The organism is Bacillus nitroreducens, assembly GCF_964021195.1.
The window spans coordinates 2,326,692-2,384,362 of the sequence record NZ_CAXHYI020000003.1 but is presented as its reverse complement, the minus strand read 5'-3'; the positions used below and the strand labels follow the sequence as shown (position 1 = coordinate 2,384,362).

At 37.6% G+C, this 57,671-nt stretch carries 54 protein-coding genes, 1 other RNA gene, 1 pseudogene and 3 other annotated features (2 of these 59 cut by a window edge); of the genes and pseudogenes, 5 read left to right on the top strand and 51 right to left on the bottom strand.

Going from position 1 to position 57,671, the window contains the following annotated elements:
- The 15 genes and pseudogenes from mltG to ACWPVE_RS15305 form a co-directional block, all read right to left on the bottom strand.
- Nucleotides 1-1,045: pseudogene (gene mltG, locus ACWPVE_RS15375) on the bottom strand (endolytic transglycosylase MltG); it reaches 88 nt to the left of the window's first position.
- 369 nt (nucleotides 1,046-1,414) lie between these two features.
- Nucleotides 1,415-1,702, bottom strand: coding sequence for a DUF1292 domain-containing protein (locus ACWPVE_RS15370; RefSeq protein ID WP_453994788.1), 288 nt, complete (start codon nucleotides 1,700-1,702; stop codon nucleotides 1,415-1,417).
- Between the two features lie 15 nt (nucleotides 1,703-1,717).
- Nucleotides 1,718-2,134, bottom strand: coding sequence for a Holliday junction resolvase RuvX (ruvX, locus tag ACWPVE_RS15365; RefSeq protein WP_453994786.1), 417 nt, complete (start codon nucleotides 2,132-2,134; stop codon nucleotides 1,718-1,720).
- A gap of 5 nt (nucleotides 2,135-2,139) precedes the next feature.
- Nucleotides 2,140-2,406, bottom strand: coding sequence for an IreB family regulatory phosphoprotein (locus ACWPVE_RS15360; RefSeq protein ID WP_453994784.1), 267 nt, complete (start codon nucleotides 2,404-2,406; stop codon nucleotides 2,140-2,142).
- A 145-nt stretch (nucleotides 2,407-2,551) separates the two neighbouring features.
- Nucleotides 2,552-5,185 (bottom strand): alanine--tRNA ligase, encoded by a 2,634-nt coding sequence (gene alaS / locus ACWPVE_RS15355; RefSeq protein WP_453994781.1) that lies wholly within the window; start codon nucleotides 5,183-5,185, stop codon nucleotides 2,552-2,554.
- Nucleotides 5,186-5,238: 53 nt separating this feature from the next.
- Nucleotides 5,239-5,545, bottom strand: a binding site (T-box leader).
- Between the two features lie 94 nt (nucleotides 5,546-5,639).
- Nucleotides 5,640-6,713 carry an AI-2E family transporter gene (locus tag ACWPVE_RS15350; protein WP_453994779.1) on the bottom strand — a complete coding sequence of 358 codons (1,074 nt, stop codon included), beginning with the start codon at nucleotides 6,711-6,713 and terminating at the stop codon, nucleotides 5,640-5,642.
- Nucleotides 6,714-7,003: 290 nt separating this feature from the next.
- The gene (locus ACWPVE_RS15345; RefSeq protein ID WP_453994777.1) at nucleotides 7,004-7,135 is read right to left on the bottom strand and encodes a YrzQ family protein; all 132 of its coding nucleotides are present in this window, start codon (nucleotides 7,133-7,135) and stop codon (nucleotides 7,004-7,006) included.
- 26 nt (nucleotides 7,136-7,161) lie between these two features.
- On the bottom strand, nucleotides 7,162-7,350 hold the full coding sequence (locus tag ACWPVE_RS15340) for a hypothetical protein (RefSeq protein ID WP_453994775.1): 189 nt from the start codon (nucleotides 7,348-7,350) through the stop codon (nucleotides 7,162-7,164).
- 26 nt (nucleotides 7,351-7,376) lie between these two features.
- Nucleotides 7,377-7,856: a PRC-barrel domain-containing protein gene (locus tag ACWPVE_RS15335; RefSeq protein WP_453994773.1), complete on the bottom strand. Its 480-nt coding sequence runs from the start codon at nucleotides 7,854-7,856 to the stop codon at nucleotides 7,377-7,379.
- 104 nt (nucleotides 7,857-7,960) lie between these two features.
- Nucleotides 7,961-10,363 carry an SF1B family DNA helicase RecD2 gene (recD2, locus tag ACWPVE_RS15330; RefSeq protein WP_453994771.1) on the bottom strand — a complete coding sequence of 801 codons (2,403 nt, stop codon included), beginning with the start codon at nucleotides 10,361-10,363 and terminating at the stop codon, nucleotides 7,961-7,963.
- Between the two features lie 20 nt (nucleotides 10,364-10,383).
- Nucleotides 10,384-11,046 carry a tetratricopeptide repeat protein gene (locus ACWPVE_RS15325; RefSeq protein ID WP_453994769.1) on the bottom strand — a complete coding sequence of 221 codons (663 nt, stop codon included), beginning with the start codon at nucleotides 11,044-11,046 and terminating at the stop codon, nucleotides 10,384-10,386.
- 131 nt (nucleotides 11,047-11,177) lie between these two features.
- A complete protein-coding gene (mnmA, locus tag ACWPVE_RS15320; protein ID WP_453994767.1) occupies nucleotides 11,178-12,290 on the bottom strand; it encodes a tRNA 2-thiouridine(34) synthase MnmA in 1,113 nt (370 codons plus the stop codon).
- Between the two features lie 11 nt (nucleotides 12,291-12,301).
- Nucleotides 12,302-13,447 (bottom strand): cysteine desulfurase family protein, encoded by a 1,146-nt coding sequence (locus ACWPVE_RS15315; protein WP_453994765.1) that lies wholly within the window; start codon nucleotides 13,445-13,447, stop codon nucleotides 12,302-12,304.
- Nucleotides 13,448-13,497: 50 nt separating this feature from the next.
- Nucleotides 13,498-13,911, bottom strand: coding sequence for a cysteine metabolism transcriptional regulator CymR (gene cymR, locus ACWPVE_RS15310; RefSeq protein ID WP_453994763.1), 414 nt, complete (start codon nucleotides 13,909-13,911; stop codon nucleotides 13,498-13,500).
- Nucleotides 13,912-13,922: 11 nt separating this feature from the next.
- On the bottom strand, nucleotides 13,923-14,594 hold the full coding sequence (locus tag ACWPVE_RS15305; RefSeq protein WP_453994761.1) for a YczE/YyaS/YitT family protein: 672 nt from the start codon (nucleotides 14,592-14,594) through the stop codon (nucleotides 13,923-13,925).
- Between the two features lie 183 nt (nucleotides 14,595-14,777).
- Here ACWPVE_RS15305 and ACWPVE_RS15300 point away from each other — a divergent pair, with 183 nt between their 5' ends.
- Nucleotides 14,778-16,079 carry a replication-associated recombination protein A gene (locus tag ACWPVE_RS15300; RefSeq protein WP_453994759.1) on the top strand — a complete coding sequence of 434 codons (1,302 nt, stop codon included), beginning with the start codon at nucleotides 14,778-14,780 and terminating at the stop codon, nucleotides 16,077-16,079.
- A gap of 89 nt (nucleotides 16,080-16,168) precedes the next feature.
- Here ACWPVE_RS15300 and ACWPVE_RS15295 read toward each other — a convergent pair whose 3' ends face one another.
- Nucleotides 16,169-17,119 (bottom strand): ABC transporter permease, encoded by a 951-nt coding sequence (locus ACWPVE_RS15295; RefSeq protein ID WP_453994757.1) that lies wholly within the window; start codon nucleotides 17,117-17,119, stop codon nucleotides 16,169-16,171.
- Entirely contained in the window at nucleotides 17,112-18,032 is a 921-nt protein-coding gene (locus tag ACWPVE_RS15290; RefSeq protein ID WP_453994755.1) for an ABC transporter ATP-binding protein, read from the bottom strand. The genes ACWPVE_RS15295 and ACWPVE_RS15290 overlap by 8 nt, the downstream gene beginning before the upstream one ends.
- Nucleotides 18,033-18,322: 290 nt before the next feature.
- Here ACWPVE_RS15290 and ACWPVE_RS15285 point away from each other — a divergent pair, with 290 nt between their 5' ends.
- Nucleotides 18,323-19,003, top strand: coding sequence for an RsfA family transcriptional regulator (locus ACWPVE_RS15285; protein WP_453994753.1), 681 nt, complete (start codon nucleotides 18,323-18,325; stop codon nucleotides 19,001-19,003).
- A 160-nt stretch (nucleotides 19,004-19,163) separates the two neighbouring features.
- Here the strand turns inward: ACWPVE_RS15285 and ACWPVE_RS15280 are convergent, their stop codons facing one another.
- The 5 genes from ACWPVE_RS15280 to ACWPVE_RS15260 form a co-directional block, all read right to left on the bottom strand.
- The gene (locus ACWPVE_RS15280; protein ID WP_453997570.1) at nucleotides 19,164-19,928 is read right to left on the bottom strand and encodes a tRNA threonylcarbamoyladenosine dehydratase; all 765 of its coding nucleotides are present in this window, start codon (nucleotides 19,926-19,928) and stop codon (nucleotides 19,164-19,166) included.
- 156 nt (nucleotides 19,929-20,084) lie between these two features.
- A non-coding RNA gene (gene ssrS, locus ACWPVE_RS15275) (6S RNA) lies at nucleotides 20,085-20,277 on the bottom strand.
- A gap of 69 nt (nucleotides 20,278-20,346) precedes the next feature.
- Complete coding sequence (gene aspS / locus ACWPVE_RS15270) at nucleotides 20,347-22,116, bottom strand: aspartate--tRNA ligase (RefSeq protein ID WP_453994751.1); 1,770 nt, start codon at nucleotides 22,114-22,116, stop codon at nucleotides 20,347-20,349.
- A gap of 11 nt (nucleotides 22,117-22,127) precedes the next feature.
- Nucleotides 22,128-23,396 carry a histidine--tRNA ligase gene (gene hisS, locus ACWPVE_RS15265; protein ID WP_453994749.1) on the bottom strand — a complete coding sequence of 423 codons (1,269 nt, stop codon included), beginning with the start codon at nucleotides 23,394-23,396 and terminating at the stop codon, nucleotides 22,128-22,130.
- Between the two features lie 63 nt (nucleotides 23,397-23,459).
- Nucleotides 23,460-23,816, bottom strand: a binding site (T-box leader).
- A gap of 407 nt (nucleotides 23,817-24,223) precedes the next feature.
- A complete protein-coding gene (locus ACWPVE_RS15260; protein WP_453994747.1) occupies nucleotides 24,224-24,400 on the bottom strand; it encodes a hypothetical protein in 177 nt (58 codons plus the stop codon).
- A gap of 282 nt (nucleotides 24,401-24,682) precedes the next feature.
- Here ACWPVE_RS15260 and ACWPVE_RS15255 point away from each other — a divergent pair, with 282 nt between their 5' ends.
- Nucleotides 24,683-26,464 carry an SH3 domain-containing protein gene (locus ACWPVE_RS15255; RefSeq protein ID WP_453994745.1) on the top strand — a complete coding sequence of 594 codons (1,782 nt, stop codon included), beginning with the start codon at nucleotides 24,683-24,685 and terminating at the stop codon, nucleotides 26,462-26,464.
- A 74-nt stretch (nucleotides 26,465-26,538) separates the two neighbouring features.
- On the opposite strand, the gene dtd is transcribed toward ACWPVE_RS15255, so the two are convergent.
- From dtd to ACWPVE_RS15220, 7 genes are all read right to left on the bottom strand, one after another.
- Complete coding sequence (gene dtd / locus ACWPVE_RS15250) at nucleotides 26,539-26,988, bottom strand: D-aminoacyl-tRNA deacylase (RefSeq protein WP_453994743.1); 450 nt, start codon at nucleotides 26,986-26,988, stop codon at nucleotides 26,539-26,541.
- Nucleotides 26,989-27,002: 14 nt separating this feature from the next.
- Nucleotides 27,003-29,192 (bottom strand): RelA/SpoT family protein, encoded by a 2,190-nt coding sequence (locus ACWPVE_RS15245; protein ID WP_453994741.1) that lies wholly within the window; start codon nucleotides 29,190-29,192, stop codon nucleotides 27,003-27,005.
- 342 nt (nucleotides 29,193-29,534) lie between these two features.
- The gene (locus tag ACWPVE_RS15240; RefSeq protein WP_453994739.1) at nucleotides 29,535-30,047 is read right to left on the bottom strand and encodes an adenine phosphoribosyltransferase; all 513 of its coding nucleotides are present in this window, start codon (nucleotides 30,045-30,047) and stop codon (nucleotides 29,535-29,537) included.
- Nucleotides 30,047-32,401 (bottom strand): single-stranded-DNA-specific exonuclease RecJ, encoded by a 2,355-nt coding sequence (recJ, locus tag ACWPVE_RS15235; RefSeq protein ID WP_453994737.1) that lies wholly within the window; start codon nucleotides 32,399-32,401, stop codon nucleotides 30,047-30,049. Before recJ ends, ACWPVE_RS15240 begins: the two co-directional genes overlap by 1 nt.
- A gap of 88 nt (nucleotides 32,402-32,489) precedes the next feature.
- The gene (locus ACWPVE_RS15230) at nucleotides 32,490-33,386 is read right to left on the bottom strand and encodes a cation diffusion facilitator family transporter (protein WP_453994735.1); all 897 of its coding nucleotides are present in this window, start codon (nucleotides 33,384-33,386) and stop codon (nucleotides 32,490-32,492) included.
- A 129-nt stretch (nucleotides 33,387-33,515) separates the two neighbouring features.
- Nucleotides 33,516-35,762 carry a protein translocase subunit SecDF gene (gene secDF / locus ACWPVE_RS15225; RefSeq protein ID WP_453994733.1) on the bottom strand — a complete coding sequence of 749 codons (2,247 nt, stop codon included), beginning with the start codon at nucleotides 35,760-35,762 and terminating at the stop codon, nucleotides 33,516-33,518.
- 180 nt (nucleotides 35,763-35,942) lie between these two features.
- On the bottom strand, nucleotides 35,943-36,245 hold the full coding sequence (locus ACWPVE_RS15220; protein WP_453994731.1) for a post-transcriptional regulator: 303 nt from the start codon (nucleotides 36,243-36,245) through the stop codon (nucleotides 35,943-35,945).
- Between the two features lie 119 nt (nucleotides 36,246-36,364).
- Between ACWPVE_RS15220 and spoVB the strand changes: the two genes are divergently transcribed.
- Nucleotides 36,365-37,927 carry a stage V sporulation protein B gene (spoVB, locus tag ACWPVE_RS15215; RefSeq protein WP_453994729.1) on the top strand — a complete coding sequence of 521 codons (1,563 nt, stop codon included), beginning with the start codon at nucleotides 36,365-36,367 and terminating at the stop codon, nucleotides 37,925-37,927.
- Between the two features lie 34 nt (nucleotides 37,928-37,961).
- On the opposite strand, the gene ACWPVE_RS15210 is transcribed toward spoVB, so the two are convergent.
- Nucleotides 37,962-38,630: a DUF421 domain-containing protein gene (locus tag ACWPVE_RS15210; RefSeq protein ID WP_453994727.1), complete on the bottom strand. Its 669-nt coding sequence runs from the start codon at nucleotides 38,628-38,630 to the stop codon at nucleotides 37,962-37,964.
- A gap of 210 nt (nucleotides 38,631-38,840) precedes the next feature.
- Here ACWPVE_RS15210 and ACWPVE_RS15205 point away from each other — a divergent pair, with 210 nt between their 5' ends.
- Entirely contained in the window at nucleotides 38,841-39,224 is a 384-nt protein-coding gene (locus ACWPVE_RS15205; protein ID WP_453994725.1) for a TIGR04086 family membrane protein, read from the top strand.
- Between the two features lie 93 nt (nucleotides 39,225-39,317).
- Here ACWPVE_RS15205 and yajC read toward each other — a convergent pair whose 3' ends face one another.
- The 21 genes from yajC to minD form a co-directional block, all read right to left on the bottom strand.
- Nucleotides 39,318-39,578: a preprotein translocase subunit YajC gene (yajC, locus tag ACWPVE_RS15200; protein ID WP_453994723.1), complete on the bottom strand. Its 261-nt coding sequence runs from the start codon at nucleotides 39,576-39,578 to the stop codon at nucleotides 39,318-39,320.
- Nucleotides 39,579-39,619: 41 nt separating this feature from the next.
- Complete coding sequence (gene tgt / locus ACWPVE_RS15195; protein ID WP_453994721.1) at nucleotides 39,620-40,759, bottom strand: tRNA guanosine(34) transglycosylase Tgt; 1,140 nt, start codon at nucleotides 40,757-40,759, stop codon at nucleotides 39,620-39,622.
- A gap of 59 nt (nucleotides 40,760-40,818) precedes the next feature.
- Nucleotides 40,819-41,847 carry a tRNA preQ1(34) S-adenosylmethionine ribosyltransferase-isomerase QueA gene (gene queA / locus ACWPVE_RS15190; RefSeq protein WP_453994719.1) on the bottom strand — a complete coding sequence of 343 codons (1,029 nt, stop codon included), beginning with the start codon at nucleotides 41,845-41,847 and terminating at the stop codon, nucleotides 40,819-40,821.
- 153 nt (nucleotides 41,848-42,000) lie between these two features.
- Nucleotides 42,001-42,183: a DUF2905 domain-containing protein gene (locus tag ACWPVE_RS15185; protein ID WP_453997568.1), complete on the bottom strand. Its 183-nt coding sequence runs from the start codon at nucleotides 42,181-42,183 to the stop codon at nucleotides 42,001-42,003.
- Nucleotides 42,184-42,202: 19 nt separating this feature from the next.
- The gene (gene ruvB, locus ACWPVE_RS15180; RefSeq protein WP_453994717.1) at nucleotides 42,203-43,204 is read right to left on the bottom strand and encodes a Holliday junction branch migration DNA helicase RuvB; all 1,002 of its coding nucleotides are present in this window, start codon (nucleotides 43,202-43,204) and stop codon (nucleotides 42,203-42,205) included.
- A 14-nt stretch (nucleotides 43,205-43,218) separates the two neighbouring features.
- On the bottom strand, nucleotides 43,219-43,821 hold the full coding sequence (gene ruvA / locus ACWPVE_RS15175) for a Holliday junction branch migration protein RuvA (RefSeq protein WP_453994715.1): 603 nt from the start codon (nucleotides 43,819-43,821) through the stop codon (nucleotides 43,219-43,221).
- Nucleotides 43,822-43,932: 111 nt separating this feature from the next.
- Nucleotides 43,933-44,460, bottom strand: a complete 528-nt coding sequence (locus ACWPVE_RS15170; protein ID WP_453994713.1) for a BofC C-terminal domain-containing protein — start codon at nucleotides 44,458-44,460, stop codon at nucleotides 43,933-43,935.
- Nucleotides 44,461-44,662: 202 nt separating this feature from the next.
- Nucleotides 44,663-45,538: a YhcN/YlaJ family sporulation lipoprotein gene (locus ACWPVE_RS15165; protein ID WP_453994711.1), complete on the bottom strand. Its 876-nt coding sequence runs from the start codon at nucleotides 45,536-45,538 to the stop codon at nucleotides 44,663-44,665.
- Between the two features lie 187 nt (nucleotides 45,539-45,725).
- On the bottom strand, nucleotides 45,726-47,093 hold the full coding sequence (safA, locus tag ACWPVE_RS15160) for a SafA/ExsA family spore coat assembly protein (RefSeq protein ID WP_453994709.1): 1,368 nt from the start codon (nucleotides 47,091-47,093) through the stop codon (nucleotides 45,726-45,728).
- Between the two features lie 377 nt (nucleotides 47,094-47,470).
- Nucleotides 47,471-48,316, bottom strand: a complete 846-nt coding sequence (pheA, locus tag ACWPVE_RS15155) for a prephenate dehydratase (RefSeq protein ID WP_453997566.1) — start codon at nucleotides 48,314-48,316, stop codon at nucleotides 47,471-47,473.
- 21 nt (nucleotides 48,317-48,337) lie between these two features.
- Complete coding sequence (locus tag ACWPVE_RS15150; protein WP_453994707.1) at nucleotides 48,338-48,778, bottom strand: ACT domain-containing protein; 441 nt, start codon at nucleotides 48,776-48,778, stop codon at nucleotides 48,338-48,340.
- Between the two features lie 230 nt (nucleotides 48,779-49,008).
- Nucleotides 49,009-50,295 (bottom strand): GTPase ObgE, encoded by a 1,287-nt coding sequence (gene obgE, locus ACWPVE_RS15145; RefSeq protein WP_453994705.1) that lies wholly within the window; start codon nucleotides 50,293-50,295, stop codon nucleotides 49,009-49,011.
- A 31-nt stretch (nucleotides 50,296-50,326) separates the two neighbouring features.
- Nucleotides 50,327-50,866, bottom strand: a complete 540-nt coding sequence (locus ACWPVE_RS15140) for a Spo0B C-terminal domain-containing protein (RefSeq protein ID WP_453994703.1) — start codon at nucleotides 50,864-50,866, stop codon at nucleotides 50,327-50,329.
- Nucleotides 50,867-51,339: 473 nt separating this feature from the next.
- Nucleotides 51,340-52,560 (bottom strand): ISL3 family transposase, encoded by a 1,221-nt coding sequence (locus ACWPVE_RS15135; RefSeq protein ID WP_453991135.1) that lies wholly within the window; start codon nucleotides 52,558-52,560, stop codon nucleotides 51,340-51,342.
- Nucleotides 52,561-52,718: 158 nt separating this feature from the next.
- On the bottom strand, nucleotides 52,719-53,012 hold the full coding sequence (gene rpmA / locus ACWPVE_RS15130) for a 50S ribosomal protein L27 (RefSeq protein WP_010678277.1): 294 nt from the start codon (nucleotides 53,010-53,012) through the stop codon (nucleotides 52,719-52,721).
- Between the two features lie 28 nt (nucleotides 53,013-53,040).
- Nucleotides 53,041-53,367, bottom strand: coding sequence for a ribosomal-processing cysteine protease Prp (locus tag ACWPVE_RS15125; protein ID WP_453994701.1), 327 nt, complete (start codon nucleotides 53,365-53,367; stop codon nucleotides 53,041-53,043).
- Between the two features lie 11 nt (nucleotides 53,368-53,378).
- Nucleotides 53,379-53,687: a 50S ribosomal protein L21 gene (gene rplU / locus ACWPVE_RS15120; protein ID WP_453994699.1), complete on the bottom strand. Its 309-nt coding sequence runs from the start codon at nucleotides 53,685-53,687 to the stop codon at nucleotides 53,379-53,381.
- 17 nt (nucleotides 53,688-53,704) lie between these two features.
- Nucleotides 53,705-53,784 (bottom strand) — a sequence feature (ribosomal protein L21 leader region).
- 73 nt (nucleotides 53,785-53,857) lie between these two features.
- Nucleotides 53,858-55,327, bottom strand: a complete 1,470-nt coding sequence (locus tag ACWPVE_RS15115) for an Rne/Rng family ribonuclease (protein ID WP_453994697.1) — start codon at nucleotides 55,325-55,327, stop codon at nucleotides 53,858-53,860.
- Between the two features lie 55 nt (nucleotides 55,328-55,382).
- Nucleotides 55,383-56,249, bottom strand: a complete 867-nt coding sequence (locus tag ACWPVE_RS15110; RefSeq protein ID WP_453994695.1) for a M50 family metallopeptidase — start codon at nucleotides 56,247-56,249, stop codon at nucleotides 55,383-55,385.
- On the bottom strand, nucleotides 56,242-57,021 hold the full coding sequence (locus ACWPVE_RS15105; RefSeq protein WP_453994693.1) for a peptidoglycan DD-metalloendopeptidase family protein: 780 nt from the start codon (nucleotides 57,019-57,021) through the stop codon (nucleotides 56,242-56,244). Before ACWPVE_RS15105 ends, ACWPVE_RS15110 begins: the two co-directional genes overlap by 8 nt.
- Before the next feature lie 115 nt (nucleotides 57,022-57,136).
- Nucleotides 57,137-57,671 carry the 3' portion of a septum site-determining protein MinD gene (minD, locus tag ACWPVE_RS15100; protein WP_453994691.1) on the bottom strand. It continues 266 nt past the right edge of the window, so the window shows 535 of its 801 coding nt (coding positions 267-801); the start codon falls outside the window, past its right edge — the gene reads right to left on this strand; the stop codon is at nucleotides 57,137-57,139.

The window sequence follows — 57,671 nt, the reverse complement described above, 5'->3', positions numbered from 1 at the left end:
AAGTATAAATAATCCGTTTCATCTGGATTTAATGCAGCTTCTAATGAAGACTCTCCCGCATTCGCTATTGGACCAGGTGTTAAGCCCTTCACTTGATATGTGTTATATGGTGAATTCACTTCTAGGTGCTCATAAAGAACACGGTCTTTATGTTCACCTAATGCATATAGAACCGTTGGGTCTGTTTGAAGCGGCATTCCCTCGTCTAGTCGATTATAAAACACACTTGATATTTGTTCACGGTCCGTTTGTGCGGTAGCCTCTTCTTCTATTAATGATGCCATTGTCAATAGTTTATGAGTAGAATCTAGATACTGATTTCCTTCCAATTCTCCTACATACTTCGCTAATACCTTATCCGTTTGCTCTAACATTGTTTCAACTATTGATTCAATGGAAGGCTTTTCTTCGTAAAAAGGATAAGTTGCAGGGAATAAATATCCCTCTAGCGGATGTTTGATATCCTTATCCAAAATTTCCTCTGTTAAGATATTAGGATATCTCTTTATTAAATCCCGAACATATGAAGGATCATCTAACTTATTCATGACTTCTTCTTTTGTATATCCAGTTTGTTCTGCAATAATCTTTGCAATCTCCTGAAGCTGTTTTCCCTCGGGAATAACAAGTTTAAAAGCAGGATCTCCCATTAAGATTCCAGATTTGAGACTCGCAATGATTTCATCAAAAGTCATTGCTTGATGTAATTTATATTCACCAGCTTTAAAACCAGATTCATTTCTAAACTTTGTGTAATAACGAAACACCTTTGCATTTTTGATAATATCATGTTCCTCTAAGATTTTTGCGATAGCTGTAGGTGAGGATCCAATTGGTATAGTTACTTCAATTGGTTCCTTATTCGTTGGATCGACTGGCTCAAGCGCAGATTTAATATATAAATAGCCTCCACCGATTATTCCAGATGTACTAATATAATGACTATTGATATGATAAAAACAATTTTTCGGATCGTTTTGGCTTCATTATGCCGTTCTATTAAATTCTTTTTATATTGATTTTTTTTCGATTCATTGTCTGCCATATATCGAAAATCCTCCCCTCACTCGAATTATTATACTACATTTTTTTATCTAATTCGTCAATTTCAGGAAGAATTAACTAGAATATTGTAGTTTTTCAAAATAATTTGGCCGTTAATGTGTTATTTAAAGAAATGTTGGACAAATAAAAAAACAGCTCAAGGCTGTATCTGACTGTTAACAAACGCTCGCATACTTCGTTGCTAACCTCACTCGTCCGCTCATGAAGGCAACTTTTATTTGCTTCTTCAATCGGCTGCGCGCCTTGACAGTCTGGGAAAGTGAATCTTACTAGTGTTTCCTATAAAAATGAGTGTAGACAAAGTCGAGTTTGACTTTGTCTACACTATGAAACAGCTCAGGACTGTTTATTATTCTTCTCCCTCTTCATCAAGGAATGTATTTAACATTTCTTCAACAAGGTCCCACTCTTCTTCTGTTTCAATTGGTTTTAGTTCACCATCTTCACCGTTCTCAGAAGGACTGAAGCTAGATGCGTGAATTTCAATATCTTCTTCATCCTCATTATCATCACTTACTGGATAATAAAGGACATACGATTTTCCAAATTCTTCTGACTCAAATGTAAATAATACTTCACAAAGAATTTCATTACCTTGTTCATCTACAACTGTTATTTGCTTTTCACCATGTTCCATGCAAATCCACCTCTTTTAATTTTTACTGTCAAGATATCCTTGAAGAATCATAACTGCAGCCATCTTGTCGATTACCTGCTTTCGCTTTTTTCGACTTACATCAGCCGACAAAAGGACCCGTTCGGCTGCCACCGTTGAGAGGCGCTCGTCCCATAAAACAACGGGCAACCCGAATCGCTTCTTGACTAAATCAGCAAAATGTTGACTAGCCTCGCCTCGAGGGCCAATCGTACCATTCATATTTTTAGGTAAACCTATAACGACAGATTCTACCTCGTATTGCTTGATGATTTCACCAAGACGCTCCAAGCCAAACTGCTGTCTTTCCTCATTAATCTTGATCGTCTCAATGCCTTGAGCAGTCCAGCCCATTTCATCACTAACGGCAACACCGACTGTTTTCGAGCCGACGTCTAAACCGAGAATCCTCATTCAATTTACCCCTCACGATGAAACTTTAAATAAGATTTTACTAACTCCTCAATTATTTCATCTCGTTCAAGTTTTCGGATTATATTCCTTGCATCATTATGACGCGGGATATATGCAGGATCTCCTGATAATAGGTACCCTACAATCTGGTTGATTGGATTATATCCTTTTTCTTGAAGAGCGTCATAGACATTAAATAATACTTCATTCACATTTGTTTCAACTGGTTCCTCTGGAAAGTTGAATTTCATAGTTTTATCAAATGAGCTCAAGTTTTGCACCTCACTCTTTAGGTTCTGGTGTTTGAATCCGTACATGTAAATCTTACCATTCATTGTACACTAATCACAACTAAATAGAAACAAGAAGTGACAATTTGTATCATTCCTTGACTAGAATGACACAAATTCACCCTTTTTAGACGTTTTTCACCCATTCTTCTACAAATTGTAATGCAGATTCGAGTTGGTCTGGATTTTTCCCACCCGCTTGTGCCATATCTGGTCGGCCACCACCACCACCACCGCAGCGAGTTGCCACTTCCTTGATAAGCTTTCCAGCGTGGAAACCTTTTTCAATTAAATCTTTTGTTACACCTGCTGTGAGGTTTACCTTACCTTCGTTCACAGAACCTAGAACAATTACTGCTGATCCAAGTTTTTGCTTCAAATCATCCACCATTGTACGCAGGTTATTCATATCTTGGGCATTTACCTTACTATATAAAACAGTCGTACCATTTATTTCTTTTGCTTTATCAACAAGGCTACCAGCTTCTATATTTCCAAGTTTTGCTGACAATGATTCATTTTCACGATGTAATTGACGAATTTCTTGTTGCATCGCTTCAATACGGCTAGGAACTTCTGTTGGCTTTGTTTTTAACATATTTGCCACTTCTTGAAGCATTTTCACTTGATCATTGATAACGTGGTATGCTGCTTCACCAGTGACTGCTTCAATACGGCGTGTACCCGCTCCAATCCCAGACTCGGAAACAATCTTGAATAATCCAATTGTCGATGTGTTCGGTACATGACACCCACCGCAAAGCTCTAGGCTATAGTCACCAACTTGGACAACACGGACAATTTCACCATATTTTTCACCGAATAAGGCCATTGCTCCCATCGCTTTCGCTTCGGAAAGAGATTTATAATCGATTTGGACAGGTATACTACTCCAGATTTTTTCATTTACAATCGATTCAATCTGTTCAAGTTCCTCTGGCTTAATTTGACCAAAATGTGAAAAGTCAAAACGTAATCGATTTGATGTTACGAGAGATCCTGCTTGGTTTACGTGTTCCCCTAGTACATCTTTTAAAGCTTGGTGTAAAAGATGGGTAGCTGTATGGTTTTTAATAACACCACTACGATTTTCTTGATCTACTCTCGCATGTAGCTTGTCCCCTGTAGCTATGCTTCCTTTTTCTACTAAAATCCGATGTAAATTTTGACCATTTGGTGCTTTTTGAACATCTATTACAATTACTTTTGTAGTTGAATTTTCGAGTGTACCTTCATCGGCAATTTGTCCACCACTCTCAGCATAGAAAGGTGTAGCATCTAGTACAAGTTGGATTTCTTCTCCTTCACTCGCTTTTTCAACGATTTCTCCGTCTTTTATGATTGTTAAAACCGTTGAATGCACCTCTAACTCATCATAACCAACAAATTTACTCTCAACCTTTATTTCACCTAATACACTACTTTGAACCTGCATCGAATCAACATCTTGGCGAGCAGATCTTGCTCTTTCACGCTGATTTTCCATTTCACGCTCAAAGCCATCGTGATCGACTTTCATCCCTTCTTCTTCTGCGTATTCCTCAGTAAGTTCAATAGGGAATCCATACGTATCATACAAACGGAAGACATCTTCACCAGAAATTGTGTCACTACCTTTTGCTTTCTCTTTTTTAATTACAGTTGATAGTATCGCTAGACCATCATGTAACGTTTCGTGGAAGCGTTCTTCCTCAGTCTTCACTACTTTTTGAATAAACTCTGTTTTATCCTTTACTTCTGGGTAAAAATCAACCATGATCTCGCCTACTACAGGAACTAGCTCATACATAAACGGGCGATTGATTGAAATTTGTTTTGCGTAACGTACAGCACGTCTTAATAATCTTCGAAGGACATAACCTCTCCCCTCATTTGACGGTAATGCTCCATCTCCAACTGCAAATGTAACTGTACGAATATGATCAGCGATTACCTTAAATGCAACATCCTTTTCTATTTCTTGCCCATATTTTTCACCAGAAATTTTTTCTGTTGCTTGTATGATTGGCATGAAAAGGTCTGTGTCAAAGTTTGTAGGTACATTCTGAATCACAGAACACATTCTTTCAAGACCCATTCCTGTATCAATATTCTTTTTAGGTAGTGGAGTATAAGACCCATCAGGATTATGGTTAAATTGTGAGAACACGAGGTTCCAAATTTCTAAATAACGCTCATTTTCCCCGCCTGGATATAGTTCAGGGTCTTCTGGGTCGTTTCCAAACTCTTCACCTCGGTCATAGAAAATTTCTGTATTTGGACCACTTGGACCTTCACCAATATCCCAGAAGTTTCCTTCAAGTCGTATGATGCGTTCTTCAGGAATTCCAATCTTGTCCTTCCAAATTTCAAATGCTTCATCATCTTCAGGATGAATCGTCACTGATAGTTTTTCTGGTTCAAATCCAATCCAGTCTTTACTTGTTAAGAATTCCCATGCCCACACAATTGCTTCTTCTTTGAAATAATCACCAATTGAGAAATTCCCGAGCATTTCAAAGAAAGTATGGTGGCGAGCTGTTTTTCCAACATTCTCAATATCATTTGTCCGAATGGACTTTTGAGCATTACAAATTCTTGGGTTTTGTGGAATAACCCGGCCATCGAAGTATTTTTTTAAGGTAGCCACACCACTATTGATCCATAGTAAGGATGGATCCTCATGGGGTACCAATGAAGCACTTGGTTCAATCGCATGCCCCTTTGATTCAAAGAAATCTAAAAACATTTGTCGCACTTGAGCTGATGTTAACTGTTTCATATCATAACCTCCACCTTCATTTTAGACATAAAAAAATACTCTAATCCCTAAAAAACAGGGACGAGAGTATGCTCGCGGTACCACCCTGATTATGAACGACTATCTAATCCTTATCTGATTTATGCCACAGATTTAAATCTGTGGCATTCACCAGGGGATTTTTAACATGAGTGAATCGTCTTTAATCGAATCACAAAGTGTCGTTCATCACCTTCGTATATTGATAACGGTATTCACCGGTAGGTTTTCCTACACTCAGGAGTAGCGTTCTGTTACCCTTCATCTGGAATTTCTCTCAGCCATGAAAATTCCTCTCTGATAGATGGTACTGCAACATACTGATTCCTTCATAGTTTTCATCTTTTATGTATTTATTTGTTTCTTTATGTATTTTCTTATTTCTTGTCAATTATATTCAAGCCAAAAAATTTTGTCAATGTTGGGTTTTAACATGTTATTTTTCACTTCGAACAACTGTAAAATGTTGTTTTGCATGAACGATAAATACTTTTAAAATAGCGACAACTGGTACAGCCGTAATAAGACCAACAATACCACCTATTTCCCCACCGACTAAGAGTGCAGCTATAATCACAATTGGATGCAATCTCAAGCTTTTTCCCACAATAATCGGTGACAATAAGTTACCTTCAATAAACTGAAGACCAAAAACAACTACAACCACGATAATCAGCATTTTCATGGAAATCGTTGCTGCAATGATGGCTGCAGGTATAGCACCAATAATCGGTCCAAAATACGGGATAATGTTTGTAACCCCGACAATGCTTCCAAACAATAATGGATACTTCATGCCTGAAATCAAAAATGCAAGGGATGCGGTTGTTCCAACAAGCAAACATACAATAAGCTGACCTCTTATATAGTTCCCCAATGATACATCCACATCTCTGAAAAATAACTGACCTGACTTTCTTAGTTTTCGTGGAGTGATGTACCAGAGTGCCTTCATCATTTGGTCATGATCCTTTAACATATAAAATACAATAAATGGTATAATAGCAATCAGAAAGATTGAGTTAAAAACTCTCTTAAAAGATTCAAGAGTCCTCGAAAGCAAATAGTCTATATACCCTTCTACCGAATATAGTAATTCATCAAGTTGACCGTGAATAAAAGGAGGAAGCTTGGAGGTTCCTGTTTCAATCTCTTTCAGCCAGACTCGGTACGTTTTACTGAATTCTGGGAAGCTTTCGGCAAGATCCTTGAGTTGTGCTAGGATTGCTGGTATACCTTTGTAAAGCCCATAACCTAACCCACCAAAAAAAAGCAGATAAATGAGAAGGATCGCAATAGTTCTTGGTACTCCCCGATTACTTATTTTTTCAATTAATGGGTGAAGTAGATATGTAATAAAAACAGAAATAACAAAAGGTATTAAAAACGTTTTTACAATAGATAAGATCGGGAACCAAATGGGGGACAATTTTAAAAACACAAAAATTGTCAAGAAGGCTAATAATAAAAATGATAACCTGTAAATCCATTTAACCCTACTTTCACTCATCATGTTCACTCCCCTCACTAGTAGTTTTTGGAATCTTAGTAGTTTTATACGGGAAGAGTGTTTGACTATCGTTACAAAGCTAAGTTGTATTTCGATTACTTCGTTTGCAATATACCGTTCATTGTATAGGCTCTTTTCTAAAATTTTGTTCATTAACTTCGATTTACAAAAACTAAAGGCTTAAAGAGCAACAATCGATGCGAAAACAGCCTTGTTTTAAAAACGTGGGATACCGCAAGCTAGTTTTGTAATCCAAAAATTAAAAAACCCCACAACCGTGGGGTTTTACATTAAAACATTTTCGTTATACGTTTACGCATCTTTTTCATGTTACGGGCCGACATTACGTTTTTTCTTTGCATAATGCCATATGCGGCAGCACCTAGACCTATAGTGATTAGAGAAGTCATTGCTCGATTCATAACCTCTTCACTCCTTGTGTTTAGGATTACATACTGATCCTTCTATCGTCTTCAGCGAACAGATCATCTAACGAACTGAGTGTGCCATCTTCCTCTACCTGATGTGTAAATATTTGTCCTTTGTTTACAGTTAGTTCAATAAAACATCCCCAGCAATAATATTGGTTCACACCAATTTTGCCGATATCTTTGCTCTTACAATTTGGGCACTTCACAGGGTACACCTCACATCATGGAATTCCTAATTTAGAGATACGACGATTGCCTTTTCACCAATTTTTAAAGGTTTCTTGGTTTTAATAACCTTTTTTCCTTCTGTTATATCGGCAAAAAAGCCATCCGTTACTTCATACCCTATAATCGTGCCCACTTCCTCTGTAAAATATACATCTTCCAATAAGCCTAATTTTTGCCCTTCAGATGACAAAAGAGGTTTTCGGAATAATCCATGATGATTGTGAAGAAAATAAGTTGGTGTATCGGCTTCATTATCAAGTCGCTCTATCAGCGATTTGTTCGAAACCATGATACCATCGTCTCCAATTGAGGAGATACTTTGGATCGGGACTACTCGATCTCGTTCAAATAGTCCTTTTCCTTTCATTATCAAGGCATTAACCTTCCCATCTGATGTGATGCAGAGATCGGAAACTCGACCAAGTTCCTCTGCAGTATTTTCATCAATGACAGGTAAATCCTTGAGTAGTGAGAATGTCCGCAAAGATAATCGCCACCTTTCCGAACATTACTTATCATGTACTTTTGGCTGCCCAGTCATACTGCACAAGGTTTTCCAAAAGATAAAAAACTCCGAATCCCAGCCATTTACTCGATCTCCATGAAATCATAAGGAGTAACCCCATCCATCCCAATGTTCGGATCTGTTTGAAAAATCTTATCATAATAGGACATCGCTTCTTCCGAAACCTCCATATTTGACTCTTCCAAGATACCAAAAGTGGATTTAAGTTTTTCACATAATGTGGTTTGGCGATTTGTATCATTTGCACGTTGTACACCTTGCCTTAATGCATCTTCTTCCCCACATAAAATTAGGAAGTTTTTTGCTCTAGTAATGGCTGTGTAAATTAAATTACGACGTAACATGCGATAATATCCTTTGACGATTGGCAAAATGACAATTGGGAATTCACTACCTTGTGACTTGTGAATGGAACAACAATAGGCATGTGTGATTTGGTTTAAATCCTGCTTTGTATACGTGACTTCATTTCCTTCAAAATTCACCACAACCATGTCCTGTTTTTCAGTGTTTTCTTTTGCGTAAAAAATCGATTCAATTTCACCTATATCCCCATTAAATACATTGTTTTCAGGCTGATTCACCAATTGAAGAACTTTATCGCCACGTCGATAAATGATGTCACCGTATTTTAATTCCCGTTTTCCGTGAACAGGTGGATTAAATAGTTCTTGGAGCATGACATTTAAACTGTCAATCCCAGCAGGTCCACGATACATAGGGGCTAAGACCTGAATATCTTTAACCGAATAGCCTTTCTTTTTTGCGTTATCCGATACCTGTCTAACAACCTCAAGCACTTGGTTTTGATAACATTTTAAAAAAGAGCGATCCTTTTTAGGTGCTGATATATCGGATGGCAAATTACCTTTTTTTATTTCATGTGCTAGCTCAATAATGGATGAGCCTTCTGATTGACGATAGATGTCAGTGAGGCGGACTGTTGGTAAGACTTCAGATGCCAATAAGTCCTTTAATACCTGCCCTGGTCCTACTGAAGGCAACTGGTCTTCATCCCCAACCAGAACAACTTGAATGTGCTTAGGTAAGGATTTGAAAAGTTGATTTGCTAACCAAATATCAACCATAGATACTTCATCGACAATCAGTAACTTTCCATTGATTGGGTTCTCTTCATTATGACTAAACCCCTCGACGCCGTTCCATCCTAAAAGTCTGTGAATGGTGACAGCTGGAAGGCCCGTCGATTCGCTCATTCGCTTTGCTGCACGACCAGTTGGAGCAACTAAAAGAACTGGAAATGGATTTTCAGAATTGTAATCTTTAGGGTCCAAGGAGCAACCATGCAATTCTCCATAAAGTTCCACAATTCCTTTAATAACCGTTGTTTTACCCGTACCAGGACCACCTGTTAACAGAAGCATTGGAGACATTAACGCCTTTTGAATCGCATCTTTTTGTGAGGGGGCATATTGCACTTTGATTCTTTCCTCAAGCGCTCCAAGTGCTAATAAAAATTCCGACTCTGGAAAAAGATTCTCATACTCGGTTTGCTCCATGACTCGTTTAATGTTTTTGATTAATCCTTTTTCTGAAAAGTAAAGAGAAGGAAGATAAACCTTGTTGTCTTCTATCACAAGCTTACTTTCCTCAGTTAAACTTATCATTTCCTTCGATATATCGGTCGCAATGATTTCATCTTGACTATTTTGTTCTAATAATTGTTGGACACGCGTAATCAAATCTTCCGCTGGTAGATAGACATGTCCATCCTGGACAGAGTCTTGTTCAAGTATGTATAAACAACCTGCTTTGATTCGGTCTGGATGATTTCCCGAGATTCCCAATTGACGACCTAATTCATCAGCTCTTCCAAAACCAATCCCTTCAATATCTTCAACTAATTTGTATGGACTGTGTTGAAGGATTTCAAGTGTTTGCTCTTTGTATGTTTGATAAATTCTCATTGAAAGCTGAGGTCCAAATCCATACTGAGAAAGACCAATCATAATTTGTTCGAGCCCTTGGTGCTGGCCGAGGGTTTCATAAATTTCTTTTGCTTTCTCTGAAGATAGCTTATCTACCTCTTGTAAAACGGAAGGATTTTCCATTATTTTTGAAATAGCACCTTCTCCAAGCGTCTCTACAATTTTTTCTGCCGTCTTTTTTCCAATGCCTTTAAAAAGATCACTTGAAAGGTATTGAATAATTCCTTGTTTTGTATGTGGGATTTCTTTTTGAAATTGCTCTACATGGAATTGAATGCCAAATCGTGGATGCTCTTTTAGGCGACCGAAAAAGGTGTATGTTTCATTTTCATGGATGCGAGGGAAATACCCAGTCACAACTGCTTCTTTTTCATGATAGTCTTCATTTGTTTCTTGAAGTCTAATGCGCACAACAGAATATAAATTTTGCTCATTATGAAAAATAGTAACCAAATGGCTACCTTTCATATATTTCCGTTGTTCATTAAACAAATCTAAAGAGTCTTGTTGTTCCATTAAGTATTCCCTCCCTTTACTTATTCATTTAAGGCTTCACTAATAATCTTTTTTCCATTAGCTGCAAGCATATGGTCAGGTTGAATTTGTAATGCATTCTCAAACATGTGTAATGCTTTTTCATAATCTTGTTTAAACCCAGCATAAGCTACACCTAAATTATAATAGGCGTCTGAGTGCTCTGGCTCTAATTCTATTACACGATTAAATGTATATATCGCTTCATCTATAACCGATTCACCCGCTAAGCAAAGCCCATATTGAAACAATGCATCCACATCTTTTTCGTTTAATTCAACGGCTCGCTTTAAATAAGGTAAAGCCAGTTTGGGCTGTCCGAGCTGGTTCAATGTCATACCAAGCATAAAGAAGGTGTCGCTGTTCTCTACTCCCACTTTCAATGCTTTTTCAAACATATCCTTTGCTTTTATGAAATCCTCTTGGTTGTAAAGTAAATTACCGATCCCGTAATAGGCAGTTCCTGCTTTCTCATCAAGTTCAAGTGCCTTATTGAAGAAAGCAACGGCTCGCTCAGGGTCACCAACAGCTGCTAGCAGGTTTCCAAAATTTATATAATAGATGGGGTCTTTCGGGTTCTCTTCAATTGCCTGTGTAAAGCATTTTGCTGCTTCCTCGTATTTTCCCTCTTGCATATATTCAATGCCTTGTCTATTCAAATCCAATGCTATTCAACTCCAATATACATTTATGCAGTACATATTATAACATAGGAAAACCCCAACCCTAAAGCGAGAGTTGAGGTTCATCGTCTTAACACTTATCGAGCAAAAGTTATCACTGAATGAAGCGAACTTTAACCGACATATGTTAGACGTTCATTATTTTTATAAACTTTATCAATGGTTGCACCACCAAGACATTCATCGCCATTATAAAAAACAACTGCTTGTCCAGGTGTTACCGCTCGAATTGGTTCATCAAAGATCACTTTAACCGTATTTTCGTCAACTTTCCTTACTGTTACCCCATTGTCCTGCTGACGATAACGGAATTTAGCAGTACATTTCAGATCTTCTTCAGGTTTCATATTTGAAACCCAGCTCACATTTGTTGCTAAGATAGAATCTGAATAAAGGTATTCATTGTGGAAACCTTGGTCAACATATAAAATATTTTTCTCAAGGTCTTTACCAACCGCAAACCATGGTTCACCGCTTCCACCAATACCTAGACCATGACGTTGGCCAATTGTATAATACATCAAGCCTTCGTGTTTCCCTTTTACTTCTCCTGAAAGTGTAACCATCTCCCCAGGCTGGGCAGGTAAATAATTACTTAGGAATTCTTTAAAATTCCGTTCTCCGATAAAGCAAATTCCTGTGCTATCTTTTTTCGTTGCTGTCGCAAGGTTCGCCTCTTTTGCAAGCTCACGCACTTTTGATTTTTCTATATTTCCGATTGGAAACATTACCTTTGAAAGTTGTTCCTGTGTAAGTTGATTTAAGAAATATGTTTGGTCCTTATTTTCATCAACTCCACGCAACATTTTATATTCACCATCTCTGTATTCAACACGTGCATAGTGACCAGTCGCAAGATAATCAGCACCAAGTGTAATCGCATGTTCTAAAAATGCCTTAAACTTGATTTCTTTATTACACATAACATCCGGGTTTGGTGTCCTACCTGCCTTATATTCGTCCAAAAAGTAGGTGAATACTTTATCCCAATATTGTTTTTCAAAATTGACCGCATAATACGGAATGCCAATTTGATTGCAGACACGGATTACATCCTCGTAATCTTCTGTTGCTGTACAAACTCCATTCTCATCGGTATCATCCCAGTTTTTCATAAAAATTCCGATTACATCATAACCTTGTTCCTTTAATAACAATGCCGCTACTGATGAGTCTACTCCACCAGACATCCCGACTACTACACGGGTATCTTTTGAATCTTTCATTACTACACCTCCTATTTCGTAAGTCGTGTCACAATTTTAGCTGTTTCTAATGCTGCTGTTTTTATTTCATCTATAGTATTTCCTAATCCGAAACTAAAACGGATGGACGATGTGATCTTATCTGAATCTTGTCCAAACATAGCTACTAATACATGCGATGGATCGATAGAACCAGCTGTGCATGCCGACCCACTTGATGCCGCAATCCCTGCTAAATCAAGGTTAACAAGCATGGACTCAACATTTGTACCGGGAAAATATATATTTAACACATGTGGTAATGACTTGGATAAATCACCATTCACTTCAAATGTGATATTCTGTTCTTTTAAAATCGATACAAATGTCTGCTTAAAATCCTGGTATAGTTCATTCTTTTCTTCCATTGTTTGTTTTGCAAGCTTAGCTGCTGCTTGTAAGCCGACAATTCCAGCAACATTTTCTGTTCCCGCACGACGTTTCTTTTCTTGTTCTCCACCAAATAAAAGCGGGAATATCTTTTTATCCTCTCTCATAAATAAGAACCCAGTTCCCTTTGGACCATTTATTTTATGAGCAGAAACGGATAGTAAATCAATTTTATATTGGTTTACATCTATATCAACCAGTCCATATGCTTGGACGGCGTCAGTGTGAAATACTGCCTGATGATCTTGAAGAAGTTCTCCAATTTCGTTAATTGGTTGTAGAGCACCTACCTCATTATTACCAAACATGATTGTGACAAGAATGGTTTCTGAAGTTAAGGCTGCTTCAACATCCTGAACAGAAACTTGTCCATCCTCATTAACGGGCAAATACGTAACTGTAAAGCCTTGCTTCTCAAGATGTTCACATGTATGAAGGACAGCGTGATGTTCGATTGCAGACGTAATGATATGCTTACCTTTTTCCTGCATCTTATAAGCCGTTCCGATTATCGCTAAATTGTCTGCTTCAGTACCTCCACTTGTAAAAATAATCTCATTTGGCTTCGCATGAATGGTGTCGGCAATCATTTGTCTTGCTTCATCTACAGCATGACGGCTTTTCCGACCGTAATAATGAATGCTTGAAGGGTTGCCAAAAACCTCTGTCATGTATGGAAGCATACTCGTCACAACATCAGGATGCATGGGCGAAGTAGCTGCATGGTCTAAATAAATGTGTTGCTTCATATGTGCTCTCCTTTTTTAAGAAGTAACTTAAAGATTATTACATATCTTGATTAAATGTAAAACATATATGCATCATCGCCATCACTATGGCTTGCTAAATCCTCAAGCGTTGTACTATCTAGCACTTCATTAACAGCGTCCCGGATTTTTATCCATAATTCCCGTTTCGCTGGTTCTTCATCCTCTAACACTTCTACAGGACTAATTGGCCCCTCAAGCACGAGAATAACATCTCCCGCTGTAATTTTTGCGGGTTCATCGCCTAAAATATAGCCTCCGTATGCTCCTCGAATGCTTTTTACCAATCCAGCATTTCGTAATGGGGAGATTAATTGTTCTAGGTAATGTTCAGAAAGTTCGTGTTTTCCAGCAATTGTTTTTAATGAGATAGGTCCTTTTCCATGATTTTTTGCTAGTTCAATCATGATGGTTAGACCATATCTTCCTTTTGTTGATATTTTCATTTCTTACACCCCTAATTACTAAAATGATTCACTTCGATTACTGGTGTTTTGTCCAGTTTCCGTTTTAATGCATCATACATCCGCCCGCATTGTGGCAATGCGAATCCCGCAATATATCCAATTCCTACACAACATATTAAGGTTCCGATAAAAACAGGTCCACCTAATAACCAACCAATTGTACATACAATAATCTCCATTCCCGAACGAATATATTGTACTTTCCACTTGGTAAGCTCGGTTAGTGCTAACATCAAACTATCCCTTGGGCCAGCACCCACCTTGGCTGAGATATAGATTCCCATTCCGTACCCGTTCACAAGTAAACCTAATAGTAACATGATCAACTTTCCAACATAGGATTCAGGTGTTACCAGGAACGGTACCATCATGAACATATCAATAAAAACACCAATTGATAGCATATTTAATAACGCACCGATCTGTGGGAGACGTCTTAATAAACATGAGGAAAGGAACAAAATAAAAAAGCCGACAATAATTGACCAAGTACCAATCGTAAGACCGATTTGTTTAAAAAGTCCGATATGCAAAACATCCCAAGGGGCTGCTCCGAAATCTGCTTTAATAATTAAAACAATTCCTAACGACATAATGAGCATGCCAATAAAAAAAGTAGACCACTTCAACATGTGGTGTCTAAAGCTCGTCTGAACTCCCATTTTTCTTCACTCCGTCTCTCGTGTCTCTCATTGTTGTACATCTTCTCTTTATTTACTGTTTCGATTACTTCTAAACTCACGACATTATAACATAAATTGCAATGTATTTGAATTTTTCCCCTTCGAAACGTATGATAAAATTAACGTTATACTTAATGATTGTTGGATAAGGGGATGAATTATTTGCTTTTTGAATCACTAATCGAAGCACCTTTATCGTATCGGATGCGCCCCAAGCATATTGAAGAAATTCTTGGACAAAAGCATATTATCGGCAAAGACACGGCTCTATATAGAATGATACGGAATGGACACGTTCCCTCTATTTTGCTCTATGGTGAACCCGGAATTGGAAAAACATCGATTGCAACCGCAATTGCTGGCACTGTGGATATGCCATTTATTTCTATTAATGCTACAACTGCTGGAAAGAAGGACATCGAAGACGCAGTTTCAACTGCTAAAGCAGAAGGTAAACTGATCCTCTTCATTGATGAGGTTCACCGTTTTAACAAAGCACAACAAGACTATTTACTTCCCCATGTAGAACGGGGCTTAATTTCATTAATTGGCGCTACAACGGAAAATCCATTTCATGATGTAAATCCCGCTATTCGGAGTAGATGTGGCCAGATTAAGGAACTTCGCCCTCTAACTAAAGATGATATTAAGGAATTAGTTCTGCGTGCACTAAAAGATTCAGAACGGGGTTTAGGACATTTGCAAATCTCAATTTCTGAGGAAGCCATTGACCTCATTTCTTCTTCTACAAAAGGAGATGCGCGTTCTGCAATGAATGTGTTAGAAGATGTCGTAATGGCTTCGAAATCAAGAGACAATGAAGAAATTGTCGTAGAAATAGAACTTGTGAAAGAATGTGTGGAAAATAAAGGTTTTTCTCATGACAAAGACGGAGATCTTCACTATTCATTGCTTTCTTGTCTACAAAAAAGTATTCGAGGCAGCGATGTTAATGCAGCCTTGCATTATTTAGCAAGACTTATTGAAGGCGGCGATTTAGTTTCGATTTGCAGACGACTTACAGTTATCGCATACGAAGATATCTCAATTGCTGCACCTGAGGTTGGTGTTCGTACGGTCGCTGCATGTCAGGCTGTGGAGCGCCTTGGATTGCCTGAAGCAAGAATCCCACTTGCAAATGTAGTCATTGAACAATGTTTATCACCTAAGACAAATAGTGCTTATCGATCTCTGGATAAAGCAATTGAAGATATTCGAAAAGGCAATATTGGAGAAATTCCTTTTCATCTGAGAGATGCCCATTATAACGGTGCAAAGGAACTTGGACATGGGATCGATTATAAATATCCTCACGATTATCCGAATGGTTGGGTAAAGCAGCAATACCTACCAGATCTATTAAAAAACAGAAAATATTTCAAACCTAAACAAAATGGTCAAGAAAAGTATTTCGCAAAAGTCTATGACCGTCTGGAACAACTACAAAAAGAGGGAGAGAAATAGTACTTGCTATTTCTCTCCCTCTTTTGTTATTGACTATCCTCAAAGCCCTATCTCTCTCTGTGATAGCAAATCACCTCGGAAGGTTTAAGTTATGCCGCTACATCACGTTTCATAAAGACAATCCATGTAAGTGCATTAAAGATAACAAAATAGATGATCAGAACGACAATTGAAAATGTCATTGTCATTCCTTCAACTAAAACGTAACCAGTGAGATATTGGGATAAATCCGTATTCGCAAATAGGATATATTTTGCCCAATCAAATTTCATTGCAAGAAGTGCTGTAGCATTTACTCCTGCAAACATTAAGAAGATGGCCAAACCAATGGCAAGCCCACTATTTCTAAATATCGTTGAAATCATAAAAGCAAAAGTCGACATCATGATTAAATTAACTGATTTTAACCCAAAGATACCTAAAATATGTGCAACCATATGAACTTCATGTACTGCACCATCTTTATATACTAGGTGTGGAGTAGAACCGCCACTTCCAAATAATATACTCCCTATTAGGAATGAAACGACAAATAACAAGATTAAGGAAAATAATGCAAACAAAATTGTTGCCATATATTTTGAAAGCAAAATCTTAGCTCTTGAAACAGGACGAATTAATAATAACTTGATCGTTCCCCACGTAAATTCAGACGCAACACTACTCGCCCCGACAACCACTGTAAACAATGTAATTAATGAAACAATTTCCGCCGTATAGCTCATATAGGTCCATATTGACTTAGCATTTGTAGGTTCTATATCATGCTCGATGCGATACTCATTTATTGCTAGATTTTTTTCATAGGATTCCCTGTCTAACTCTGGAATAGCTTCATTCTCGATTTCCGCTTTTAAAGTCTCATTTTGTTGTTGGAGATTTTGCTTCCAATTTTCATCGACATAATCTGAGATTGCTACATTCATAACAATACCTACAATTAATGCTGCCCCGACAAGAATGACAAGCATGATCCAAGTTGAGACACGACGATAAATTTTCATATTTTCATTTTGAATTAGTTTCATGATATTACTCAATTCCGCTACCCCCTGTTACCTCTAAGAATCGGTCTTCTAGTGATTTTGATAGCTGTAGAATTCCATATACTTGAATCTCATTTTTTACAAGACACGCATTTATTTCTGGAATCAATTCATGATCAACCAAGAGTTCAATTCCATTTTCAGTTTGATTTGCTTCAATTGTTGGAAAATCCTTTGAAAGAATCGACATTGCCTTTTCATTATCTCCAACTTTAAATTGAACTCGAATACGTGACTCTTCATTCACAAAATCATTGACCTTCTGAACACCCACTAATTCACCATTTTGAATAATGGCTATTCGGTCACACATCATTTCCATTTCTGAAAGTAGGTGGCTAGAAACAATGACCGAGAGACCCTCTTCTCTAGCAAGTTTTCGAACATAATCTCGAACTTCTCGAATTCCAGCAGGGTCTAAACCATTAGTCGGCTCATCCAAAATTAAAATGGAAGGACTATGTAATAACGCTTGTGCCACCCCTAAGCGCTGACGCATCCCAAGAGAATAAGTTTTGACTTTATCATTAATTCTTTTGCCTAACCCAACAAGCTCTGTCACTTCCTGAATTCTTTCCTTCGTTACGCCTTTCACCATACGGGCATAATGAAGAAGATTTTGATAACCTGTTAAAAATTTATACATCTCTGGGTTTTCAACAATCCCTCCAATATGTCGAACGGCTTCTTCAAAGTTCTTCGCAATATTGGTTCCTTTTATAATCACTTCACCATCTGTAATTGACATGAGTCCAACAAGCATACGAATTGTCGTTGTTTTCCCTGCACCGTTTGGCCCTAAGAAACCAAAAACTTCTCCAGCATATACATCAAAAGTAATACCTTTTATGATATCCTTCCGGCCAATTGTTTTTTTAACATTCTTCAATTGCAAAACTGGTTGCACATTTTTTCCTCCTATCAGTTTGTTAGATTTTTTACAAACTTATATACGTTCGCAATATTACCATTTTGAACGATCTCAATTACTACATACGGATTAGATATGAAAAAGTTCCCTTTTTTTAGGTTACGAGAAACCTTTACAATTATTTACATTTCGAATAACGGGAAGGATACTGCTTTAGCTGTATTTTTAAAGTTCATAAAACTAGTAAATGTATAAAAAATAGGAACATGGTCATGCTAGATATAAAGAAATAATCTATCAATTCTATTTAATAGGGAGCTGGTTTTATGAAAGTAAGACAGGATGCATGGTCACATGAAGACGATCTCTTACTGGCAGAAACGGTTTTGCGCTATATTCGCGAAGGCGGAACTCAATTAGCAGCATTTGATGAAGTAGGAGATAAATTAAATCGTACATCTGCAGCATGTGGGTTCAGATGGAATGCAGAGGTTCGTAATAATTACGAACAAGCCATTGCAATTGCGAAAAAGCAACGGAAAGAAAGAAAAAGAGCATTAGAGAGATTGAATAAAAAATCAAAAACAACTAATCATGTAGATCCTGTAAAAGAGGAAACAACTGTAGCTGAAACCCTTACATCTAACCCTATATACACTGAAGAGGTCTCAGCAGAGTTAGTTCCTTCATCAAACTCCATTACACTTACAGATTGCATTTCTTTCTTGTCTTCTTTACGAAGTAATGACCTTCTATCGAATCAATTAGAAATGGAAAATGATCGCTTACGTAAAGAAAATGAATCGTTAAAAAAACAAACAAAGGAACTTGAGAAAAAACTTGAAAAATTAACAGAGCAACAGACTATCATTCAAGAAGACTACCAAGCACTTGTACAAATCATGGATCGTGCAAGACGCTTAGTAATGTTTGAGGATTCAGAGGACCGTAACTCACCAACGTTTCGAATGGACAAAAACGGAAATCTAGAGCAGTTGGCTAAATAGAAAACTGTAAGGGGCAAAATGCCAGGGCAAATAAGCACATGAAGTGGTCTTTAATAAAGGTACATTTTCTTATCAAAAGTGATTGGCTTGTAATCTCAACTTCATACAGATGTCCTCAAGTACATGACATAAAGAAACGTGGCCTAAACGCCACGTTTCTTTATTCGTCCTTAACCCTCTTTATTTTAATATCTTTAAGTAATTCCTTAACAACATAACTTCCCATAATCAAACCGCAAGTTGACGGTGTAAAAGCATTTGAAGATGGTGGCATTTTTGCTTTACGAATTTTCGCATTCTCATCTGTAATTTCCCGACGGACATCTTCACGGATAACAATTGGACTTTCATCTGAGAAGACAACAGGAATTCCTTTATGAATACCTTCTTTACGTAACCTTGTTCGAATCACTTTTGCCATTGGGTCTGTATGTGTTTTTGATATATCAGCAATCCTAAACCGTGTCGGATCCATTTTATTTGCCGCACCCATACTTGAGATAATCGGAATATTACGTTTAAGACATTCTTTCATGAGATGAATCTTATACATAATCGTGTCTGAGGCATCAATGACAAAATCCAAGTCATAACTAAAAAATTCCTCATATGTTTCTTCCGTATAGAACATTTTAAGTGCAATGACTTCACACTCAGGGTTAATGTCAGCAATACGTTTTTTCATAATATCTACCTTGGATTGTCCAACTGTAGAAAGTAAGGCAGGCAATTGTCGGTTTATATTTGTGATATCGATATTATCCTTATCAACAAGAACTAATCGTCCAACACCAGATCGTGCGAGTCCCTCTACTGAGAAAGAACCTACTCCACCTACTCCTAGGACAGCAACGGTACTATTTTTAAGAATATCCACTCCGCGCTTTCCTACTGCTAATTCATTACGTGAAAATTGGTGTAACATCTCTTCAACTCCATTAGGTACAAATTCATCTAACATTTCTATTTTTACCTGAAATAGAATACAACATGTTTCCTATTCTTTTCAAGTATATTTTTTAACATAGAAAACCCTGTTTACAAATGGTAAACAGGGTATAACATGTATATGGAGTTTTATAGAAGTCCCAATCGTGCCGTCGATGCCTCAGTTTTGAACCCGCTCTCCGCAGGTGGGCACCCTGTTTCAATCTTTGTAAGTCCTCTTTTAAGTAAAGGTTGAGGCATTTACGCAGATGCGAAAACTCCGGGTTCCCGTATAAACTATTGTTCGGTCAAAACAATAGGATATACGACCAACACATCAGGACTTCTAACTTTATGTCACAATCGTACCACACGACGTGCGTGTTTTACAAGTTGACCAAAAGGGATTTTGTTCGCTATTTTCGAACATTTAACGACAAATACAAGTCGTTTAATTGTGCTTGACTTACTTCACCTGGAGCATCCGTTAATAAATCACTTGCACTTGCTGTTTTAGGGAATGCAATGGTATCACGTAGGTTTGTTCTACCAGCTAATAGCATCACTAGTCGGTCCAATCCTAGTGCTATTCCACCATGTGGTGGTGTCCCATACTCAAATGCCTCCATTAGGAAGCCAAATTGTTCTTTTGCCTCTTCCTCTGAAAAACCAAGGACTTTAAACATTTTTTCTTGAATTTCACGTTCAAAAATACGAAGTGAACCTCCACCTAATTCATACCCATTTAAAACAAGGTCATACGCTTGAGCCTTTACTTCCCATGGCTTACTTTCCAGAAGTTCAAGGTCCTCTCTGGCAGGCATAGTAAATGGATGATGTGCCGCATAATAACGACCGTCTTCCTCATCAAACTCAAACAATGGCCAATCCGTCACCCAAAGGAAATTAAACTTGGACTCATCAATTAAATCAAGCTCTTTTCCAAGTTTCAAACGTAAAGCGCCAAGTGCATCTGCTACAACATTTGCTTTATCTGCCACAAAGAAGAGAAGGTCTCCTGCTGTAGCTTCTAAAACGGCTCTTAACGAATTCTGCTCTTCTTCATCAAAGAACTTCGCAATTGGACCTTTTAATTCATCTTCCTCAACCTTTAACCATGCAAGTCCTTTTGCACCGTAACGATTCACGAATTCAGTGAGGCCATCAATGTCTTTTCTTGTATATTTAGTTGCAGCACCCTTTGCATTGATTGCTTTAACTTGCCCACCAGTTGCCACTGCATTACTAAATACTTTAAAGCCACTATCCTTTACAATCTCAGATAAATCAATTAATTCCATTTCAAATCGTGTATCAGGTTTATCTGAACCATAACGGTTCATCGCATCATTATAGGTTAATCGTGGTAAAGGAAGCTCGAGATCAAGCCCTTTAACATCCTTCATTAGTTTTTTCATCATTTGCTCAGCCATTGCAATAATGTCTTCTTGACTCATGAATGACGTTTCAATATCAATTTGAGTGAATTCTGGTTGTCTATCCGCACGTAAGTCCTCATCTCTAAAACAACGGGCAATTTGATAATAACGGTCAAACCCACCAACCATCAATAACTGCTTAAAAATTTGCGGCGATTGTGGAAGGGCGTAAAATTCTCCTGGGTGTACACGGCTTGGTACAAGATAGTCGCGTGCTCCTTCTGGAGTACTCTTTGTCAAAATTGGCGTTTCAATATCCAGGAATCCTTCACCATCAAGATAGTCACGAATCGATTTCGTAACATTATGACGCATTTTAAACGTTTCAAACATGGCAGGTCTACGAAGATCTAAATAGCGATATTTTAAACGCAAATCCTCAGAAACATCTGTACGGTCTTCAATCATAAATGGTGGTGTCTTAGCTTCATTTATAATCGTCACGTCCGAAACTTTGATTTCAATTTTCCCAGTTGAAATATTATTGTTTACCGTAGATTCCTCACGCGCGACAACCGTTCCTTCTACGTCCAATACATATTCGCTTCTAACAGACTCTGCAATTTCCAAAGCCTCTTTTGAATCTTCAGGATTAAATACAATTTGGACAACCCCAGTTCTGTCTCTTAAATCAATAAAAATGAGGCCTCCTAAGTCTCTTCGTCTTTGAACCCAGCCCTTTAATGTTACTTTTTCACCAATGGCCTGTTCGGTGATTTCACCACAATAGTACGTTCTTCCAAACATGTTTCCCACTCCTAGTAGCTTTTTTCAAGTATATATGAAATAAATTGATCAATTTGAATTTCTTCTTGTTCGCCTGTTTCCATATTTTTGACATTAATCATATTTCGTTCTAATTCTTCATCACCTAAAATAGCAACAAATTTTGCTTGTAACCGGTCTGCCGCTTTGAATTGGCCTTTTACTTTTTTGTGTAAATAGTCTTTCTCAGCAACTAATCCAGCTTTTCTAAGTTCATTTACTAGCAATACTGATTTCGCAGATGCTCCATCCCCAATTGCAGCAACATAACAGTCTACTCGTTGTTCCACTGGTAACTCGATTTCTTCTGCATTCAGGGCTGCTAAAAGTCTCTCAATACTTAAGGCAAATCCGATACCAGGCGTTTCAGGACCCCCAAGATTTTCAACTAATCCGTTATATCGTCCGCCACCACATAATGTAGTTATTGCACCAAAACCTTCAGCATTACTCATAATTTCAAACGCAGTATGATTATAATAATCCAACCCTCTGACAAGGCCAGAATCTACTTCAAATTCAATTTGTAAGTCTGTTAAATAGGTTTGTACTTTATTAAAATACTCACTAGATTCCTCATTCAAATATTCAAGAATGGACGGAGCCGTACGCATAAGTTCATGGTCACGGTCTTTTTTACAATCCAGTATTCGCATTGGATTTTTCTCTAGTCTTGATTTACAATCACCACAAAACTCATCAATTCTCGGTGAAAAATGAGCAATTAAGGCATCACGGTGAGCACTTCTACTAGATTGATCACCTAAGCTATTAATAACAAGCTTTAGCTTCTTCAATCCAAGTGATTTGTAGATTTCCATTGCGAGTGCGATGACTTCTGCATCTATCGCAGGATCATTGCTGCCTAGTGCTTCAACACCAAATTGAACGAACTGACGGTAACGACCAGCCTGTGGACGTTCATAACGGAACATTGGACCACAATAATAAAGCTTTGTCGGCTGCGATGGGTTACCGAACATTTTATTTTCTACATATGAGCGAACAACTGCAGCAGTTCCTTCTGGTCGTAGTGTCATGCTTCGTTCACCACGGTCTTCAAAGGTATACATTTCCTTCGTGACTATATCAGTTGTTTCACCTACACTTCGCAAAAATAGTTCTGTATGTTCAAATATCGGTGTCCGGATTTCTTTATAATTAAATCTTTTGCATATATCTCGAGCTTTTTCCTCGATATATTGCCATTTTTCAACAGTACCTGGAAGAATGTCTTGCGTTCCTCTAGGAATATTTACCATTACTAAACTCCTCCTTACTACACAACTAAAAAATAAAAAAGCTCCCATCCCTACAATAAATATTGTAGGGACGAGAGCTTGAATTCCCGTGGTGCCACCCTAGTTAAAACTAAACAACAAAAAATGAAAGTCTCATTGTAAGCTTCTTTTGTTCTGCGCATCATTACTGCACACTTACGTTTCACAAAACACTTACTATTTCGTCCAATTGCCTCTTGGTCGTTTGGAGACTTTCGTTTAGTCTTCACTCAATCAGTTAACGCCTGACACGTTCATCTCCTACTAAAGCACTAGCTCTTTCAAAGTGAAACCTACGAGGTGTTCTTTCAATAAGTCATCATGTAGGAATGTTTTCAGCCCACGACATTCCCTCTCTATTCATGTGTAGTCTTACCTACTTTTCCTCATCATTGGTTCAAATATTTGTAGAATTTTATACTATCATACGTATGAACTCGATTAATGTCAAGTTTAAGTGTTAAATTTATTGATTTCCACTTCAGGTCGACTCTTCCGCAGGCGTGGCTTGAGCCTCCTCAATGATATATGGAGGCGGCTTGCACTCAAAACGAGAAAATTGTACGACTAAAATTGCCACGTCCTGTTCGTCGGAGACTCCTCCTTCAGAGGCGTATTTTACCTCTGAAGGAGAGTTGAAATTTCTCGAGTTTCTAGCCGCTGCAACCGGACAAGTCGCTAAACGCTCCTGTGGGGCTCAAGTCTCACTCTTCTCTGAGCTGGAGTCACCACCTTCCGCTGCAATCAATAGGTTTGTTTTATCCGTCAGCAATAATCTTTTTGATAAGAGCCTAGATTTATTAAAGTCTTTACGAACGATGTAGTTGTTTTTTTAGATTTCGTACATCTTTAACAGAAACACCAAATTCACTCGCTAATTCTACATAGGTGGATGATTGTTCTTTTTGTATAAAGTCATGGAAATCTACACCAAATACACTCCCGCCTGTATTCTGAACATTGTTGCTTTTCTCACTAAACCTCATCCTATTCGCCCCTTTTTCTTGATAGAATTATCTTTCCCTTTTTTAAGATTTTCTTTCTTCTAAAACAGGATTTTTTAGTTTTATGTCGAATTTTTATAAAGCTATGTTTTTTTCAAGGTGTATAATGTACAACTTAGACTAATGTCTAGCACCAGGCGCCATTGGCTCTCGGGTATAGTTCAATCGTTTCTTTAGGGGAATTCAACCTCTGGTTAGCTCTTGGCTTATGCCTGTTGTCCTAAGCTGGCGCCTTGGCGCTTTTCTATTCAAGGAGGATTTTACGTGTTACACAAGATTTTTAAATTGGGACTTGCGTCTGTACTTGCATTTGTTTTTTCAATTACGACGTATTCTGGACAACTCACGAATGCTGAGACAGTTGCAATCATCGATACCCCTGTCTTAAACGTGAGAGAAGGTCCTGGCCTCTCCTATGCACGAACCGCGCAAGTGAAACAAGGAGAAAAATATACGATTATTGAAAGAAAGAATGATTGGGTTAAGTTGCAACTTTCTTCAGGAAAAACTGGTTGGGTTGCAAATTGGCTCATCAAAGAAAACAAGTCCAATCAAACACCTAACGTATCTTCATCTAAAATTGTATCAACCGTAGATGGACTTAGATTTCGAAGTGGCCCTGGGACAAGTTTCCAAGTGATCGGCTCGTTAAATAAAGGAACCGAAGCTGAATTTATTGAGGCAAATGAAAATTGGACAAAAATTTCGTTAAGAGGACATATTGGTTGGGTATCATCGGAATTTATCACAACAAAACAGACAACTGGCTCCTCAAATTCGAACTCAGGTTCAAATTCCAGTTCAAGTACTAAAACAGGTACTGTTACTGCTTCCATCTTGAATGTACGAGATCAACCTAATTTGCAGGGTCGAATAATTGGAAAACTAAAACAAAATGCAAAAGTTACAATTACAAATGAAAGAGAAAGCTGGGTCGAAATTAAATTTGGTAAGGGCTCAGCATGGATACATAGGGACTACATAACAGGTATTACATCGACTGGGGAAAAACCATCCCAGCCTGCTGCACCACCCCAAAGTCCAACAAATCAAGGGAAAATTGGTATCGTGACAGCATCTAGCTTAAATGTTAGAGACAGTGGTTCACTTTCTGGAAAAGTCATTGGAAGTTTGAAAAAAGGCAATAAAGTAACCATAGAAGAGGAAGTCAATAACTGGAGTCGTATTACACTATCAAATGGGAAAAAGGGCTGGATCGCAAGTTGGTACTTAGACATTCAGCTTGATAAGACTACTGAAACACCAAACAAGGAAAAAGAAGCTGTAAAAATCCTATACAATGGTACAAATATACGTTCAGGTGCATCAACCTCACATTCAGTCATTGCACGTGCAAACGAAGGGGATTCATTTTCATTGGTTGCAAAAGAAGGTGACTGGTATAAAATAAACCTTTCTGGTAATAAAATTGGATTTGTTGCTGGATGGCTAGTTTCAGTGAATGGAAACACAGCAGTTGTCGAACGACCTAGTATTAATCAATACTTAAAAGGAAAAACCATTGTCATTGATCCAGGTCATGGTGGAAACGATAGTGGGGCAATTGGAGTAAGTGGGACTTATGAAAAAAATCTCAACTTACGTACATCCAGAATGGTCGTTGATAAACTTAATGCTTCAGGTGCAAATGTGGTTATGACACGAAATAGTGATAATTATGTAAGCTTACGTTCAAGGGTGAGTATCTCGCATTATCGAAATGCTGACGCCTTTCTAAGTATTCATTATGATAGTGTGAATGACCGCAGTGTCCGAGGGATCACATCCTACTATTATAAAAATATCGATGTTAGCCTAGCTTCTAATATTCAAAAAGAGTTAATTAAAAACACTGGCTTTAAAAATAGACAGCACCGACAAGGAAATTACCAAGTGTTACGAGAAAATCGCAATCCTTCAGTGTTATTGGAATTAGGATTTCTGAGTAACCCAACCGAGGAATATACTGTTAATACAAATAGTTTCCAGGAGAAAGTCTCTAATGGAATCTTTTATGGCCTCGCACAATATTTTAAAGGACAATAGATTTTTCTACAGAAGAAAGCCTCAAAAGCATATCGCTTTTGAGGCTTTCTCTTTGTATAGTGCTATAGATCTACTTATTTCTCTGATTTACTTTCAATGATTAATGTAACAGGACCAACATTAGTAAATTGGACATCCATCATCGCTCCAAATGAACCTGTTTCAACATGAACACCTTTCTCACGGAGCTCCGCATTGAAAAGTTCGTACATTTTTTCAGCATATTCAGGTTTTGCAGCATCCATGAAGTTTGGGCGTCGACCTTTCCTACAATCTCCATATAAAGTAAATTGGGAGACAGAAAGAATATCTCCTTTTACATCAAGAAGGGATAAATTCATTTTCCCAGCTTCATCTTCAAAAATGCGCAAGTTTACAACTTTATCTGCTACATATTTTATATCCTCTAATGTATCTGAATGAGTGATACCTACTAGTAGCATCAATCCATTATTAATAGTACCTACTACTTCATTTTGAACCAATACTTTTGCATCTTTAGCACGTTGAACTACAACTCTCATAACAAATTCCTTTCTTAACTCATAACACGTCTAACAGAATAGATATCACGAATTTGCTTAATCCGTTCAACAACCTTGTGAAGGTGACTTACATTTTGAATGGAAATGGACATATTAATGGTTACCATTTTGTTTCGATCAGATTTTCCTGATACAGCTGATATATCTGTCTTTATTTCATTTACAGCTTGTAGTACTTCATTCAGTAAGCCACGACGATCATACCCACTTATCTCAATTTCAACATTAAACTCTTTTCGATCATTTAAATTACTTTCCCATTCAACCTCAATGAGGCGCGCTTTCGCATCCTGCGTATGCACATTTGGGCAATCGGCACGATGTACGGAAACCCCTCTACCTTTTGTAATGAATCCGACAATTTCATCACCAGGAACTGGGTTACAGCATCTTGAGAGACGGATGAGTAAGTTATCAATCCCCTGTACCTGCACCCCTGAATCCCGTCTTTTCGAGCGGGTCGAGACTTGCTTAACCTCTGACACTGTTTCTACAACTTGTTCAAGGTCTCGCTGTTTTCTTAATTTATCCGTTAATCGATTTGCAATTTGAGCAGCTGTAATTCCGTTGAACCCGATGGCAGCATACATGTCATCTTCGTTAGAAAAATTGAACTTTTCAGCAACCCGTTTAATATTTTCAGGTGTCAAAATATCTTTTACCTCAAATTCAAGGTTACGGATCTCTTTTTCAACAAGTTCTTTCCCTTTTTCAATATTTTCTTCACGGCGTTGTTTCTTAAAGAATTGGCGAATCTTGTTTTTTGCCTGTGAAGTCTGGGCAAGCTTAATCCAATCTTGACTTGGACCATAGGAGTGTTTAGAAGTTAAAATCTCTACGATATCTCCCGTTTTAAGTTTATAGTCCAAGGTTACCATTTTCCCATTTACCTTCGCACCAATGGTTTTATTACCAATTTCAGAGTGAATTCGGTATGCAAAATCAATTGGGACAGAACCAGAAGGAAGTTCTATAACATCGCCTTTCGGTGTAAAGATGAAAACCATATCGGAAAATAAGTCAATTTTTAAAGATTCCATAAATTCTTCAGCATTTGAAGCATCATTTTGCCATTCTAAAATTTCACGGAACCAAGTTAATTTTTCTTCAAATGATGATTGCTGATTTACCTGCTTGCCCTCTTTATAAGCCCAGTGTGCCGCTATCCCATACTCCGCAATTTGGTGCATCTCATCTGTACGAATTTGCACTTCAAGTGGATCGCCTTTTGGACCAATTACCGTTGTATGAAGGGATTGATACATATTTGGCTTTGGCATGGCTATATAATCTTTAAACCTGCCTGGCATTGGTTTCCAACAAGTGTGGATAATCCCTAGAACTGCATAACAGTCTTTAATGCTTTTTACTACAATCCGAACCGCAAGAAGGTCGTAAATTTCATTAAATTGTTTATTTTGCAGAACCATTTTGCGATAAATACTATAGATATGCTTTGGGCGACCTGAGATTTCAGCTTTAATCGATACCTCTTCCACTCGTGCTTTTACTTCGTCAATAACACCATCGAGATATTCCTCACGTTCAGCACGTTTCTTTTTCATTAGGTTGACAATTCGATAATACTGCTGAGGATTTAAATAACGTAAAGCTGTGTCCTCAAGCTCCCATTTAATTTTTGAGATCCCGAGGCGATGTGCTAAAGGAGCAAAAATTTCAAGTGTTTCATTTGAGATTCTCCGCTGTTTTTCGGGTGGTAGGTGTTTTAGTGTACGCATATTGTGCAAGCGGTCTGCTAATTTGATCAGAATGACACGTATATCCTGTGCCATAGCCACAAACATTTTCCGATGATTTTCTGCCTGTTGTTCTTCCTGGGATTTAAATTTAATTTTTCCTAGTTTTGTAACCCCATCAACAAGCATGGCCACCTCTGACGAAAACTCATCACTTATTTCTTGGAGAGTGACATTGGTGTCCTCCACTACATCGTGTAAAAAGCCACCAGCGATCGTTGAAGGGTCCATTTCAAGGTCCACTAATATACCTGCCACTTGTACTGGATGAACGATGTACGGTTCACCAGACTTACGGAATTGTTCCTTATGGGCATCTTCGGCGAATAGATATGCACGCTCAATAAACTTAATATCCTCTTGATTTAAATATTTTTTTGCCTTTTCTATCACTTGCTCAGGAGTTAAGACCTGTTCATTTGCCATGGATTATATCACCTTTTTAGAAATTAAAGATTCAAAGATCACTTCTTTGAATCATTTTTGAATAACACAGAGAGTTTGATATTGTTACTATTATCTTGAAAATCTTGAAAGTTGTAAAGGGAAATGACAGAAATATTGCTTACAGTAGTAAAAAAACTGTAAAAGACGAGTTCCCATTAGAAATCTATTATGACTATTTACGTATACTTTATTGCTCTTTATTCGTTGACTCCCGCTTCAGGTGGAACTTTTTCTCAAATCAACTAGACTTGCAATTGGATCAAAACCAAAAATTTCTTAGAAAAGATCCTCTATTAAAAAAAGCACTCTATAAGGAGCGCTTTAAAATTGCATAAGGGTTAAGACATCATAACCGTCTAACTTCTTCCGACCATCTAAGTATGTGAGCTCAACAAGGAAAGCAATCCCTGCTACAACGCCGCCAAGCTGTTCAACCAAGTTGATTGTTGCTTCTATTGTTCCACCAGTTGCTAATAAATCATCTGTAATTAGAACTCGTTGACCTGGTTTAATAGCATCTTTATGAATTGTAAGAACATCTTTTCCATACTCTAAGCCGTACTCAACTCTAATAACTTCTCTAGGCAGTTTTCCTTCCTTTCTAACAGGAGCAAAGCCAACACCGTGAGAATATGCGACTGGACACCCAATAATGAATCCACGTGCCTCTGGTCCAACCACAAGGTCAATTTCTTTTTCCCTTGCATACTTCACAATTTGATCTGTAGCATATTTATATGCTTCGCCATTATTCATTAAAGGCGTAATATCCTTAAATTTAATTCCTGGCTTTGGATAGTCTTCAACTATTTCAATATATTGTTTTAAATCCATTATATAATTGCCTCCTCAAGCGAATGCGAGCGTTTATTAATATTATCAAACCATTGTTTTAATTGTTGATAGGATGAATATAATAATTGCTGTTCTAATTCAATTTGTTTTGCTTTTAGTTGATATGTTCTCGATTCTGTTAAGTCTCTTTTCTTGATTTGATTTGATAAGGAAATAAATCCATTTTCTATTTTAACAAAATCTAATTCAAAAAACACCTGAGACATAAACTCAATTGTTTCTTTGCGCCATCCTCTATATTTTGCTAAATCATGAGCATAGCGATTCATATCAAATGGACCTTTTTTTGCAAGAAATGCATAAAACCATTTAAAATGCTCCCTTGTCGGGATTGTACTGAAGTAATGATCCTGTTCATTAAAGAATAATGTATATATTCGATTTGGAAAACCTCGATCAAATAAAGCCTTTAATATTTTATCATCAGTTGGTAAATCGAGAAGAACAATATGCTTAGAATCAAGTTGCTGTTCTTTTGCTTCTTCCAACGTTGATATGACAGATATTTTTTGATGAGTTAAATTTAGCTTTTGGATCGTTTCATTTGAAAAAGCAATTAATTCGAGATGGTCATCGTTCATTTTTTCGAGATAGGAAGAAAAATCACGCATCCCACGAATATCAAATAATTGCCATTCATTTACAGCAAGATCTTGAAGCATGATTTGGGGCTTGCGAATATTATTCCATTCATTGATAGACAATTCACCAATAACCGATAGCTTAGATAACGGAGAGATTCCGTCACAAGCATGTCCTAATCCGAAGCCGACTCCGTCTAGGGAATTGGGATCATCTTGTAGCACAACTTTCAAATGACTTTGGTCTGCTCCGATTCGTCTGATGTTATTGATACTAACATCGTTTATTTGAACGGTCGGCTTTGGATTACCCATTCCAAATGGTGCTAGTTTGTTCATTTCTAATATAGTTTCAATTGTTATATCCTCAATCCGACAAATGGCATCAACCATTGTAATTGGTTGAAAATCCTCTGGCGTTAATACTTCATTTGCAATTGTATTAAGGCGATTTCTAAGGTCCGCTACATCGTCTACCTTTAGCGTCATTCCTGCAGCCATAGGATGCCCACCAAAATGTGGCAATATATCACGACAAGTTGATAGACTTTCATAAAGATTAAAACCTACTATACTTCTTGCGGATCCTTTCGCCAATCCTTTTTCAGAATCAATGCTTAGGACAATTGTTGGTCGGTAAAAGCGATCAACTAATCTAGATGCAACAATCCCAATAACCCCAGGATTCCAGCCTTCCTTTGCAATCACCAATACAGAATTAGCAATGGGTGGATAGTGTTCCTCTACTTCCCTGATTGCTTCCTGTGTCATTTGATTGACCAATTGCTGTCTTTCTTTATTCAGTTCGTCAATTTCTTCGGCAATAAAAGCTGCCTCTTCACGGTCGTTTGTTAATAATAAATCAACCGCAGGGTCTGCTGATTGCAAGCGACCTACCGCATTAATTCTTGGACCAATTGCAAAACCGACTGTTTCCTCTGAGATATCATTCGATTCGATTTTCGCCTTCTTCAATAAGGCTTGTAAACCTGGTCGCTGTGTATGTTGTAAAGCCTGAATTCCCTTTTTGGCAATCAGACGATTTTCCCCATGTAAAGGTACTAAATCGGCAATTGTCCCAATAACAGCCACATCCAATAAATCTAACGGTACTTTACCAAGTAACGCATGAGCCACTTTAAAAGCAACTCCAACCCCAGCCAATTCTTTGAAGGGATAATGACTGTTTGGGATTTTCGGATGAATAATAGCTGTTGCAACAGGTAACTCTGGACCAACCTCATGATGATCTGTAATGATTAAATCGATACCTAACTCTTTTGCGACTTCTGCTTCATGTAGGGCTGAAATCCCTGTATCTACTGTAATAATTAGAGAAAACCCTTCTGATTTTGCCCAACGAAACGCCGCTTCATTTGGACCATAACCTTCTGTAAATCGATTTGGTATATAAAAATCAACATTAGCCCCTTTTTCTTTTAAGGCCGTGACCATAATAGTTGTACTGCTAACACCGTCAGCATCATAATCACCAAAAACTAAAATTTGTTCTCCATTCTCGATTGCTGTTGTTATACGTTCAATGGCGGTAGCCATTTGATTAAGTAAAAATGGATCATGAAACTCAAGGTGTTCTGGTTCTAAAAATTCACGTGCTAATTCAACGGTTGTAAGCCCTCTACTCACTAGCAGGGAAGCTACTAGAGGTGTAACCTGCAGCTCTTCCACTAGTAGATTTGCTGCTATCTTGTTGTATTCATTTACTTTCCAACGTGTTTTAGATTGTAACAAATAGATTCACCCCTTAACCACACTATTATACCGGTGCAAATCTTGCGTTACAATGATTGACATTTAAGATTCTTTTTGTGTCAGTTTTTCAATCATCATCTGAATAAGGATTAATATGAATAAAAACATTTTGAACTTGCGGAAATTCCATCAACTTCGCCTTTACCCTTTTCCCTACCCTATGTCCTTCTTCTACAGTCATATAGGGATCAACTGAGATTTTAAGATCCACAATCACATAATGCCCATGTTCACGTGCGTGAAGCTCTGTGATCTTCATAACTTCTGGAACAGTCAATACCGTCTCCCGAAATTCAGTTGTGTCTTCATCGTGTAAAACATGATCCAATGTATTATGTATCGCTTCCGTTCCAAATTCCCAAGCCATTTTCAATATTAAGACCGCTACAACTAAGCCCGCTACAGGGTCAGCATATACGAGCCAATCAATACCGAGATATCCTCCAAGAATAGCTCCTACAATTCCTACTAAGGTTGCAAGTGATGCAAATACATCAGATCGATCATCATATGCATTTATAATGAGGGCATCGCTATTTATCTTTTTACCAAGATTATATTTATAACGAAACATGATTTCTTTAATAATAATAGAAAATAACACCGCATAGATGGCGATTGATTTTGGAACATCGATCGGCTTAAAAAATGCTTCTATTGATGCTTGACCAATTTCAAATCCAACTAGCGCTAGCAGGACTGCCACGATGATAGCAGAGACAGATTCAGCCTTGCCATGACCATAAGGATGATCCTCATCTGGTGGTCTTTTTGCAGCTTTCACTCCAACGAATACAGCGATTGAACCCGCTACATCTGAGGCAGAGTGGACTGCGTCGGCAATAAGTGCACGGCTATTCGCCTGTACCCCAACCACCCATTTAATAATAGCCAATATGATATTCCCCACAACTCCAATGATTATCGCTTTTTCTGCTTGTTTAAAGCGGTCATTCTTTTGCAAAAAATCCTCATCCTCCCCTTGTAAGTTTGAGAATACGTAACGAACATGATTTTTAGTGTATCCAAAAACAATCATAACTCATCAAGATAAAATGAGAAAAAGTCGTGAAAAAATCACGACTCTTTACGTTTAAACTTGTGGTTCTGCTTCTGTCTTTGTAGAACGTTTTTTCGTTAATTGCTTTGTTTTCCAAACTAAATATAACTGTGCGGCTATAAAGAGAGATGAATACATACCAGCAACTAACCCAATCGTTAAAGCAAATGAGAAGTTCGTAATAGCTTGTCCACCTAATACCATTAATGCAACACTTGTGAAGATAACAGTTATCGCAGTGTTAATTGAACGACCTAATGTCTGTCTTAAACCAGCGTTTACAACACTTGCAATATCTTCGTATGCTTTAATACGCTTTTTCTTCTTATATAGTTCACGAATTCTATCGAAAGTAACGATTGTATCATTAATGGAATAACCGATTATCGTTAAGATGGCTGCAATAAATGTAACATCCACCTCTAAACGAGTAACACTAAAGACTACTATCATAAAGAATGCATCATGGAAAAGTGCTACTACAGCCGCTAATCCCATTAACCACTCAAACCTGAATGCAACATAGATTATTATACCAACCATTGCAATTAAGCTAGCAATAAAGGCGTTCCGAGCAAGTTCTTTCCCAACTGTTGGTGAAACTGTACTTACATTCGGATCAGCACCGTATTTCTCATTGAAATGAACTTTTATATCGTTAACCTGATCTTTTGATAGGTCCTCATCAAACCTCGCAACACCGATATCATTATTATCTCCAGAAATAATAATTTCTTTTGCCTCTAAGTTGAGCTTACTAATTTCATCTGTGAACTCTTCTTGAGTTATCGGTTGGTCTGCTAGTACTTCAAGACGTGTTCCCGAGACAAAATCAATGCCAAGATTTAATTTAAAAATAACGAGTATGGCGATACCTGCGATAACCATTGTTCCTGATGCAATGAAGAATTTATTCTTATGCTTTGCAAAGTCAAAACGGTCAAATCGAGTAGGATAATTCCCTTCTTCATCAGCATCAGCTAAATTGCGGATTTCACTTTGTTTGACACCAAACCAACCTGGCTTCTTGTTCAAGAACTTACTATTTACCCATAATCCCAATAACAGTCTGCTACCATAAACCGCAGTTAAGAAGCTTAGTAAAATACTTACGATTAACATAGTTGCAAAACCTTTTACAGCACTTGTACCAAATATAAATAAGACCGTACCAGCTAAAATTGTAGTGATATTCGCATCAAATATAGTTAGTAAGGAGTTTTTAGTACCTGCACGATAGGCTGATAAAATTGATTTACCAGACCTGATTTCTTCTTTTATTCGTTCATAGGTAATAATATTTGCATCAACCGCCATACCTACTCCAAGGATTAAAGCAGCAATACCTGGTAAGGTGAGGACCGCATTCATCCAATCAAATACAAGTAAGTTCAAATAAACAAAAACACTTAATGTAATGGACGCAATTAATCCTGGGAAACGGTAAAAAACAAGCATAAATAGTAGAACTAATGCGATCCCGATTGCCCCTGCGAACACGGTCTTATTGAGAGCTTGTTCACCAAATTTGGCTCCCACCGAGGTGGAGTAAATCTCTTCTAAATCAACAGGAAGTGCACCTGCGTTTAATAGGGAAGCTAGTTCCTTAGCAGACTCAACTGTAAAGTTATCACCTTCAATTGAAACTGATTTTGAGTTAAACACTTGATTAACACTTGCAGCAGATAAGAACTTTGGATTCGGCTTCTGTCTTTCAGCCTCAAATGAATCTACACCTTCTTCAAAGTCTAACCAGATGACCATTAAATTGTTAGGTGCTTGATCAACGACTTTTTGAGTAGCATTTTTTAAGTCCTCTGGATTTTGAACAGTTAAAGATACGGCTGGCCTTCCCAATTCATCAAAGGCCTGACTAGCACCGTTTTGCGCTAATTGAGAGCCGTCAAGCAATACGTTGTCATTTACATCTCTGAAGGTTAGCTTCGCTTGGGTTGATAATATTTCCCGTACCTTTTCCTGGTCTTCTACACCCGCTAACTGGACACGTACGCGATCTGTCCCTTCAATTTGGATATTAGGTTCATTAACCCCTAATACATTTACACGGTTGTTTAAAGCGTTTACCGTACTTACTAACGCTTCTCTATCAATAACATCGCCTTCTTTTGCAGGTTTTACCTCGTAGAGGATTTCAAACCCGCCTTGAAGGTCGAGTCCTAACTTTATATTTTTTGCAGTATCTGTTCCAGTAAACCCAATTAAACCACCAAAGAGTAATACTAGTACAAAAAATACCACGATGCGGCCTTTTTTAACCATAAGTATGTATATCCTCCTTTATATAAGAAAAGCGCAATGAGCGCCAGAAGCCTTTACTCATTTAAGAAAACATGAGCCTGTCCAATGGCCCTCCTAACAATTATGAAACAATAGGAATTTCATGTCAATCACAGCTTTTTGTGTATTTTCACGCCACATCCAACTATTTATCCAAGCAGATTATAGTAATTTTTCAAGTACATCTTTTCCTTCACCTTCGAACCAATTGGGTGCTTTAAAGGCTTCCACTGTTGCATAGTTCATGTAATCTCCAACTTTAATACTTAAAATATCACTAACTATTTGGTATAACAGCTTTTCTTCCTTTTCTTTTCTCCATGTTTTACTTTTCAGAAAATCCCATAACTCTTCCTCTTTCACACTGTCATATCCATACAGTTCAAATTCTTCCAGCTTACTTTTTAAAAATGGACGAACTTTTTCGCGATACTTGTCATACATATGAATCTCTACTTGGCCCATTTGTCATCTCTCCCGTTATTTCACTAAAACTCATGAATACTTGTCATGCTTGGCCACCTACCAAGCATATAGTTAATTGTAAATGATATCACCTTTTTTGAGAAGGTAGGGAAAATGAATTGTCAAAGCAAACATTCCTTAAAGGAACTTTAATTTTAATTATTGCTGGACTTATTACAAGAATATTAGGATTTATTAATAGAATTGTTGTCGCACGCCTTATTGGAGAAGAAGGCGTAGGGCTCTATATGATGGCAATTCCTACTTTTGTTCTCACCATTACTTTAACTCAGATGGGTTTGCCTGTTGCCATATCAAAATTGGTAGCTGAAGCGGAAGCACAAGGAGACAGAAGAAAGATAAAAAAAATCTTAGTTGTTTCTCTATCCATTACTGGAACACTTAGTATTATCTTTACACCTTTGATGATTTTTCTTGCTCCTTTATTATCTGAAACATTACTGACTGACCAAAGAACGTATTATCCTTTATTAGCCATTTCTCCAATTGTACCAATTGTAGCCATTTCATCTGTATTACGTGGTTACTTCCAAGGCCGACAAAATATGAAACCACCTGCCTACTCACAGGTGATCGAACAGGTCGTCAGGATTACATTAGTTTATGTATTTACGAAAGCATTTTTACCTTATGGCATTGAATATGCCGCAGCTGGTGCGATGCTATCAGCTGTTGTCGGAGAATTAATGTCGCTCATTTATTTATTTTTGATGTTTAAAATGAAAAAACGTATCCGCATTCGGAAAAACTTCTTCAAGTCTGCTAGGAACGGAAAAGATACGTTTAATGATCTGACCCGTATAGCTGTTCCTACATTGGGTAGTAGATTAATTGGTTCAATATCATGGTTTTTGGAACCGATTGTTGTGGCTCAAAGTCTGGCCATCGCAGGTGTAGTCACCCATATGGCGACAAGGCAATATGGAGAATTGACTGGTTTTGCTTTACCACTTCTTATGCTACCATCGTTTATTACGACCTCACTTTCCACTGCACTTGTTCCTTATATAAGTGAGGCAGCAGCAAAAAAACAATCCTTATTAATCGAATACCGACTAAAACAAGCTTTACGTTTATCTCTTGTTTCTGGCGGCTTATCTATTGTCGTATTATATGTATTTGCCTCACCAGTAATGGAGCTTATGTACGGAAATAGTAATTCGGCCATTTATATAAAGGTAATGGCACCATTTTTTATCTTTTATTATTTTCAAGGTCCGCTTCAAGCAACACTACAAGCACTTGATTTAGCGAAAGCAGCAATGATCAATAGCTTTATTGGAAATGCGATCAAAACTGCCGCCATTTTTATCCTTGCGACACGGCCTTCTCTAGGTATTATGGGAGCAGCTCTTGCAATTGTCATTGGGATGATGCTCGTTACATTGCTCCATTTTTCGACGATTGTAAAGGCAATCTCGTATAGTTTTTATATTAAGGACTACCTTAAGAGTGGTGTCACGATGGTACTGTCTGGGATTTGTGGTCATTACTTCTATCAAATGTTCTTCGTGGATCAATCCCTAGGAGTTAGAACACTTGCTGCAATTGGTGTAACATCGGTTATCTATGTAATTTTCCTATTTCTATTTAAACTTCTTACGAAAGAAGAAGTAAGAAGGATACCGATTATTGGAACAAAGTTAGCGTCCCTTCTGTAATATTTGCCATGCTTAAAAAGGTAACCATGTCTGGTTACCTTTTCTCGTCCATAATATCTACATGTATTTTTCCTTCATGATACCCACAATACGAGATGTTTTTAACATGATGATGCCCTAGCTTCTTCAATTCAGAACGCAACCAGAATTCTGTCTTATTAATTTGTTTTAAATGTTCTTGTTGAACTTCTCCATCAAGGACTAACGGTAAATCAATCGAATAATCTGTGGGCATTTCCTTTGATTGATTTTGATCTTTTGCTAAAACGGATAGTTCACCAGAGGGCTCTAAGATAGCAAATTCAACATCAGCAAGGTTTTTCACACTTTTTTCACGGAGTTGCATGAGCAAATCATCGAGATTATATCGCTGCTTTCTCATCGCATGTTCGTCTATCTTCCCTTTATTAATTATAACAGTTGGGCGTCCATCGATAATTTCCCTAAGTTTTTTACTTTTTAATGATAGAAGAGCGAGCATATATTGGATTCCCATAAGTAAAACCATTGGAATAACCGAGTGTAAGATGGGGTCCTTTGTACTTTCGATGCCTATGACAGCCATTTCTGCAATCATCAACGATACAATTAAATCCAAAAGGCTTAACTCTCCAATTTCTCGCTTACCCATCAACCTAAATATTGACCAAAGAATCACATAAAGTAGAATTGTCCTTCCTACGATTATTAAATATTCCTCCAAACCGATAGCCCCTCCTTTCCATATCCCCTCATGTGTAATTTCAAACATTTCTCAACTTAGTTTGTGCAGTTCTATATAAAACATGATTTAAGGGATTTCAGTACAAAAAAGTAGGCCATGAAAAGTTTGTACTTTTTATTCTAAATTAATTGGGACATGAATATGCTCGTACTAAGGGTTACGTTCATTAAATAGAGGGGGAGAATCTATATGAGAAAATTAGGGGTTGCAATGGTTTATGGGGTTGTCGCCATTTTTTTGATTGTCATTGTTTCTAGCTTACTTATTTCATTATTACTTAAATTCACATCTCTACAGGAATCTTCTATTTCCTGGGTTATATTAGGCGCTTCTTTCCTTGCTCTTTTCGTAGGCGGTTTTGTTTCAGGAGGAAAGGGAAAAGAAAAAGGCTGGTTAATTGGTGGGGGTACTGGTCTTTTGTATTCCATGATTGTATTTCTTGTTCAATTTTTAGGATACGATGCTTCTTTTACTGCAGAACAAATCATGTATCATGCTGGCTTTTTGGCTGCAGCGATAATTGGAGGAATTTTCGGGGTAAATATGACAACTCCTTCAAGAAGAGAAGCTTAAGTTTGATTAGTTTATAGAAGTTCTTACATTAATTCCAATGGATTTCATACACTAAAAAAAGAGCGTGAACTACGCTCTTTTTTTACTACCTTATTAATCCTTGATAACATCACGCACGGCTTGTCTGTCGTATGTAAGATTCGCATTACCACATTTAATAATGATCTTGTTCTCATCAAGTGAATCGATGATACCGTGTAGGCCACCAACTGTTACAACCTTGTCCCCTTTTTGAAGATTAGATTGCATTTGAAGTGTAGCTTTTTGACGTTTTTGTTGCGGACGAATTAATAAAAAATAGAAAATCGCAAACATAAGAATCAAAGGACCAACTGTTCCTAAAATACCTTCCATTCATTTCACCTCCCGTTCATTTCTCTTTTAACATGTCTTTATTAGAAATTTTTTGCATTTGGTTTATTAAAACCATACTGCTCAAAAAATTCTTCACGGAAGTCACCAAGACGATCTTCTCGAATCGCTTGTCTGACTTGCTCCATTAATTTTAACAGAAAATGCAGATTATGATAAGTAGTAAGTCTGATTCCAAATGTTTCACTTGTTTTAATTAAATGTCTAATATAGGCACGGCTATAATTTTTACAAGTATAACAATCACAATTTTCATCTAGTGGTCGGAAATCACGTGCATATTCCGCATTTTTGACCACTAATCTTCCCTTACTTGTCATCAAGGTACCATTACGAGCGATTCTAGTCGGAAGAACACAGTCAAACATATCGACTCCACGGATTGATCCATCAATGAGTGAATCAGGTGAACCAACCCCCATTAAATACCTAGGCTTATCAGTTGGCAGGAGTGGCGTTGTAAACTCTAGAACTCGGTTCATCACGTCTTTAGGTTCACCAACAGATAGTCCGCCAATTGCATATCCAGGAAAATCCATGGATACTAAATCTCTTGCACTCTGTTTGCGAAGCTCTTCATATTCTCCACCCTGAACAATGCCAAATAGTCCTTGATCATGTGGACGGCTATGCGCCTCTAAACATCTTTCAGCCCAACGGCTTGTCCGCTCCACCGACTTTTTCATGTATTCAAATGTAGCTGGATATGGAGGACATTCATCAAAAGCCATCATGATATCGGATCCTAGCGCATTTTGAATTTCCATTGCTTTTTCAGGTGACAAAAATAACTTTTCTCCATTTAAATGATTTCGAAAGTGAACGCCTTCTTCCTTGATTTCCCTAAATTCACTTAAGCTAAATACTTGGAATCCACCTGAATCTGTAAGGATTGCCCTGTCCCAATTCATGAATTTATGGAGGCCACCTGCCTCTCTTATGATTTCATGACCAGGTCGTAACCAAAGATGATACGTATTGCTTAAAATAATGCCAGAGCCCATCTCCTTGAGGTCTTCTGGTGACATTGTTTTGACTGTTGCAAGGGTTCCAACTGGCATGAATGCAGGTGTTTCAAAGGATCCGTGTGGTGTATGCACGATTCCAAGTCTTGCACCTGTCTGCTTACAAGTTTTAATATGTTCGTATCTAATAGGTGTCACTTATAGATGTCTCCTTTTTCGTGGGTGGTTAGTTTCATACACCCAATTTTTAAGAGTTTTTATTTAATGAGCATTGCGTCACCGAAACTAAAGAAACGGTAACGTTCTTTGACTGCCTCGTTATAAGCACGAAGAATATTCTCACGTCCTGCTAATGCACTTACTAACATAATCAATGTTGATTTTGGAAGATGGAAATTTGTAATAAGACCATCGATCGCCTCATATTCATATCCTGGATAAATAAAAATATTTGTCCATCCACTTGATTCTACAAATGTACCATTGTTCTTTTTCACAATGGTTTCAAGAGTTCTTGTAGAAGTAGTGCCGACAGAAAAGATCCTTCCACCGTTTGCTTTTACAGCGTTTAACAAATTAGCTGTTTCATCACTCATCTGATAAAATTCCGAATGCATATCATGGCCTTCAATGGTATCGGAACTTACAGGGCGAAAAGTTCCCAATCCAACGTGCAATGTAATAAACGCTATATGTATACCTTTGTTCCGGATCTCTTCAAGCAGTTCTTCTGTAAAATGAAGGCCAGCAGTAGGTGCTGCAGCAGACCCCCGATGCTTGGCATATACAGTTTGGTAGCGTTCTTTATCATCTAGTTGTTCATGAATATAGGGTGGTAGTGGCATTTCGCCTAACGTATCCAACACTTCATAAAAAATTCCTTCATAGTGAAAATCCAGCATTCTTCCACCATGATCACCTATCGCACTACACGTTGCTTTTAAGCGTCCATCACCGAAGGTTAATACGGTCCCTTCTTTCACTCTTTTTGCAGGCTTTACCAATGTTTCCCATGTATCCCCGTCTTTCTGTTTTAAAAGAAGCACTTCTACTTTAGCTCCTGTATCAGCTTTAACTCCGTATAGACGAGCTGGCAACACACGTGTATCATTTAAAACAATACAATCTCCCTCATGGAGATAGTTAAGGATAGAGCGAAAATGGGTATGTGTCAATTCACCAGTTTTTTTATCAACTACCATTAGTCTTGATGACTCCCTATCCTCCAATGGAGTTTGAGCAATCAATTCTTCTGGTAAATCAAAATCAAATAAATCTACTTTCATATTTTTCACCTTATTTCTATATCAAATGCGCCTCGGTATAGTCTCACAAATGATTGGTCATTTATAATTGGCTACCAAGGCATGGTGTTATTTCGGAGCAAAAGCCTTAAACGACATTCATTCAAAATGCGCACTCTTTGAATGTAGTTAAGTCTACCGAAACCGGCCAAACACATAAAAGATTAAGGATAAAACAACGCTAATTATAATAGATGTTACAATCGGAAAATAAAAGGTCGTATTTCCCTTTTTCACTACTATATCACCAGGAAGTTTCCCGATAAAATGCATGAAAAAACCAACAACTAACAGTAAAGCTCCCATTATCATTAGCATTTTTCCCACGATTCATTACCTACTCCTTTGGAATTTCAATTTGAAAATGCCGATAAACAAGATCCGTTACAATTCTCCCCCTAGGGGTTCGCTGTAAAAAGCCAATTTGAAGTAAATATGGCTCATATACATCTTCAATTGTATGTGCTTCTTCACCTATTGTGGCTGCAATCGTCTCAAGTCCAACTGGACCACCACGAAACTTCTCAATGATTCCCTTAAGTAATTTATGGTCAATATGGTCGAGTCCTAAACGGTCAACCTGTAGCAATTCTAACGCTTCGTCTGCCATTTCTGTCGTGATTGTACCATTTCCACGTACCTGTGCGAAGTCCCTTACTCTTCTTAATAAACGGTTGGCGATCCTCGGGGTTCCTCTTGACCGTCTGGCTATTTCATTTGCAGCTTTTTCAGCAATTTCTACATCTAATAATTCTGCTGTTCTTGTTACAATATTCGCCAACTGACTTTCATTATAGTATTCTAGGCGACTGAGGACCCCGAATCTATCCCTTAGAGGTGCTGAAAGCGAACCAGCACGAGTCGTCGCACCAACTAGAGTGAATGGTGGGAGGTCAAGGCGTACTGAACGTGCTCCCTCTCCTTTGCCAATAACAATATCCAAACAAAAATCCTCCATTGCTGGGTATAAAACCTCCTCAATGGAGCGCTGTAAGCGATGAATCTCATCAATAAAAAGGACATCACCTGGTTCTAGTGCTGTCAAAATAGCCGCCAAATCACCAGGCCTTTCAATCGCTGGTCCAGAGGTTGTACGAATATTCACGCCCATTTCATTTGCAATGATTGTAGCAAGTGTTGTTTTCCCAAGTCCTGGAGGTCCATATAAAAGAACATGGTCTAAGGTCTCTTGTCTCATCTTGGCTGCTTCTATAAAAATAGATAAATTGGATTTGACCTTATCCTGTCCAATGTATTGTAATAAAGTTTGCGGTCTAAGGCTCTGCTCGATTGCTGACTCTTCGTACATAGCACTACCTGAAACGATTCTGTCCTCCATTCAGAGCATCCCCCTTATTTTAATAGTCTTTGTAAAGCTTTTTTAATATATTGATCTGTTGTTAATTGATCTTTTCTTAATTCAGGCAATACTTTATTAATTTCTCTTTCTGCATAGCCTAGCACTTTAAGTGCCTCAACTGCTTCATCAAGTTCTGAGTAGCTAGAACTGCTATCAAGTTCATCATCATTAGAAAATAAATCAGGATGTAACGATGGTATAAGGTCATGGAGTTTCCCTTTTAAATCTAGGATGATTTGACGTGCTGTCTTTTTACCCACTCCAGGGAACTTTATTAGAAATTTCTCGTCTTCATTTTCGATAGCACGAATGACTTGCTCTGGTTCTCCTGAAGCTAGAATTGCAAGCCCACCTTTTGGACCGATCCCAGTAACACTGATCAATTTCAAAAACAACGCTCGTTCGTCACGTGTTTTAAAGCCATAGAGAGCTACTAAATCTTCTCTTACATGCTGATATGTAAAAACGGTAACTTGTTCTTTTTTTGTAAAAACAAAAGGATTCGGGGTATAGATTTGATAACCCATTCCATTATTTTCAATCACAACATATTCAGGATTTATGTAGTCAACCGTCCCTTTAATAAATTCAATCAAACTTCTTCTCTCCCATTCTTTGCTGTACCCCATTTTATCATATTCGACAGTAAAAGACTAAAATAAAATAGAGACTAGGAAAGTTCCTAGTCTCTTTAAAAAATTTACTTTTCAGGGAGAAGATGTATAGGTTTTATAGGTTTCAATTACATTTATATATTCGTCCTTCGTACCAATCTTAATTCCTTTTTTTAATAAATCATGCTGATAGCTTTCGAGCTTTTCTGTGTCGATTTGAAAAAATGATTGGATCACCCTATCGGATTCATTAGGTTTCCCATTAAAAATTGATAAAATTCCATCTTCCGTTAAGCCAAAATAGCCATTAGTTTTGAGTAATGGTGAAATATCATCTATATGTTGTTGAAAGACAACCTGGTCCTCATCTTGATGGACTAAACTCCAATCCTCATAATATGCCCAAAAATCTTCCATAGAGAGAATTGTTTCTTTAACGATTTCTTCGCTAACCTCTCCATCTACATAAACACGTTCCAGAATCACTGTCATTTCTAATGGTCCATTGACCTCTTGTACTCCTTCATTTTTTTCTTCTGATAATTCTGCGCCAATTCCTGAAAAGCTAGGTAATATAAAGACAACCGCTAAACAAATGATTACTTTTACGAATGTTCTCATTTGGCATCACCTCTTACAATTAGTTGCCAACAATTTATATTTTTATGACACAAGCGCCCTACACAATTAGTGTGACCATATTTAACAAGATTATCCAATCAAATTTTGGGGCTTTCATTCAAGCATCCTCAATCACAAGTATGCCCAAATTCTTAAAAATAAAAAAAGATGCCCAAAAAAGGACATCTAACATGGCTGGTTATTAACCCCGATTATTCGTAAATGGTTCTTTAATTGTATTTCCTATATTGTCAAAGAGATCTTTAATGTCGGCATCAATGGTCTCTCGTTTATTCCCATTTCGAATATTATTATCTATATTGCGTACACGAGTAAATGTACCCTCATCTGTTACTACATTGATATTACGATTACCCACTAATGGCTGAATTGCATTTTTTACCTCATTTTGAATATTATTACGATTATTATTATCGTTTGTATCAACCGCAACTAAAACATTATCGTCTGTTACAATTACACGTGCATCCTCAACGTTTTTTACCTTAGAAGCACGTTTGGAAATCTTTCGGACTAAATGCCCATTGTCATTATAATAGCCATATGGGCGTACTTGATTGTCATTATTATGATTTTTACCGTTTATATGACCGTGATAGTTACGATCTGAGTGTCCATGGCCATTATCTTGTATAGTTTTTGGATTTCCATCATTATAAGGGTTAACGGTTCGACCATTACGTTGATTCATAATCCCATTTCTGCGTTGTTCATCACGATAATTCATAATCCCTGAACGGTTTTTTCTCGCTTTTTCATCGTTTAAAACGCTAGTTCTATTATTTTTATTGTCCGTTGTACCAGTACGGTTATTCTTTCTGTTGTTGTTACCAGTAATGTCCATTATCTCTGTTAATGGACCGTCATTGTCGCGAACGCGATATCCATTGCGTTCATTATTGTTATTGTCACGTTCATTCTCATTGGAATAGTAACCGAACGGTCTAGCACGATCATCGTAGTCCCTATCAGGAGCTGCGCCTTGATCAGTATTACAAGCTGTTAATCCACCTAACAATAATGCTGCAGTTGAAAAAGTGTAAAGTATTTTCCTCAAAACAATAACCCCCTTTGACCATTTGAACATAAAATATATGTTCACTTTTTAGCTTGGCTAAATCAAAGGGGATTATATCTGTAAGATATTTGCAGGTCATAACATTTTCAAACATTTTTTATAAGATAGTGGTAAAAAATAAAAGGACGAAATAGTAATTCGCCCTTGCAATTTAACTTATATAAATTTAGTCGTCTAAATCATCTTCTACTTCTGGCATGTTAAACATTGGGGTTGGTCTCATTTGTGGATTTGGATATCCACCTTGGAACGGCATTTGTGGATTAAATTGTCCTGAAAAACCTTGTTGTCCCATTGGGAATCCCTGTTGTGGGAAATGGCCTAAAAACGTTGGCTTTGGTCCACCACAACCACAATCTTTTTTATTATAAAATTGTCCTAGTGTTTGCGGATTATTCATTGGTGCTGGAAATCCAGGATTAACAAACGGGTTGTTACCCATTGCTGGACTAACCAGCTGTGGTGCGCCTGCCATCGGCATACCAGGTCCAAATCCAACTGGTCCTGGTCCAGGGAAACCTCCATTAAAGCCATATCCAGGCATTACAGGAGTTATTGGCACACAGTTGCCCATCGGCATTAGCGGCGCCTGCATTGGTGCCATTTGTGGCATTTGCTGCATTTCAGGTTGATCATCTAACTCATCTTCTACACCTGCCACCATTTGTGGCATCTGTTGCATTTGTGCCTGCATGATATTGAAATTGTTAATATCAATTTCAAACGGATGTGGCTGTGGCGGCATTTGAGTCATTTGAGGAGCAATATACTCTTCTTTTACCTCTTCTTTTTCACCCTCTACTCGCCCAAAACCACCCATTTGGTTAAATGGCCCTGGTTGTGGTGGAAAACCTCCCTGGTATCCTCCTGGAACATAATTAAAACCATAACCAGGCATTACAGGTGTCACTGGCACACAATAATTATTAAACATAGCTGGTTGCATTGGCATTTGCGGCATCTGTGGTTGCATTTGAGGCATGACCTCTTCAAAATCCTCCTCAGGTCCTAAATCTTCTACGTCTGGTTCCATCATTCCAGGAAGTACATTAGTTGGTGCTGTTGGCATTTGTGCTTGCATGATATTGTAATTATTAATATCAATTTCAAATGGTTGATATTGTGGCATCTGTGGCATCTGCGGCATAACTGGTAGTTGCGGCATTACTGGCATTTGTGGAATATAAGGACCCGTTTCTACTCCCTTAACCTCTTCTTCAACTTCGTCTTCCAAATCCAATACAGGAAATGGCTTTGGAGTTATATCAGCAAACGGATGCTGAATTTGTTCTTCCTTTTTAGGAGTAGGTTTGATTTGTGTTTCTTTCATTTGTGCTTCTTTTTTGGCCCCACCAATTTGTGCTTCTTTTTTTACATGAACAGTACCAGTTGGTACTTTCACTTTCATCCCTGGCATAAGCATATCTGGATTACTTAACTGAGTATTGACAGCTTTTAGTTCTTGAAAGTCGACCCCATACTTCTTTGCAATTTCCCATAATGTGTCGCCTTTTTGAACAATATGGATTTTCACGCGATTTTCGCCTCCTATACATAAGTCAATACATACTATGTCAATCTAGGCAAATTGCCACTATTTCTCATCACAACTTATGCATAGGCTTCACAATTTATGTGTAAGATGAAACCCAGAAGTTAAATAAAATTAAAAAACTCGACAATATGCCGAGCCTAAAATAAAATAATATTTCCTTTTGTGGAGCTGTTTTTCATCCTTACTGATGGTTAGTTGACCTCCACACAAAGTAAATATATAGATATTGCACCATGGACGTGGAGTTCTTACTCTTTGTTTTCGTGTACTTTGCAGGGAGTTAAACTCCCAAGTCTCTTCATTTGAATCTTATAATCTTTTGAAGTAGATACTGCCTGTAAAAAATGGGACAATAATTAAATATGATAATAAGGATAACTTCCTAATAGTGTAACGCCACTGCCCAATGCCTCTAATTCAGCTATCGCACTGGGTATTAGGATGTCATCCATTTTTTGTTCAATATCGATTAAGAAGAAATAATTCCCTAAGCCGGTTTTCATTGGTCTTGATTCAATTTTAGATAAGTTAAGTTTTCTCCAAGCAAATACTGACAATACTTGATGCAGTGCCCCTGCTTGGTCAGAAGGTAATGTAACCATTAAGGTTGTTTTATTTCCTGTATTTTTCTTAGGAATATCGATTTCTAGCATTTCTTTATGTAGGACTACAAATCGAGTATGGTTATTGTCAAAATCGTGAATATCTTGCTTGACAATCGTTAATCCGTACTCCTTTGCTGCAATAGAATTTGCAATTGCTGCCACGTTTTCGTCTGGGTGTTCGCTTACAAACTTCGCAGCTGCCCCAGTTGAACTTGTTTCTATAGGCTGTATAGTTGAAAAGCTTTTATATAAGAATTTATGGCATTGAGCTATAGCATGAGGGTGAGAATAAATACCTTTTACCTCTTCCCAATGATTTGTGTTGTTGGGATGTACCATTAAATGTTGTTTAATGGGAATGATAACTTCCCCAACAATTTTCAATTGCTTTTCATGTATTAAGTAATCAATTGTTAAATTAACTGTTCCTTCGATTGTATTTTCAATAGGAACAACAGCAACATCAACTTCGCCATTTTCTACTGCATCAATACATGCAGGGATTGTTCGATATGGCTTGCTCTCTTTATCTGGAAATAATGCAGCAACTGCTTGTGCAGTGAAGGTTGCATTTGGTCCCAGATATCCTATATTCATAATGTTCATTCGTCCTTCCCCCTATGCACCCGTACCGAGGATTTCAACTTTATCTACGAATTCAAGTCTTCGTAGTTTAGCTAGGAGGTCAGTAACTTCACCATGCATGCCTGATGTATTTAAGGAAAGTGTTACATTCGCTTTTCCCCTAAGGGGGATTGTTTGGTGAATGGTTAACACATTACACCCAGTATCGGCTACAGTTCTTAATAATTGAGAAAGAGTACCAGAGCGGTCCTCCAGATGAAAAAACAACGAGATTATTTTTTCCTTAACGGTTGTATGAAAAGGAAAAACAGTGTCCTTGTATTTATAATAGGCACTTCTACTTAGATCTACTTTTTGTGTAGCCTCTGCAATTGACTGTGCTTCCCCACTGTCCAATAATTCCTTAGCATCTAGAGTTTTTCGAACCGCTTCTGGAAGTACGTCCTCACGAACAAGATAAAATTTACCATCCATGCAAGTTACTCCCCCTACTCCCCATTTTCTTTTAGATCCAAAAAGTTTGGTGAAAATAACACATCGAAAAAAATTTCTACTACACTTCCAACACGCCTGAATTTAACAACAAAGTTATCACACCCTGTGTGCAATATTGCAACGTACAGGATGTGCGAGTATCAACAAGACATAAGGACGCAGCGTTTTTCCGACGTAGCTCTTTTCATCCTCCATTTGAACACTTCATGTTATTCTATAAATTCAAATTCATATTCAAGTAATTTTACGATATCCCCATGTTTTGCACCTTTTTCACGTAGTGCGTCGTCAATCCCCATACCACGTAATTGGCGAGCAAAACGTTTCACAGACTCGTCCCTTGAAAAATCAGTCATCTTAAAGAGTTTTTCAACTCGTTCTCCTGTGATGACAAATGAACCATCGCTTTCTCGTGAAATAACGAAATCCACTTCTTCTTTTTCATGGCGGTACATGACTCGGTGATTGCTAGTTTCATCTTGAACCTCAAGTGGAAATTCTGGAGTTGTTTCAAGTAAATCTGCTATTGTGAATAACAAATCACGCAATCCTTGTCTCGTAATTGCAGAAATCGGAAAAATCTTTACATCATCTTTTACTTTTACTTTAAATGTTTTTAAATTTTCCTCTGCTTCAGGGATATCCATTTTATTTGCAACTATGATTTGTGGACGTTCTGTTAATCGAAGATTGTATTCCTTTAACTCTTTATTAATTGTAAGATAATCTTCGTATGGATCTCGCCCTTCCATTGCTGACATATCAATGACATGTACGATAACCCTTGTACGTTCGATATGTCTTAAAAATTGGTGTCCAAGTCCAACCCCTTCATGCGCTCCTTCAATTAAACCTGGAAGATCTGCCATAACAAAACTTCTACCATCCTCGGTTTCCACAACACCTAGGTTCGGAACAATGGTTGTGAAATGATATTCCGCAATTTTTGGTTTTGCAGCAGAAACAACAGATAATAAAGTTGATTTTCCTACACTCGGAAATCCTACAAGGCCTACATCGGCTAGAACCTTAAGTTCAAGTCTTACATAACGCTCTTGTCCTGGTTCACCATTTTCAGCAATTTCAGGTGCTGGGTTTGCAGGGGTTGCAAACCGAGAGTTTCCTCTTCCTCCACGACCACCCTTTGCAATGACCGCTCTTTGACCATGTTGTGTAAGGTCTGCAATAACCTCACCTGTGTCATCATCCGTTACGACCGTACCAGGCGGTACTTTTACAACCATAGGCTCTGCATTTTTCCCATGTTGATTTTTAGACATCCCATGTTCTCCACGTTTTGCCTTAAAATGACGTTGGTAACGAAAATCCATTAAGGTTCTTAGTCCTTCGTCCACTTCGAACGTAACGTCTGCCCCTTTTCCTCCATCTCCACCAGCAGGTCCGCCCATTGGAACATATTTTTCACGACGATACGCAACCATACCGTTGCCACCGTCTCCACCTTTTACATACACTTTGACTTGATCGACAAACATGTTTAACCTCCGCTTTTATATGCACGATTCTTTATGCAATATGTAATATGATATTTACTTCTTCTTTATGTACATGATACTCGATGGTTTCCAGGAATTGTGCTGACTGATTCATCCTTTTCAACCAATTTGTTAAGTTTTCCCTCTCCTTTAGTATTCCACTAAAATCAAAAAAGAAACGAGTTTCCTCCGTTGTGCAGTCGATTGTAAGAGATAAATGATTTTCTCCCATTTCATCAACCGTTTCTTCAAGAATAGAGAAAAATTGAATAGACCATTCAGTTAGTGCTGTATCGTAGCTTGTTAAATCTCGAACATCGCCAACTACCTCATAGTCTAATTGAAATTTATGTGATTCCCAATTATATGTCATGATTAATGCAGCAAAGGTTGGAATGTGTAAATTTGTAAGATGTGTTTCATTCTGAGCGTCTATCACGATTTCCTCAATTATGGTCTTTACCCGTTCCATTTTATTCAGTGCAATATTTCCTTTGATTAACTGAATTTTATTTAACCAATCGTGACGAGTATGCTTTAATACATCAATCGTACTCCATTTAGTATCCATGTCATTTCCCCTAATTTCGAATCTTGTCTAAAAATTATATCAAACCTTGAAAAATAACACTACATTCTATATGTACGATTCTTAACAAAATGTATCTAAAAGAGGGTGAAAAGGACCGTTCGACAAGAACTCCACAGTCACATGTCTATTAGCACATCCTGAGAGTTGAGATTCAAGGCGACACAACTCTGAGTACTCGAGTGAGACTTCAATTGCTTGAGTTAACAAACTTGCAGCCTTACGCTATGGAATTAGCTTCGTGAATATTCAGTAGGCGCAAACGCATAACCCAGTTATAACAATGTTCTCTGAGTAATATTCAAGAAACTCAGTTGTCATTTTCATCCTCTAAAAAATGGTTCTAAATCAAATGTTGGGGTTTTAGGCTACCGCGCTACGCTTGGTGGCCTCTATAAAAAATGATGGATGGTACCATTCATCATTTTTTATAGAGGAGAATCACACCAACTCGGTTAACCAATATGTACCCCAATTCTTTTATACTTGTGTGTTAATAAAATCTTCGCCCTAAAGCGTTCAAAAACTCTAAATCCATAAGCATTTCTCTTTAGAACTTTGGTTGAATTATTAATTCCCTCTAAAAACCCATTTGAATATTCATAGGCAAAGCTATTTAATACTTCAACTTGCCAATTTTGTATGGTCTTTATTGCTTTAATCATTTCAGGTATCTTTGAATCCTCAATTAACTTATATAGTTCTTCCAATTCCTTTTTAACCATACTGATACTGTTTTTTCCGTTTTCTTTGGCACGTAAAAACCAAGAACGATATGCCTCTTTAATTTCATATGCTTGTTTGAGTTCATTCGACATCTCCAAGTAACGATTTAAATGCCATTTCTCATCCTTAGTTAAGCGTTGGCAGTCTTTATGAAAGACATGTTTCATACGTTTACACTTTTTACGGTCGTAGCCATGAAATTGGTTTTGTACTCGACGTCTTACTCCATCAAGCCCCCAATAGATGTAACGACAAAAATGAAATCTATCAGCTACAATAACAGGTTTACCTAATGCCTCTTGAACGGCTGCTTTAAAGGAATGATTCATATCCATTATGACTATTTGCACTCTAGATCCGTGCTTTCTTAAGTAGTCTTTTATCGTACGTTTATAACGATTTGGTAGAATATCAATCGGTTCTTTTGTTATCCCATTCGCAATGATTAACTGGTATTTCCCTTCGCGGGTATCACCCTTGTATTCATCAATAGCTATAACTGTAGGTAATTCTTCCACCGGATGAATTTCACTTCGTGAAATTTGATCGAATCGACGTATAATGGTTGAAGATGAACACCCGTAGATTTCAGCTGTTTCCTTAAATGTTTTTCCTTTAATTGCTTTAATTGATATAGCTTGATTCCATTCTATTGAGGTACGTTGATAACGCATGACAAAAGGATTTTTCTCTGAAAAACGTTTCCCACATTCACAGACATATCGTCTACGCTTATAAAAGATTTGGGTTTTTCTTTCAAACCACTTTAAGTGTTGAATTTTTTGTATACGATAGTCATGAATTTTACTCGTCCTTTGATTACATTTAGGGCACCGATGTACTTTTCGCTCCATTTCAACGTACAGGCGGATAACTTCGCCCACTTCTTCAACATTGGTTAGGATAGACCCTTTTAATCCAGGAATAATCATGGTAAAATCCATATACACGCAACTCCATTCTTTAGACTTGTTTCTCGACAATTCAAGTATAAAAGAATGAGGAGTTTGCGTGTTTTTTTATGCACACAAAATTTTGTTTAAACCCCAACAAATATTATAGAGCCTAAAAAATAAAACTCTAACCACATGGTTAGAGTTTTACACGATTACGCTTCTTGCGCAGCTGGGTATACACTTACTTGTTTGCGGTCACGGCCTAAACGCTCAAATTTAACAACTCCGTCAACTTTTGCGAATAGAGTGTCGTCACCACCACGGCCAACGTTTACTCCTGGATAGATTTTTGTACCGCGTTGACGGTATAAAATTGATCCACCAGTAACGAATTGACCATCAGCACGTTTTGCACCAAGACGTTTCGCGATTGAATCACGACCGTTTTTAGTACTACCTACTCCTTTTTTAGAAGCGAAGAATTGAAGGTCTAATCTTACGAACATTTACTACACCCCCTATATTAAGAATGTTTTATGATTGAATTTTCATATATTGTCCATAATCAAGTTCAATCGTTTGTAGAGATACAAGCATTCCCTCAAGAAGAAGTTGTACCTTTTCCTCTATTGCCTTATCCCCTATATGTGGGATTTGGCAGCGGAGAAATCCACTTTGTTCTTGCTCCAATATTGGCTCTACTTTACATAAAGCATATATGGAATTAATGGCTCCAAAAGCAATAGCTGAGGCGCCTGCACAAACGATATCCTTTCCAGGATCATCATATTCGGCATGTCCACTCATAGTGAATGAATCTATTCTACCAGAACTATTACGGTTAATAGTTACATTTATCATGATAGAAAGCCTTATGCGTTAATTTTTTCGATTGTAACTTTAGTGTAAGGTTGACGGTGACCTTGTTTTTTACGGTAGTTCTTTTTAGCTTTGTATTTGAAAACAACGATCTTCTTAGCGCGACCTTGTTTCTCAACTTTAGCTGTAACAGTTGCACCTTCTACAGTTGGGCTACCAACTTTTACGTTTTCTCCACCTACGAATAAAACTTTGTCAAAAGTAACTGTTCCACCTTGTTCTACGTCAAGCTTTTCAACATAGATTTCTTGGCCTTCTTGAACTTTAATTTGCTTTCCGCCAGTTTCAATAATTGCGTACATATTTGCACCTCCTAATAGTTTGGACTAAGACTCGCCACTACACAGGCGCTCCGTGAACGGAAACTTAAGTACCTGGAATGTGCGGTTGTAGCAGTGGGTGCTACAAACAATAACATGAAAATATTATCACAAAGACAGATTGGAGTCAATATAAATTGTCATTTGTCGATTTAGGAGAAATTTTTTAGTCTTTCTTTAATCTCGTCATTACTTCCAATTTGTCTTATGATATATTCATGTCTTGGTGAATCATTTTCAGTCATATAAATTCGAAACAATAGAGCCTCTTCTAACCTTTTTTTATGAGCACTATTTTCGCCCTTAAAAATATCTATTACATCTTTAGTCGTTTCAATCCAGACAGCTTCATGATCCATTCCTTTTAATTCCCATAATTCACGTTCAAGCTTATAGGCAACCGTTTCTGCTGAATTAATACGACCTGTTCCTTCACAGGTAGGGCAATTTGTCTGCAAAATGGCTCCCAAATTCTGTCTTGTCTTTTTGCGAGTAATCTCGAGAATGCCGAGTGAAGTAAAACCGTGTATTGTTACACGATTACGGTCGTCCTTTGCCACTGAACGTAGTGCTTGAATCACTTTTTGTCGTTCGTTATTTTGCTTCATATCAATAAAATCAATCAAAATGATTCCACTTAGATCACGAAGCATCAGCTGATAAGCAATTTCCCTTGCTGCAGCGATATTTGTTTTAAACACCGTATCCCGCAAATTTTCTTTTCCTTGAAATTTACCAGTATTGACATCGATAACTGTTAACGCTTCTGTTTGTTCAATTAATAGATAAGCACCATTATCTAACCATACAATATGTTTTAGCGCTTTTTCGATCTCCCTTTCGACTCCAAAGAAAGAAAAAATATTTTCTTTTTCTCGGTAAAATGACACCTTTTCTTCACTAATAAACTCCTTAATCTTTCTGTATTCCTCAGGATCATCAATCACAATTTCTTTAATAGTCTCAAGCTTATGCTCAAGTAAAATCTTATCAACAAGATGATTCGCATCAAATAAAAGGCTAGGCGGTTTCAGTTTTTTCTGTTTTTCCATCAGAGCTTTGTATCGACTTCTTTGGAAATCAAGTTCCTTGTGTATAGTTAGTTCCTCCTGATTTTCACAGGCAGTTCGGATAATGAGACCTTCAGAATGTTCAAGCTGGGCTTGGCCAAAATGACGCCACCTTTCTCTTTCTTCTTCCTCTTTCATTTTCCGTGAGACTGCTACATATTGACCAAATGGCAAATAGACAAGGGAAATCCCAGGAAACTCTATTAGTCCAGTTAATTTAGGGCCTTTACGCTCTGCCCCTTCCTTTGTCACCTGAACAATAATTTCCTCACCTTGTCTCACAAAATGAGAGATGCTTTTATCTTTTTCACTAGGGGGTGCAAGTTGATAAGATACAAGCTGTTCTCTACCTAGATAACCATTTCTACCTAAGCCAATATCAACAAATGCCGCTTGCATTCCTGGAAGGACATCAATTACACGCCCCTTATAAATATTTCCGACAATTTCTTTATGCTGTGGTTGCGCGATATTCAATTCCAGAACTTTGTTGTCCTCGACTACAGCTACACGCTTTTCACTCGTTTTTACATTCACAATAATCGTTTTCAAACTTTTATCCTCACCTTTAACATTTCTATCTACAAATGTACCTCATTCAGCAATGTTAATACAAGTAGAGGAGTTCACCAACAGGATGGGTAATCTTTTTATCATTGAAATAGGCATGTAACAGTTCATTTTCATCAAGTGGTTGTTGCTTTTCTCCATCCTTTCTAATGACGATCGGGTGCTTACAGCCCCGTTGAAACATCGAAAGAACGGTATAGACCATTTCATTTTCATCGACGACCAGTGGTTTCAATTTGGTAAAGGTATCCTGCTTCCCATAATAGCGCTCCAATAAAAACCTCATAAAGACAAAATGCCGCTTTCTCCATTCCATAACAATTGAAAAGAAAAGGAAGGATAATATGACCCAAAGATTAAGATTGTTAGGACTATAAAACAACATTCCAATAAAAATAAGCCCTGCTACCAAGCTCGACACGACTAGCATACGCTTATGTGCTTCAAAAAAAGAATGTCGGTAAGACAAAAATAAATAAAGTAGCTTACCACCATCTAATGGCCAAATCGGTAGAAGGTTAAAGAAAAAGATGACAAGATTATGAAATAAAAACAAATCGAATGTTTTGTCGGAGATAACAGATCCAACTAATAAAAGATACGCAACCGCCACCATCCAAATATGTTGTGCTGGCCCTGCTAAAATAACCATGAGTTCTTCCTTTAAAGGCCGATTCCCATGTTCATCCATTTCTGCTACGCCACCAAAAGGAAGAAGTTGAATCCTTTTTATTCTCCATGAAAAAAAATGGGCACATGCAGCATGTCCCATTTCATGGACAAATATGATAAAAAATAGCATCAATAACTCTCTAAAATGTGCTGTCACTACTGCGACTCCAACTATGAGCCAAAGTAATGGATGTATTTCAATTTTTCTGAGGAGATTGACATAATTATTCAAATTTTATCACCTGTATTGGATCAATAAATGTTTCACCTTGCTTTATAGCAAAATAATAGGTTCCTTTGTTATCTTCTTGCTGTTCTTGAATCGTTCCAACCTCTTGTCCTGTTTCTACATAGTCGTAAAGTTTCACATCAACCGTTCCTAAATTTCCATACCATGTTTCTGAACCATCACTATGTTTGATTACAACGGTCTTTCCTAGCTCACCCATCACTGAAACTTCCTTTACATACCCTGCATTCATTGCCTCTACTACTTTACTATCTGTTTCAACAATGATTCCTTGCCCGTTTGCCTCAAAGCTTTCAGTCACTTTACCAGCTGCAGGGAGTGCATATTTACCTCCTGGTGATGTATCTTCTGTCTCTTTGTTTTGGTTGATTGGGATTAATGCAAGAGGACTGCCAAACGTATCTTTATACCATTCTGTAACAACAGCAAACTGAAATTCTCTTTCCATTGTACTTGATACAAATTGTCGGACATTGTCAAATGTCGGTGACTGGTTTTTAAAGATTATCCCCACCGATAATACGAGAATAGCAGAGAGTAACACTTTAAAAAGAAACACTTCTTTACGAAAGAGGGGATGTCCTCCATCACCTGGCCCATCGCTTTCAAAAGAGGAATATGGACTCCCTCCATATCTGTCCTCATCGCTGACTAAAAAGGGAGGTGCAGTCTTTTTCGGATTAGCTGGACCAGAGTATTTCGCACGTTTTCGCTTCGCAATCCGTTTTCTTATTTCATTCGCTCGATTACTCATAATTTTCACATCATCCCTTGTCCATATGATTTGTACAAGTTTATGAGAGAAGAACCCTAGTTATGACTATATCTCCATGGCGAAATGAAAAAACCACCCATTTTCAACGGGTGGTTTAACGAACGCCAAAGAATTTCTTAATCTTTGAAAACATTCCCTTTTGATCACTCTCAAGCGATTGAAGTGGAATGGATTCTCCTAGAATTCTTCGTGCAATATTTCGATATGAAATTGCTGTTTTACTACTTGAATTTAGTGCAATTGGCTCACCATTATTTGAAGCTTTAATTACTTCATCGTCATCAGCAACAATTCCAATCAAATCTATTGAGAGATGTGTAACAATTTCATCGATATCAAGCATTTCCCCTGTTTTCATCATATGATTGCGAATACGATTTACGATGAGACGTGGTGGCGCTACATCCTCTTTTTCTAGTAATCCTATAATACGGTCAGCATCACGAACGGCCGAAACCTCTGGTGTTGTGACGACAATTGCTTGGTCTGCTCCAGCAATTGCGTTTTGAAAACCTTGTTCAATACCAGCAGGACAGTCAATGACAATATAATCAAAATCTTGTTTTAACTCCTCGACCAATTTCTTCATTTGGCTAGGCTCTACTGCTGTCTTATCGCTCGTTTGGGCA

Excerpts from the sequence above, each read along its gene's own strand:
- cymR (WP_453994763.1), bottom strand. The coding sequence starts at position 13,911 with ATGAAAATATCAACAAAAGGAAGATATGGTCTAACCATCATGATTGAA.
- pheA (WP_453997566.1), bottom strand. The coding sequence starts at position 48,316 with ATGAATATAGGATATCTGGGACCAAATGCAACCTTCACTGCACAAGCA.
- ACWPVE_RS15105 (WP_453994693.1), bottom strand. The coding sequence starts at position 57,021 with ATGAGTAATCGAGCGAATGAAATAAGAAAACGGATTGCGAAGCGAAAA.
- ruvX (WP_453994786.1), bottom strand. The coding sequence starts at position 2,134 with ATGAGGATTCTCGGTTTAGACGTCGGCTCGAAAACAGTCGGTGTTGCC.
- aspS (WP_453994751.1), bottom strand. The coding sequence starts at position 22,116 with ATGTTTGGAAGAACGTACTATTGTGGTGAAATCACCGAACAGGCCATT.
- yajC (WP_453994723.1), bottom strand. The coding sequence starts at position 39,578 with ATGGAAGGTATTTTAGGAACAGTTGGTCCTTTGATTCTTATGTTTGCG.
- ACWPVE_RS15185 (WP_453997568.1), bottom strand. The coding sequence starts at position 42,183 with ATGCTAATGATAATGGGAGCTTTACTGTTAGTTGTTGGTTTTTTCATG.
- ACWPVE_RS15305 (WP_453994761.1), bottom strand. The coding sequence starts at position 14,594 with ATGGGAGTTCAGACGAGCTTTAGACACCACATGTTGAAGTGGTCTACT.
- ACWPVE_RS15345 (WP_453994777.1), bottom strand. The coding sequence starts at position 7,135 with ATGAATCGAGCAATGACTTCTCTAATCACTATAGGTCTAGGTGCTGCC.
- queA (WP_453994719.1), bottom strand. The coding sequence starts at position 41,847 with ATGAAAGTAGATTTATTTGATTTTGATTTACCAGAAGAATTGATTGCT.
- ACWPVE_RS15240 (WP_453994739.1), bottom strand. The coding sequence starts at position 30,047 with ATGGATTTAAAACAATATATTGAAATAGTTGAAGACTATCCAAAGCCA.
- ACWPVE_RS15125 (WP_453994701.1), bottom strand. The coding sequence starts at position 53,367 with ATGATAAATGTAACTATTAACCGTAATAGTTCTGGTAGAATAGATTCA.
- obgE (WP_453994705.1), bottom strand. The coding sequence starts at position 50,295 with ATGTTTGTCGATCAAGTCAAAGTGTATGTAAAAGGTGGAGACGGTGGC.
- rplU (WP_453994699.1), bottom strand. The coding sequence starts at position 53,687 with ATGTACGCAATTATTGAAACTGGCGGAAAGCAAATTAAAGTTCAAGAA.
- ACWPVE_RS15280 (WP_453997570.1), bottom strand. The coding sequence starts at position 19,928 with ATGTTACACCAATTTTCACGTAATGAATTAGCAGTAGGAAAGCGCGGA.
- alaS (WP_453994781.1), bottom strand. The coding sequence starts at position 5,185 with ATGAAACAGTTAACATCAGCTCAAGTGCGACAAATGTTTTTAGATTTC.
- ACWPVE_RS15150 (WP_453994707.1), bottom strand. The coding sequence starts at position 48,778 with ATGGATGGTAAATTTTATCTTGTTCGTGAGGACGTACTTCCAGAAGCG.
- ACWPVE_RS15260 (WP_453994747.1), bottom strand. The coding sequence starts at position 24,400 with ATGAGGTTTAGTGAGAAAAGCAACAATGTTCAGAATACAGGCGGGAGT.
- mnmA (WP_453994767.1), bottom strand. The coding sequence starts at position 12,290 with ATGAAAGATTCAAAAGATACCCGTGTAGTAGTCGGGATGTCTGGTGGA.
- ACWPVE_RS15285 (WP_453994753.1), top strand. The coding sequence starts at position 18,323 with ATGAAAGTAAGACAGGATGCATGGTCACATGAAGACGATCTCTTACTG.
- ACWPVE_RS15220 (WP_453994731.1), bottom strand. The coding sequence starts at position 36,245 with ATGGGCCAAGTAGAGATTCATATGTATGACAAGTATCGCGAAAAAGTT.
- dtd (WP_453994743.1), bottom strand. The coding sequence starts at position 26,988 with ATGAGAGTTGTAGTTCAACGTGCTAAAGATGCAAAAGTATTGGTTCAA.
- ACWPVE_RS15315 (WP_453994765.1), bottom strand. The coding sequence starts at position 13,447 with ATGAAGCAACACATTTATTTAGACCATGCAGCTACTTCGCCCATGCAT.
- ACWPVE_RS15140 (WP_453994703.1), bottom strand. The coding sequence starts at position 50,866 with ATGGATACTAAATGGAGTACGATTGATGTATTAAAGCATACTCGTCAC.
- ruvB (WP_453994717.1), bottom strand. The coding sequence starts at position 43,204 with ATGGAGGACAGAATCGTTTCAGGTAGTGCTATGTACGAAGAGTCAGCA.
- ACWPVE_RS15245 (WP_453994741.1), bottom strand. The coding sequence starts at position 29,192 with ATGGCAAATGAACAGGTCTTAACTCCTGAGCAAGTGATAGAAAAGGCA.
- ACWPVE_RS15170 (WP_453994713.1), bottom strand. The coding sequence starts at position 44,460 with ATGAGAACATTCGTAAAAGTAATCATTTGTTTAGCGGTTGTCTTTATA.
- recD2 (WP_453994771.1), bottom strand. The coding sequence starts at position 10,363 with ATGGAACAACAAGACTCTTTAGATTTGTTTAATGAACAACGGAAATAT.
- ACWPVE_RS15205 (WP_453994725.1), top strand. The coding sequence starts at position 38,841 with ATGAGAAAATTAGGGGTTGCAATGGTTTATGGGGTTGTCGCCATTTTT.
- ACWPVE_RS15370 (WP_453994788.1), bottom strand. The coding sequence starts at position 1,702 with ATGGAACATGGTGAAAAGCAAATAACAGTTGTAGATGAACAAGGTAAT.
- hisS (WP_453994749.1), bottom strand. The coding sequence starts at position 23,396 with ATGGTAAATATTCCTAGAGGAACGCAAGACATTCTTCCAGGTACTGTT.
- ACWPVE_RS15350 (WP_453994779.1), bottom strand. The coding sequence starts at position 6,713 with ATGAGTGAAAGTAGGGTTAAATGGATTTACAGGTTATCATTTTTATTA.
- rpmA (WP_010678277.1), bottom strand. The coding sequence starts at position 53,012 with ATGTTCGTAAGATTAGACCTTCAATTCTTCGCTTCTAAAAAAGGAGTA.
- secDF (WP_453994733.1), bottom strand. The coding sequence starts at position 35,762 with ATGGTTAAAAAAGGCCGCATCGTGGTATTTTTTGTACTAGTATTACTC.